Origin of the sequence: Enterobacter sichuanensis (assembly GCF_002939185.1) — a bacterium.
Taxonomy (GTDB): domain Bacteria; phylum Pseudomonadota; class Gammaproteobacteria; order Enterobacterales; family Enterobacteriaceae; genus Enterobacter; species Enterobacter sichuanensis.
In genome coordinates, this window is the sequence record NZ_POVL01000010.1 from 1 (window position 1) to 57,671 (window position 57,671).

At 55.3% G+C, this 57,671-nt stretch carries 47 protein-coding genes (1 of these 47 running past the window's edge); 22 read left to right on the plus strand and 25 right to left on the minus strand.

Features of this window, described 5'->3' with window-relative positions:
- Positions 1 to 41 precede the first annotated feature (41 nt).
- Together ampD and ampE are read left to right on the plus strand one after the other, a co-directional pair.
- Positions 42 to 593 (plus strand): 1,6-anhydro-N-acetylmuramyl-L-alanine amidase AmpD, encoded by a 552-nt coding sequence (ampD, locus tag C5687_RS06610; protein ID WP_047957759.1) that lies wholly within the window; start codon positions 42 to 44, stop codon positions 591 to 593.
- A gap of 9 nt (positions 594 to 602) precedes the next feature.
- The gene (ampE, locus tag C5687_RS06615) at positions 603 to 1,457 is read left to right on the plus strand and encodes a beta-lactamase regulator AmpE (RefSeq protein WP_095441666.1); all 855 of its coding nucleotides are present in this window, start codon (positions 603 to 605) and stop codon (positions 1,455 to 1,457) included.
- A gap of 18 nt (positions 1,458 to 1,475) precedes the next feature.
- Here ampE and C5687_RS06620 read toward each other — a convergent pair whose 3' ends face one another.
- The 3 genes from C5687_RS06620 to aroP form a co-directional block, all read right to left on the minus strand.
- Positions 1,476 to 2,426, minus strand: a complete 951-nt coding sequence (locus C5687_RS06620; protein ID WP_104556624.1) for a glycoside hydrolase family 43 protein — start codon at positions 2,424 to 2,426, stop codon at positions 1,476 to 1,478.
- 10 nt (positions 2,427 to 2,436) lie between these two features.
- The gene (locus C5687_RS06625; RefSeq protein WP_104556625.1) at positions 2,437 to 3,834 is read right to left on the minus strand and encodes a glycoside-pentoside-hexuronide (GPH):cation symporter; all 1,398 of its coding nucleotides are present in this window, start codon (positions 3,832 to 3,834) and stop codon (positions 2,437 to 2,439) included.
- Between the two features lie 164 nt (positions 3,835 to 3,998).
- The gene (aroP, locus tag C5687_RS06630; RefSeq protein ID WP_045284782.1) at positions 3,999 to 5,369 is read right to left on the minus strand and encodes an aromatic amino acid transporter AroP; all 1,371 of its coding nucleotides are present in this window, start codon (positions 5,367 to 5,369) and stop codon (positions 3,999 to 4,001) included.
- 537 nt (positions 5,370 to 5,906) lie between these two features.
- Between aroP and pdhR the strand changes: the two genes are divergently transcribed.
- The 5 genes from pdhR (at position 5,907) to traT (ending at position 13,895) form a co-directional block, all read left to right on the plus strand.
- On the plus strand, positions 5,907 to 6,671 hold the full coding sequence (gene pdhR, locus C5687_RS06640) for a pyruvate dehydrogenase complex transcriptional repressor PdhR (RefSeq protein ID WP_008501960.1): 765 nt from the start codon (positions 5,907 to 5,909) through the stop codon (positions 6,669 to 6,671).
- A 123-nt stretch (positions 6,672 to 6,794) separates the two neighbouring features.
- The gene (aceE, locus tag C5687_RS06645) at positions 6,795 to 9,458 is read left to right on the plus strand and encodes a pyruvate dehydrogenase (acetyl-transferring), homodimeric type (protein WP_025756775.1); all 2,664 of its coding nucleotides are present in this window, start codon (positions 6,795 to 6,797) and stop codon (positions 9,456 to 9,458) included.
- A 14-nt stretch (positions 9,459 to 9,472) separates the two neighbouring features.
- Complete coding sequence (gene aceF / locus C5687_RS06650; RefSeq protein WP_025756776.1) at positions 9,473 to 11,368, plus strand: pyruvate dehydrogenase complex dihydrolipoyllysine-residue acetyltransferase; 1,896 nt, start codon at positions 9,473 to 9,475, stop codon at positions 11,366 to 11,368.
- A 175-nt stretch (positions 11,369 to 11,543) separates the two neighbouring features.
- Positions 11,544 to 12,968 carry a dihydrolipoyl dehydrogenase gene (gene lpdA, locus C5687_RS06655; protein ID WP_003856313.1) on the plus strand — a complete coding sequence of 475 codons (1,425 nt, stop codon included), beginning with the start codon at positions 11,544 to 11,546 and terminating at the stop codon, positions 12,966 to 12,968.
- Positions 12,969 to 13,163: 195 nt separating this feature from the next.
- Positions 13,164 to 13,895: a conjugal transfer complement resistance protein TraT gene (gene traT / locus C5687_RS06660; protein WP_025756777.1), complete on the plus strand. Its 732-nt coding sequence runs from the start codon at positions 13,164 to 13,166 to the stop codon at positions 13,893 to 13,895.
- A 63-nt stretch (positions 13,896 to 13,958) separates the two neighbouring features.
- Here the strand turns inward: traT and C5687_RS06665 are convergent, their stop codons facing one another.
- Positions 13,959 to 14,750 (minus strand): DUF2950 domain-containing protein, encoded by a 792-nt coding sequence (locus C5687_RS06665; RefSeq protein WP_104556626.1) that lies wholly within the window; start codon positions 14,748 to 14,750, stop codon positions 13,959 to 13,961.
- Between the two features lie 10 nt (positions 14,751 to 14,760).
- Positions 14,761 to 16,305, minus strand: a complete 1,545-nt coding sequence (locus C5687_RS06670) for a DUF3300 domain-containing protein (RefSeq protein ID WP_104556627.1) — start codon at positions 16,303 to 16,305, stop codon at positions 14,761 to 14,763.
- A 760-nt stretch (positions 16,306 to 17,065) separates the two neighbouring features.
- Between C5687_RS06670 and acnB the strand changes: the two genes are divergently transcribed.
- Both acnB and yacL read left to right on the plus strand, forming a co-directional pair.
- Positions 17,066 to 19,663 (plus strand): bifunctional aconitate hydratase 2/2-methylisocitrate dehydratase, encoded by a 2,598-nt coding sequence (acnB, locus tag C5687_RS06680; RefSeq protein WP_053060134.1) that lies wholly within the window; start codon positions 17,066 to 17,068, stop codon positions 19,661 to 19,663.
- A gap of 190 nt (positions 19,664 to 19,853) precedes the next feature.
- A complete protein-coding gene (yacL, locus tag C5687_RS06685; RefSeq protein WP_014830673.1) occupies positions 19,854 to 20,216 on the plus strand; it encodes a protein YacL in 363 nt (120 codons plus the stop codon).
- A gap of 31 nt (positions 20,217 to 20,247) precedes the next feature.
- Here the strand turns inward: yacL and speD are convergent, their stop codons facing one another.
- The 3 genes from speD to C5687_RS06700 form a co-directional block, all read right to left on the minus strand.
- The gene (gene speD / locus C5687_RS06690; protein ID WP_025756782.1) at positions 20,248 to 21,042 is read right to left on the minus strand and encodes an adenosylmethionine decarboxylase; all 795 of its coding nucleotides are present in this window, start codon (positions 21,040 to 21,042) and stop codon (positions 20,248 to 20,250) included.
- Positions 21,043 to 21,912 (minus strand): polyamine aminopropyltransferase, encoded by an 870-nt coding sequence (gene speE, locus C5687_RS06695; protein WP_025756783.1) that lies wholly within the window; start codon positions 21,910 to 21,912, stop codon positions 21,043 to 21,045.
- 115 nt (positions 21,913 to 22,027) lie between these two features.
- Complete coding sequence (locus C5687_RS06700) at positions 22,028 to 22,375, minus strand: YacC family pilotin-like protein (protein ID WP_025756784.1); 348 nt, start codon at positions 22,373 to 22,375, stop codon at positions 22,028 to 22,030.
- Between the two features lie 145 nt (positions 22,376 to 22,520).
- On the opposite strand from C5687_RS06700, the gene cueO reads away from it, so the two are divergent.
- Positions 22,521 to 24,089, plus strand: coding sequence for a multicopper oxidase CueO (cueO, locus tag C5687_RS06705; protein ID WP_104556628.1), 1,569 nt, complete (start codon positions 22,521 to 22,523; stop codon positions 24,087 to 24,089).
- 91 nt (positions 24,090 to 24,180) lie between these two features.
- Here cueO and C5687_RS06710 read toward each other — a convergent pair whose 3' ends face one another.
- On the minus strand, positions 24,181 to 26,571 hold the full coding sequence (locus C5687_RS06710) for a glucose/quinate/shikimate family membrane-bound PQQ-dependent dehydrogenase (RefSeq protein WP_094917957.1): 2,391 nt from the start codon (positions 26,569 to 26,571) through the stop codon (positions 24,181 to 24,183).
- Between the two features lie 208 nt (positions 26,572 to 26,779).
- On the opposite strand from C5687_RS06710, the gene hpt reads away from it, so the two are divergent.
- Positions 26,780 to 27,316 (plus strand): hypoxanthine phosphoribosyltransferase, encoded by a 537-nt coding sequence (gene hpt / locus C5687_RS06715; RefSeq protein WP_025756787.1) that lies wholly within the window; start codon positions 26,780 to 26,782, stop codon positions 27,314 to 27,316.
- A gap of 48 nt (positions 27,317 to 27,364) precedes the next feature.
- On the opposite strand, the gene can is transcribed toward hpt, so the two are convergent.
- Positions 27,365 to 28,027 (minus strand): carbonate dehydratase, encoded by a 663-nt coding sequence (gene can, locus C5687_RS06720; RefSeq protein WP_013095615.1) that lies wholly within the window; start codon positions 28,025 to 28,027, stop codon positions 27,365 to 27,367.
- A gap of 107 nt (positions 28,028 to 28,134) precedes the next feature.
- On the opposite strand from can, the gene C5687_RS06725 reads away from it, so the two are divergent.
- From C5687_RS06725 to C5687_RS06735, 3 genes are all read left to right on the plus strand, one after another.
- Positions 28,135 to 29,061 carry an ABC transporter ATP-binding protein gene (locus C5687_RS06725; RefSeq protein ID WP_045285856.1) on the plus strand — a complete coding sequence of 309 codons (927 nt, stop codon included), beginning with the start codon at positions 28,135 to 28,137 and terminating at the stop codon, positions 29,059 to 29,061.
- On the plus strand, positions 29,058 to 29,828 hold the full coding sequence (locus C5687_RS06730) for an ABC transporter permease (RefSeq protein WP_023334536.1): 771 nt from the start codon (positions 29,058 to 29,060) through the stop codon (positions 29,826 to 29,828). The genes C5687_RS06725 and C5687_RS06730 overlap by 4 nt, the downstream gene beginning before the upstream one ends.
- Before the next feature lie 105 nt (positions 29,829 to 29,933).
- Positions 29,934 to 30,374 carry a PTS sugar transporter subunit IIA gene (locus tag C5687_RS06735; protein ID WP_095441659.1) on the plus strand — a complete coding sequence of 147 codons (441 nt, stop codon included), beginning with the start codon at positions 29,934 to 29,936 and terminating at the stop codon, positions 30,372 to 30,374.
- Between the two features lie 7 nt (positions 30,375 to 30,381).
- On the opposite strand, the gene C5687_RS06740 is transcribed toward C5687_RS06735, so the two are convergent.
- The 5 genes from C5687_RS06740 to C5687_RS06760 all read right to left on the minus strand — a co-directional run bounded on the left by C5687_RS06740 (position 30,382) and on the right by C5687_RS06760 (position 36,081).
- Positions 30,382 to 31,488 (minus strand): fimbrial protein, encoded by a 1,107-nt coding sequence (locus tag C5687_RS06740; RefSeq protein WP_104556629.1) that lies wholly within the window; start codon positions 31,486 to 31,488, stop codon positions 30,382 to 30,384.
- Between the two features lie 66 nt (positions 31,489 to 31,554).
- Positions 31,555 to 32,109, minus strand: a complete 555-nt coding sequence (locus C5687_RS06745; RefSeq protein ID WP_025756791.1) for a fimbrial protein — start codon at positions 32,107 to 32,109, stop codon at positions 31,555 to 31,557.
- A gap of 23 nt (positions 32,110 to 32,132) precedes the next feature.
- On the minus strand, positions 32,133 to 32,729 hold the full coding sequence (locus C5687_RS06750) for a fimbrial protein (RefSeq protein ID WP_104556630.1): 597 nt from the start codon (positions 32,727 to 32,729) through the stop codon (positions 32,133 to 32,135).
- A gap of 2 nt (positions 32,730 to 32,731) precedes the next feature.
- Positions 32,732 to 35,308: an outer membrane usher protein gene (locus C5687_RS06755; RefSeq protein ID WP_104556631.1), complete on the minus strand. Its 2,577-nt coding sequence runs from the start codon at positions 35,306 to 35,308 to the stop codon at positions 32,732 to 32,734.
- Positions 35,309 to 35,343: 35 nt separating this feature from the next.
- Positions 35,344 to 36,081, minus strand: coding sequence for a fimbrial chaperone (locus tag C5687_RS06760; protein ID WP_104556632.1), 738 nt, complete (start codon positions 36,079 to 36,081; stop codon positions 35,344 to 35,346).
- Between the two features lie 323 nt (positions 36,082 to 36,404).
- On the opposite strand from C5687_RS06760, the gene C5687_RS06765 reads away from it, so the two are divergent.
- Positions 36,405 to 37,649, plus strand: a complete 1,245-nt coding sequence (locus C5687_RS06765; RefSeq protein WP_104556633.1) for a polysaccharide deacetylase family protein — start codon at positions 36,405 to 36,407, stop codon at positions 37,647 to 37,649.
- Between the two features lies 1 nt (position 37,650).
- On the opposite strand, the gene panD is transcribed toward C5687_RS06765, so the two are convergent.
- From panD to thpR, 9 genes are all read right to left on the minus strand, one after another.
- On the minus strand, positions 37,651 to 38,031 hold the full coding sequence (gene panD, locus C5687_RS06770) for an aspartate 1-decarboxylase (protein WP_003856284.1): 381 nt from the start codon (positions 38,029 to 38,031) through the stop codon (positions 37,651 to 37,653).
- 32 nt (positions 38,032 to 38,063) lie between these two features.
- Positions 38,064 to 38,915: a pantoate--beta-alanine ligase gene (gene panC / locus C5687_RS06775; RefSeq protein WP_025756795.1), complete on the minus strand. Its 852-nt coding sequence runs from the start codon at positions 38,913 to 38,915 to the stop codon at positions 38,064 to 38,066.
- 11 nt (positions 38,916 to 38,926) lie between these two features.
- Positions 38,927 to 39,718, minus strand: a complete 792-nt coding sequence (gene panB / locus C5687_RS06780) for a 3-methyl-2-oxobutanoate hydroxymethyltransferase (RefSeq protein WP_025756796.1) — start codon at positions 39,716 to 39,718, stop codon at positions 38,927 to 38,929.
- 110 nt (positions 39,719 to 39,828) lie between these two features.
- Complete coding sequence (gene folK, locus C5687_RS06785) at positions 39,829 to 40,308, minus strand: 2-amino-4-hydroxy-6-hydroxymethyldihydropteridine diphosphokinase (protein WP_104556634.1); 480 nt, start codon at positions 40,306 to 40,308, stop codon at positions 39,829 to 39,831.
- Positions 40,305 to 41,702, minus strand: coding sequence for a polynucleotide adenylyltransferase PcnB (pcnB, locus tag C5687_RS06790; protein WP_195759419.1), 1,398 nt, complete (start codon positions 41,700 to 41,702; stop codon positions 40,305 to 40,307). Before pcnB ends, folK begins: the two co-directional genes overlap by 4 nt.
- A 42-nt stretch (positions 41,703 to 41,744) precedes the next feature.
- On the minus strand, positions 41,745 to 42,635 hold the full coding sequence (gluQRS, locus tag C5687_RS06795) for a tRNA glutamyl-Q(34) synthetase GluQRS (RefSeq protein ID WP_104556635.1): 891 nt from the start codon (positions 42,633 to 42,635) through the stop codon (positions 41,745 to 41,747).
- Positions 42,636 to 42,694: 59 nt separating this feature from the next.
- Complete coding sequence (gene dksA / locus C5687_RS06800) at positions 42,695 to 43,150, minus strand: RNA polymerase-binding protein DksA (RefSeq protein WP_001155232.1); 456 nt, start codon at positions 43,148 to 43,150, stop codon at positions 42,695 to 42,697.
- Positions 43,151 to 43,326: 176 nt separating this feature from the next.
- Positions 43,327 to 44,031: a DNA/RNA nuclease SfsA gene (gene sfsA, locus C5687_RS06805; protein ID WP_025756800.1), complete on the minus strand. Its 705-nt coding sequence runs from the start codon at positions 44,029 to 44,031 to the stop codon at positions 43,327 to 43,329.
- Positions 44,021 to 44,575, minus strand: coding sequence for an RNA 2',3'-cyclic phosphodiesterase (gene thpR / locus C5687_RS06810; RefSeq protein ID WP_104556636.1), 555 nt, complete (start codon positions 44,573 to 44,575; stop codon positions 44,021 to 44,023). The genes sfsA and thpR overlap by 11 nt, the downstream gene beginning before the upstream one ends.
- Before the next feature lie 73 nt (positions 44,576 to 44,648).
- On the opposite strand from thpR, the gene hrpB reads away from it, so the two are divergent.
- From hrpB to fhuB, 6 genes are all read left to right on the plus strand, one after another.
- Positions 44,649 to 47,078, plus strand: a complete 2,430-nt coding sequence (hrpB, locus tag C5687_RS06815) for an ATP-dependent helicase HrpB (protein ID WP_104556637.1) — start codon at positions 44,649 to 44,651, stop codon at positions 47,076 to 47,078.
- Positions 47,079 to 47,247: 169 nt separating this feature from the next.
- The gene (gene mrcB / locus C5687_RS06820; protein WP_025756802.1) at positions 47,248 to 49,773 is read left to right on the plus strand and encodes a bifunctional glycosyl transferase/transpeptidase; all 2,526 of its coding nucleotides are present in this window, start codon (positions 47,248 to 47,250) and stop codon (positions 49,771 to 49,773) included.
- A 232-nt stretch (positions 49,774 to 50,005) separates the two neighbouring features.
- Positions 50,006 to 52,255, plus strand: coding sequence for a ferrichrome porin FhuA (gene fhuA / locus C5687_RS06825; RefSeq protein WP_025756803.1), 2,250 nt, complete (start codon positions 50,006 to 50,008; stop codon positions 52,253 to 52,255).
- Between the two features lie 50 nt (positions 52,256 to 52,305).
- Complete coding sequence (gene fhuC / locus C5687_RS06830) at positions 52,306 to 53,103, plus strand: Fe3+-hydroxamate ABC transporter ATP-binding protein FhuC (protein WP_045285869.1); 798 nt, start codon at positions 52,306 to 52,308, stop codon at positions 53,101 to 53,103.
- Positions 53,103 to 53,993, plus strand: coding sequence for a Fe(3+)-hydroxamate ABC transporter substrate-binding protein FhuD (gene fhuD, locus C5687_RS06835; protein ID WP_045285870.1), 891 nt, complete (start codon positions 53,103 to 53,105; stop codon positions 53,991 to 53,993). Before fhuC ends, fhuD begins: the two co-directional genes overlap by 1 nt.
- Positions 53,990 to 55,972, plus strand: a complete 1,983-nt coding sequence (gene fhuB, locus C5687_RS06840; protein WP_095451920.1) for a Fe(3+)-hydroxamate ABC transporter permease FhuB — start codon at positions 53,990 to 53,992, stop codon at positions 55,970 to 55,972. Before fhuD ends, fhuB begins: the two co-directional genes overlap by 4 nt.
- A gap of 93 nt (positions 55,973 to 56,065) precedes the next feature.
- On the opposite strand, the gene hemL is transcribed toward fhuB, so the two are convergent.
- Positions 56,066 to 57,346 carry a glutamate-1-semialdehyde 2,1-aminomutase gene (gene hemL, locus C5687_RS06845; RefSeq protein WP_059385830.1) on the minus strand — a complete coding sequence of 427 codons (1,281 nt, stop codon included), beginning with the start codon at positions 57,344 to 57,346 and terminating at the stop codon, positions 56,066 to 56,068.
- 178 nt (positions 57,347 to 57,524) lie between these two features.
- Here hemL and clcA point away from each other — a divergent pair, with 178 nt between their 5' ends.
- Positions 57,525 to 57,671, plus strand: partial view of a H(+)/Cl(-) exchange transporter ClcA gene (clcA, locus tag C5687_RS06850; RefSeq protein ID WP_104556638.1) — the start only. It continues 1,254 nt past the right edge of the window; only the first 147 of its 1,401 coding nucleotides appear in the window; the start codon lies at positions 57,525 to 57,527; its stop codon lies beyond the right edge, outside the window.

Genomic DNA, 57,671 nt, shown 5'->3' on the forward strand with positions numbered 1-57,671 from the left:
CTCTGAACCGAGTAACAGCACCATACATAAGGAGTTCCAGCATGTTGTTAGAAAACGGATGGCTGGTGGATGCGCGGCATGTGCCCTCGCCGCACCACGACTGCCGCCCGGAGGATGAAAAGCCCACACTGCTGGTTATTCATAATATTAGTCTCCCGCCGGGTGAATTTGGCGGTCCGTGGATTGACGCGTTATTCACGGGAACGATAGATCCCGATGCGCATCCTTTCTTCGCTGAGATTGCGCATCTGCGCGTGTCGGCTCACTGCCTGATTCGCCGTGATGGTGAAGTGGTTCAGTACGTTCCTTTTGATAAGCGCGCCTGGCATGCCGGGGTGTCGTTGTATCATGGGCGCGAACGCTGCAACGATTTCTCCATCGGCATCGAACTGGAAGGCACTGATACCACGCCCTACACCGATTCACAGTATCAACAATTAGTGGCCGTAACCCGCGCGCTTATCGGGCGCTATCCGGCCATCGCCGACAATATTACGGGACACAGTGATATTGCCCCGACGCGAAAAACCGATCCTGGCCCGGCCTTTGACTGGCCCCGGTTTCGCGCCATGCTCAACGCGTCGTCAGAATAAGGAGATACCATGACGTTGTTTACCATGCTGCTGGTTATCATCGCTGAACGCCTGTTTAAACTCGGCGAGCACTGGCATCTGGACCACCGGCTGGAGGTGTTTTTCCGCCGGATTAAGCACTTTTCTATGCTGCGTACGCTGCTGATGATGGCCGGGGTGATGGTCATTACCTTCCTGCTGCTGCGCTCGCTGTACGGACTGTTTTTCAACGTGCCGCTGCTGGTGGTGTGGATCCTGCTCGGTGTCCTGTGCATTGGCGCAGGGAAGGTGCGTTTGCACTACCACGCTTATCTTAAAGCCGCGTCGCGTGATGATGCCCACGCGCGCGGTGCCATGGCGAGCGAACTGACGCTGATCCACGGCGTGCCGCCGGATTGCGATGAACGCGAATTCCTGCGCGAGCTGCAAAACGCGCTGCTGTGGATTAACTTCCGCTACTACCTGGCGCCGCTGTTCTGGTTTGTGGTGGGCGGGCCGTGGGGACCGGTCCTGCTGATGGGTTATGCTTTTCTTCGCGCCTGGCAGACCTGGCTTGCCCGTTACCTGACGCCGCATGAGCGTTTGCTGTCCGGGATTGATGCCATCCTGCATGTGCTCGACTGGCTCCCGGTGCGTCTGGTAGGCGTGGTGTATGCGTTAATTGGCCACGGCGAAAAAGCGCTGCCCGCATGGTTCGCTTCTCTTGCCGACCGCCATACCTCACAGTACCAGGTGTTAACACGTCTGGCGCAGTTCTCCCTGGCGCGCGAACCGCATACCGACAAAATTGAAACGCCGAAAGCCGCCGTCTCAATGGCGAAGAAGACTTCGTTTGTGGTGGTGGTTGTGGTGGCGCTGCTGACGATTTACGGCACGCTGGTGTAAGCCAGCGTGCCGTAACGATTAAAGCGTATCCGCAGGCGGGATGCCGAAATCAGGCATCCCGTTTTCGTTCCAGCGAATGCGCTTCAGGCGGGTGTGGCGGTTGGGATCGTATAGCGGATCGCCTTCTATTTCGGTGTAGTTTCTGGCGTGATACACCAGCACATCTTCCCCGTCTGGGGTCTTCGTGAAGCTGTTATGGCCCGGCCCGTACTGGCGGTTTTCATAGCTGGTGGCGAATACCGGGCGCGGAGATTTGTGCCAGTTCGCCGGGTTTTGCGGATCGGCGTTGCGGTTTATCCACACCAGACCCATGCAGTAGTTTTCATCGGTGGCGCTGGCGGAATAGCTGATAAACAGCTTATCGTCGTGAACCAGTACCGCCGGGCCTTCGTTGACCCGGAACCCACGGCATTCCCAGTCATACTCCGGCTTGCTGAGCATCACCGGCTCGCCTTTCAGCGTCCACGGGTTCGCCATTTCGCACAGGTAGAGGTTGGAGTTTCCGTTGATATCCGGCGCTTTTTGCGCCCACAGATACCAGCGTTTACCCTGATGAACAAAGGTGGTAGCGTCCAGGGCGAAGGTATCGAACGGGGTTTTGATTTGCCCTTTTTCCACCCATCTGCCGGTAAGCGGATCGCGGTCGGCACATTCAATGGCAAACATGCGGTGCTGGAACATCCCGAGCGCATCGAGCGCCTGCGTGTGCGCCGCGGCAAAATAGATGTACCACTTGCCGTCGATGTGGTGCAGTTCCGGGGCCCAGATGAGCTGACTCATTGGGCCGGTCTCGGGTTTTCGCCAGACCGTCACCTCTTCAGCGTCGCGTAGCCCTTCCAGCGAGTCCGCGCGACGGATCGCCAGTCTGTCGTACTGCGGCACCGAGGCGATAAAATAATATTGCCCCTCGTGGTGCAAAATATACGGATCGGCGCGTTGTTCAATAAACGGGTTTGGCCAGGTTTGCATGCGACTTTCCTTATTTTGTCTCAGCGACGCTGAGTTCCTGATACTCGTTCAGCTCGCGATAGTTGTTGCGACGCTTCTCCAGGTCCTCCTGGATCCGCTTCATCGTTTCACGGTCAACCTTCAGCAGACGTACCACGCCTGCGGTAATGAGATACCCGATGCCCGGAATGACGGTAAACAGCAGGACAATACCGTTAATCGCATCCGCGCTTTGCGCTTTCGCTCCGGCATCGTAGCCGTACCTGGAGAGCAGGAAGCCGACCATTGCCCCGGCAATCGCCAGCCCCAGCTTCAGGAAGAAGATGTTGCCGGAGAAGCTGATCCCGGTGATGCGTTTCCCGGTTTTCCACTCGCCGTAGTCATCGACGTCGGCCATCAGCGACCAGTGCAGCGGAGATGGGATCTGGTGCAGGATATTCAGCAGGACGTAGAGCACCACAATGGTTAGGGTGGCTTTTGGGTCGAAGAAGTAAAAGGCCGTTGAGAAAATCGCCAGCACGATATTGGTCCAGAAGAAGACCTTCAGCTTACACCAGCGGTCGGTCAGCACTTTCGCCGGCATGCTGCCGAGCATCATGCCCACCACGCCCAGACTGATAAACAGGGTGGCAAAGTGGGTACTCTGGCCCATCACCCAGGTCACGTAATACATGGTAGCCGCCATGCGAATAAAGCCGGGGCAGACGTTGCACAGGGTCAGGAGCAGAATGCGTACCCACTGGTCGTTCTTCCACACGTCTTTCAGGTCGTTTTTCAGCTGGTCATTGGTCTGGACTGCCGGGCGGACACGCTCGCGCACGGTGGCGAAGCAGAACAGGAACATACAGGTTCCAATCAGCGCCAGCACGGTCATTGCCATCTGGTAGCCTTTGGCTTTGTCCTCTCCTCCGAACCAGTCCGCCATCGGCAGCAGCGTCAGGGACAGCAGCAGCGTGGCGATACCGACCAGCACGAAGCGATATGACTGGCAGGCGACGCGCTCTTTAGGGTCGTTGGTAATCACCCCGCCCAGCGAGCAGTAGGGAATATTGATTGCCGTATAGGTCAAAGAGAGCAGGAAGTAGGTGACAAACGCATAGATAACTTTGCTGTTATAGCTCCACTCTGGCGTGGTGAACATCAGGATGCTGAACAGTGCGTAGGGGAAGGCAATCCACAGCAGCCATGGACGAAACCGACCGTATTTGCTGCGGGTACGGTCGGCAATCGCGCCCATAATCGGGTCGGTGACGGCATCAATAACGCGCACGGAGAGCAGCAGTACGCCCACCAGCGCCGGCGCCAGACCAAAAATATCGGTGTAAAAATAGTTCACAAACAGCATGATGGCGCCAAAGATGATGTTGCAACCTGCATCGCCCATCCCGTAGCCGATCTTTTCTTTTACTGACAGTTTAGCGTTATCCATAGACTGCTCTCCGGTTTGCGGTATGGAGAGAATTATTTGCTGGCGAAGGAATATATGCGTTGCAGTATCAGGGCGGTGATATGGATAAAAGCGCTGTGGAGGTGAAAGTGTGAGGGAGGTAACAACGTGCGGTACCCGCAAAAGCAGGTACCGCAGAAGGAGGCTTAGTGGGCCTTCATGGCTTTACGGCTTTTCTGGCTGAACAGATAGCCGACGCCGAGCACGGCAATCCAGACCGGGATCAGGTAAACGGAAATCGCCATACCCGGTGTGATCAGCATGATGACCAGCACGGCCGCCATAAACAGCAGGCAAACCCAGTTACCCAGCGGGTAGAACAGGGCAGGGAAGCGCGTGGTGACGCCCTGCTGCTGTTTCGCACGGCGGAACTTGATGTGTGCCAGGCTGATCATCGCCCAGTTGATGACCAGGGCAGAGACCACCAGCGCCATCAGCAGACCAAACGCCGATTCTGGCGCCATGTAGTTAATGAGTACGCACAGCGCGGTCACGATGGCTGATACGATAATGGTGTTTACCGGTACGCCGCGTTTATCGACGTTGAGCAGCGCTTTCGGCGCGTTACCCTGCTGCGCCAGGCCGAACAGCATACGGCTGTTGCAATAGACACAGCTGTTGTAAACGGAGAGCGCCGCCGTCAGTACAACGATGTTAAGCGCATTCGCTACAACGGTATCGCCAAGTTCGTGGAAGATCAGCACAAACGGGCTGGTGTCAGCAGTGACGCGCGTCCACGGCAGCAGGGAGAGCAGTACGGCCAGCGAACCCACATAGAAGATCAGAATACGGTAGATAACCTGGTTAGTGGCTTTGGGAATGCTCTGCTCCGGATTGTCTGCTTCAGCGGCGGTGATCCCCACCAGCTCCAGACCACCAAAGGAGAACATGATGATCGCCATCATCATCACCAGCCCCGTCATGCCGTGAGGCAGGAAGCCGCCCTGTTCCCAGAGGTTGCGAACGGTTGCCTGTGGGCCACCGTTGCCGCTGAACAGCAGCCAGCCGCCAAAGATGATCATCGCCACCACGGCAATCACTTTAATAATCGCAAACCAGAATTCCATTTCACCAAACACTTTTACGTTGGTCAGGTTAATGGCGTTGATAATGACGAAGAAGGCCGCCGCGGAGGCCCAGGTTGGGATCTCGGGGTACCAGAACTGAATGTATTTCCCGACGGCGGTAAGCTCGGCCATCGCAACCAGCACGTACAGTACCCAGTAGTTCCAGCCAGAGGCGAAACCGGCGAAACTGCCCCAGTACTTGTATGCAAAATGGCTGAACGAGCCCGCCACTGGCTCTTCAACGACCATTTCACCCAACTGACGCATAATCAGAAAGGCGATAAAGCCTGCGATGGCGTACCCCAGAATAATGCCTGGACCGGCTGACTGGATAACGGATGCGCTACCCAGAAACAGGCCGGTTCCGATAGCACCGCCCAGTGCGATGAGCTGAATATGGCGGTTTTTAAGCCCGCGCTTTAGCTGATCGCCGTGCTGTTGAGCTTCCATTTGAAACCTCGTGTGTGGTTGTTATGTTCACGCTGAGCGTGTGTAATTATGAATATCCATTTTCTGTATTTATTTCTTTACGGTTAATAAGACCGAAAAAAGCGGAGAACTCTTCCGTAAGCGCCAGAATAGTGGTAAGTGCCTGCGAATGCACCTGCTTTATGACGCACGGATGACGAGTTGAATAAAAAGAAAGCATTTGTAAATCGTTCCGCTCATTCTTCTTATCCCAACCTATAGAATAGAAATTCGCCATAAGTGGGCGAAATTTCATTATTTGCTTTGTTGAATCGCTTCAGATTGCAAAAACCCTCGTTTCATTATGGTTAAAACTTCCTCTTTAGGGGTAATCAACTCATTTGTGCAAAGTTACATTTCTGAAACGTTATTTCTGTAAGGTTGTTAAAATGTGCAGGGTTTACTGATTTCAATCAAAACCAATATGGACAGAAGGTGAATACTTTGTTACTTTAGCGATACGAAATAGAAATTGGTAAGACCAATTGACTCCGGGCAAAAAGGCGTAAGACAGGGAATATGGCCTACAGCAAAATTCGCCAACCAAAACTATCTGATGTGATTGAGCAGCAGCTGGAGTTTTTAATCCTCGAAGGGACTCTGCGCCCGGGTGAGAAACTTCCGCCAGAACGCGAACTGGCAAAACAGTTCGACGTTTCACGTCCCTCTTTGCGTGAGGCGATTCAACGCCTCGAAGCTAAGGGCTTGCTGCTTCGTCGTCAGGGCGGCGGAACTTTTGTGCAAAACAGCCTGTGGCAGAGCTTCAGCGATCCGCTGGTAGAACTTCTCTCTGACCACCCAGAATCCCAGTTTGATCTGCTTGAGACCCGTCACGCGCTTGAAGGTATTGCGGCCTATTACGCCGCCCTTCGCAGCACTGATGAAGATCGCGTGCGTATCCGCGAGCTGCATCAGGCCATTGAACGGGCACAGCAGTCCGGCGATTTAGACGCCGAGTCCAGCGCCGTCGTCCAGTATCAAATCGCCGTCACCGAAGCGGCACACAATGTGGTGCTCCTCCATCTGCTACGCTGCATGGAGCCGATGCTGGCCCAGAACGTTCGTCAAAATTTTGAATTGTTGTATGCCCGTCGGGACATGCTCCCACTGGTAAGCAACCATCGCACCCGAGTATTCGAGGCGATAATGGCCGGGGAACCGGAGCAGGCGCGCGAAGCGTCGCACCGACATCTGGCTTTCATTGAGGAAATCTTGCTGGACCGCAGCCGTGAACAATCGCGTCGCGAACGTTCATTACGCCGCATACAGCAACGAAAGGATTAAGCGCCAGGTACTTTTAGAGCGCGGCAACTAAACGCAGAACCTGTCTTATTGTGTTCTTGCCCAAGAGCACAATGGGACAGGTTCCAGACAAATCAACGTATTAGATAGATAAGGAATACCCCCATGTCAGAACGTCTCCAAAATGACGTGGATCCGATCGAAACTCGCGACTGGCTACAGGCGATCGAATCGGTCATCCGTGAAGAAGGTGTTGAGCGCGCTCAGTATCTGATTGATCAGCTGCTTTCTGAAGCCCGCAAAGGCGGCGTGAAGGTTGCTTCAGGTGCAGGGGCTAGCAACTACGTAAACACGATTGCCGTTGAAGACGAACCGGAATACCCGGGCAATCTGGATCTGGAACGTCGTATCCGTTCTGCAATTCGCTGGAACGCCATCATGACCGTTCTGCGCGCATCCAAGAAAGACCTGGAACTGGGTGGCCACATGGCATCCTTCCAGTCCTCTGCGACCGTTTACGAAGTGTGCTTCAACCACTTCTTCCGTGCAGCGAACGAGAAAGACGGCGGCGATCTGGTGTACTTCCAGGGCCACATCTCTCCGGGCATCTATGCACGTGCATTCCTGGAAGGTCGTCTGACTGAAGAGCAGATGAACAACTTCCGTCAGGAAGTTCACGGTAAAGGTCTGTCTTCTTACCCGCACCCTAAACTGATGCCTGAATTCTGGCAGTTCCCGACCGTATCCATGGGTCTGGGCCCAATCGGTGCGATCTATCAGGCTAAATTCCTGAAGTACCTGGAACACCGTGGTCTGAAAGACACCTCTGAGCAGACCGTATACGCCTTCCTGGGCGACGGCGAGATGGATGAGCCAGAATCTAAAGGTGCGATCACCATCGCGACCCGTGAGAAGCTGGACAACCTGTGCTTCATCATCAACTGTAACCTGCAGCGTCTGGATGGTCCGGTAACCGGTAACGGCAAGATCATCAACGAACTGGAAGGCATCTTCGCGGGTGCGGGCTGGAACGTGATCAAAGTCATGTGGGGTTCCCGTTGGGACGAGCTGCTGCGTAAAGATACCAGCGGTAAACTGATCCAGCTGATGAACGAAACCGTTGACGGTGACTACCAGACCTTCAAATCCAAAGACGGTGCCTACGTGCGTGAGCACTTCTTCGGCAAATACCCTGAAACCGCCGCACTGGTTGCAGACTGGACTGATGAGCAGATCTGGGCGCTGAACCGTGGTGGTCACGATCCGAAGAAAATCTACGCAGCACTGAAAAAAGCGCGCGAAACCAAAGGTAAAGCGACCGTTATCCTGGCCCACACCATCAAAGGTTACGGCATGGGTGATACCGCAGAAGGTAAAAACATCGCTCACCAGGTTAAGAAAATGAACATGGACGGCGTGCGCTATATCCGCGACCGTTTCAACGTTCCAGTCACCGATGAGCAGGTTGAAAACCTGTCTTACATCACCTTCCCGGAAGGTTCTGAAGAGTACAAGTACCTGCACGAACGTCGTCAGGCGCTGAAAGGCTACCTGCCAGCTCGTCAGCCTAACTTCACCGAGAAGCTGGAACTGCCAGCACTGGAAGACTTCTCTCAGCTGCTGGAAGAGCAGAACAAAGAGATCTCTACCACTATCGCTTTCGTTCGTGCCCTGAACGTGATGCTGAAGAACAAGTCGATCAAAGATCGTCTGGTGCCAATCATCGCCGACGAAGCGCGTACTTTCGGTATGGAAGGTCTGTTCCGTCAGATCGGTATCTACAGCCCGAACGGCCAGCAGTACACCCCGCAGGACCGTGAGCAGGTTGCATACTACAAAGAAGACGAGAAAGGTCAGATCCTGCAGGAAGGTATCAACGAGCTGGGTGCAGGCGCATCCTGGCTGGCTGCTGCGACCTCTTACAGCACCAACAACCTGCCGATGATCCCGTTCTACATCTACTACTCCATGTTCGGGTTCCAGCGTATCGGTGATCTGTGCTGGCAGGCAGGCGACCAGCAGGCTCGCGGCTTCCTGATCGGTGGGACTTCCGGTCGTACGACCCTGAACGGTGAAGGTCTGCAGCACGAAGATGGCCACAGCCACATTCAGTCTCTGACTATCCCTAACTGTATCTCTTACGACCCGGCTTACGCGTACGAAGTGGCAGTCATCATGCATGACGGTCTGCATCGCATGTACGGTGAAGCGCAAGAGAACATTTACTACTACATCACCACCCTGAACGAAAACTACCACATGCCGGCAATGCCAGCAGGTGCCGAGGAAGGTATCCGTAAAGGTATCTACAAACTCGAAACCCTCGAAGGTAGCAAAGGTAAAGTTCAGCTGCTGGGCTCCGGTTCTATCCTGCGTCACGTACGTGAAGCGGCACAGATCCTGGCGAAGGACTACGGTGTAGGTTCCGACGTGTACAGCGTGACCTCCTTCACTGAACTGGCGCGTGATGGCCAGGATTGTGAGCGCTGGAACATGCTGCACCCACTGGAAACTCCACGCGTTCCGTACATCGCTCAGGTGATGAACGACGCGCCAGCGGTGGCGTCTACTGACTATATGAAACTGTTCGCTGAGCAGGTTCGTACTTACGTTCCAGCTGATGATTATCGCGTTCTGGGTACTGACGGCTTCGGTCGTTCTGACAGCCGCGAAAACCTGCGTCACCACTTCGAAGTTGATGCTTCTTACGTGGTTGTAGCAGCACTGGGCGAACTGGCTAAACGTGGCGAAATCGATAAGAAAGTGGTTGCGGACGCAATCACCAAATTCAACATCGATGCAGAAAAAGTTAACCCGCGTCTGGCGTAAGAGGTAAAAGAATAATGGCTATCGAAATCAATGTACCGGACATCGGGGCTGATGAAGTTGAAATCACCGAGATCCTGGTCAAAGTAGGCGACAAAGTTGAAGCTGAACAGTCGCTGATCACCGTAGAAGGCGACAAAGCCTCTATGGAAGTCCCGTCTCCTCAGGCTGGCATCGTTAAAGAGATCAAAGTCTCTGTTGGCGATAAAACCGAGACCGGCAAACTGATCATGATTTTCGATTCCGCCGACGGTGCAGCAGCTGCTGCACCTGCGCAGGAAGAGAAGAAAGCCGCTCCGGCCGCCGCTGCTCCAGCAGCTGCCGCAGCAGCAAAAGAAGTGAACGTGCCTGACATCGGCGGTGACGAAGTTGAAGTCACTGAGATCCTGGTGAAAGTGGGCGATACCGTAGCGGCTGAGCAGTCTCTGATCACCGTAGAAGGCGACAAAGCCTCTATGGAAGTGCCAGCGCCATTCGCGGGTACCGTTAAAGAGATCAAGATCAACACCGGCGACAAAGTGTCTACCGGCTCCCTGATCATGATCTTCGAAGTGGCGGGTGCTGCACCTGCCGCCGCGCCTGCTCAGGCAGCTGCTCCGGCTCCGGCCGCTGCACCTGCTGCTGCCGGCGGCGTGAAAGACGTTAACGTACCGGACATCGGCGGTGACGAAGTTGAAGTGACCGAAGTGATGGTGAAAGTGGGCGACAAAGTTGCCGCTGAACAGTCACTGATCACCGTAGAAGGCGACAAAGCGTCTATGGAAGTGCCTGCGCCGTTCGCGGGTACCGTTAAAGAGATCAAGATCAGCACCGGCGACAAAGTGTCTACCGGCTCTCTGATCATGGTCTTCGAAGTGGAAGGCGCTGCGCCTGCCGCAGCTCCGGCTGCCGCGGCTGCTCCGGCACCTGCCGCTGCACCGGCTCAGGCTGCTAAACCTGCCGCTGCCCCTGCTGCTAAAGCTGAAAAATCTGAGTTCGCTGAAAATGATGCTTACGTCCACGCGACCCCGCTGATTCGTCGCCTGGCGCGCGAGTTCGGTGTGAACCTGGCGAAAGTGAAAGGGACCGGCCGTAAAGGTCGTATCCTGCGCGAAGACGTTCAGGCCTATGTGAAGGACGCGGTGAAACGCGCCGAAGCTGCACCTGCTGCAGCCGCTGGCGGCGGTATCCCGGGCATGCTGCCATGGCCGAAAGTGGACTTCAGCAAGTTCGGCGAAATCGAAGAAGTGGAACTGGGCCGTATCCAGAAAATTTCTGGTGCGAACCTGAGCCGTAACTGGGTGATGATCCCGCACGTTACGCACTTCGACAAAACCGATATCACCGATCTGGAAGCGTTCCGTAAACAGCAGAACGCGGAAGCTGAGAAGCGTAAACTGGACGTGAAATTCACCCCAGTGGTCTTCATCATGAAAGCCGTTGCCGCTGCCCTTGAGCAGATGCCACGCTTCAACAGCTCTCTGTCCGAAGACGGCCAGAAGCTGACGCTGAAGAAATACATCAACATCGGTGTTGCGGTTGATACGCCAAATGGTCTGGTTGTTCCGGTCTTCAAAGACGTGAACAAGAAGAGCATTACTGAGCTGTCCCGTGAACTGACCACCATCTCCAAAAAAGCGCGTGATGGTAAGCTGACTGCCGGCGAAATGCAGGGCGGCTGCTTCACTATCTCCAGCATCGGCGGCCTGGGTACGACCCACTTCGCACCGATTGTTAACGCGCCGGAAGTGGCGATCCTCGGTGTGTCCAAGTCCGCGATGGAGCCGGTGTGGAATGGCAAAGAGTTCGTGCCGCGTCTGATGATGCCAATCTCTCTGTCCTTCGACCACCGCGTGATCGACGGTGCTGATGGTGCGCGTTTCATCACCATCATCAACAACATGCTGAGCGACATTCGCCGCCTGGTGATGTAATCGAAAAGCCGGCCGGTCGGCCGGCTTTTTTCTGATAATCTCATGGGGTTTATGAGGTTATTGGTGTAAGCGATAATTCGTGAGCCGTTTGTTGTTTCAAAATTGTTAACAATTTTGTAAAATACGGGCGGATAGAACGACCCGGTGGACGACGGGTATAAATTAAGAGGTCATGATGAGCACAGAAATCAAAACTCAGGTCGTAGTACTTGGGGCAGGCCCAGCAGGTTACTCCGCAGCATTCCGCGCAGCGGATTTAGGTCTGGAAACCGTCATCGTAGAACGTTACAGCACTCTCGGCGGTGTTTGTCTGAACGTCGGCTGTATCCCTTCTAAAGCGCTGCTGCACGTAGCGAAAGTTATCGAAGAAGCCAAAGCACTGGCTGAACACGGTATCGTCTTCGGCGAGCCGAAAACCGATATCGACAAGATTCGTACCTGGAAAGAGAAAGTTATCACTCAGCTGACCGGCGGTCTGGCGGGTATGGCCAAAGGCCGTAAAGTGAAAGTGGTTAACGGTCTGGGTAAATTCACCGGTGCGAACACCCTGGAAGTTGAAGGCGAAAACGGCAAAACCGTGATCAACTTCGACAACGCGATCATCGCGGCAGGCTCTCGCCCAATCGAACTGCCATTCATTCCACATGAAGATCCACGCGTGTGGGATTCCACCGATGCACTGGAACTGAAAACCGTTCCAAAACGCCTGCTGGTTATGGGCGGCGGTATCATCGGTCTGGAAATGGGTACCGTATACCATGCGCTGGGTTCAGAGATCGACGTGGTTGAAATGTTCGACCAGGTTATCCCGGCTGCAGACAAAGACATCGTTAAAGTCTTCACCAAACGCATCAGCAAGAAATTCAACCTGATGCTGGAAACCAAAGTGACTGCCGTTGAAGCGAAAGAAGACGGTATTTACGTTTCCATGGAAGGCAAAAAAGCCCCATCCGAACCACAGCGTTACGACGCCGTGCTGGTGGCTATCGGTCGTGTGCCGAACGGTAAAAACCTCGACGCGGGCAAAGCTGGCGTGGAAGTGGACGACCGTGGCTTCATCCGCGTTGACAAACAGCTGCGCACTAACGTGCCGCACATCTTTGCTATCGGCGATATCGTCGGTCAGCCAATGCTGGCGCACAAAGGTGTTCACGAAGGTCACGTTGCCGCTGAAGTTATCGCGGGCATGAAACACTACTTCGATCCGAAAGTGATCCCATCTATCGCTTACACCGAGCCAGAAGTTGCATGGGTGGGTCTGACTGAGAAAGAAGCGAAAGAGAAAGGCATCAGCTACGAAACGGCCACCTTCCCGTGGGCGGCTTCTGGCCGTGCTATCGCGTCCGACTGCGCAGACGGTATGACCAAACTGATCTTCGACAAAGAGACTCACCGCGTTATCGGTGGTGCGATTGTCGGTACCAACGGCGGCGAGCTGCTGGGTGAAATCGGTCTGGCTATCGAAATGGGCTGTGACGCGGAAGACATCGCGCTGACCATCCACGCTCACCCGACTCTGCACGAGTCCGTTGGCCTGGCGGCAGAAGTGTTCGAAGGCAGCATTACCGACCTGCCAAACGCAAAAGCGAAGAAGAAGTAAGTTTCTTCCGTGATTGCCTGACGCCTCCTCTGGAGGCGTTTTTTTTGCCTGAAAACTACCCGTTATGGTAGGTAACTTATTGTTATTTCCCCTAAAAATTTGCGTCTGTCTGCCGATACTTTTTTCACCATTGTGTAGCTACTGGCCGCACGGTTAACGATCTGGATTTTTGATTACACGCAAAAAGGAAATAACATGTCTTTGAAGAAAGTGATGGGGATTGGCTTATTAGCGGCAGTGATGACGCTGACCGGGTGCGGCGCGATGACGACGGCGGTGAAGAAGCGCAACCTGGAAGTAAAAACGCAGATGAGTGAAACCATCTGGCTTGAGCCATCCAGTGAGAAGACGGTCTACATTCAGGTCAAAAATACCTCTGATAAAGACATGAGCAACCTGCAGACGCTGCTGGCAAACGATCTGAGCGCCAAAGGGTACAAAGTCACGTCCTCGCCTGACAGCGCCTACTACTGGGTGCAGGCTAACGTCCTTAAAGCAGACAAAATGGACCTGCGCGAAGCCCAGGGCTATTTGAAAACCGGTTACGAAGGTGCCGCCGTTGGCGCTGCACTGGGTGCCGGTATCACTGCCTATAACAGTAATTCTTCGGGGGCGGCGCTGGGCGTAGGTCTGGCGGCTGGTCTGATCGGCATGGCTGCCGATGCGATGGTGGAAGATGTGAACTACACCATGGTAACCGACCTGCAGATCTCTGAGCGTAGCAAAGCGAAAGTTACTACCGATAACATCGCGGCGCTGCGTCAGGGGACGTCTGGCGTGAAACTGCAGACCAGCAGCGAGCAGGGCGATCGCGCGAAGTATCAGACCCGCGTGGTATCGAACGCTAACAAAGTGAATCTCAAGTTCGAGGAAGCGAAACCGGTTCTCGAAGCGCAGCTGGCGAAATCGGTCGCCAATATTCTGTAAGTTAAAAAGCCGGGTGGCAGCGCTGCCACACCCGGCTTACAACACTCAGCCCGTTGGCGGCATTCAGGGCGCGACGGGCTGCCAGGTTTTATCCGGATTATATGAGGTTATCGCCTGGGCTTTCTGCGCCGAATCGCTACCGAGATCGGCCTGGTAAACCTTGTCGTCCTGGTTTATCACAAAGCTCATTACGCCCGTCTGGCCATAGCTGACCGGCCAGGCCACCATCGCAAAACCGTTGCTCTCCGGCAGGATCCGGAAACGGTAGCCGTGATAGCCGGTACCCGGCTCTTTCGGGCTAAATGCCGGGCCGAGCGGGCTGGGAGCTTCACCGGGTGACGCGGGCCAGTACAAACCATCTTTTTTCCCTTCCGAACTCACAATCTTCTGCGCGTAGGTTTGGTTCATCGCAAAGTAGCTTTGCTGCGCATCAACATAGGCATGTAACGCTTCAATAGCGGCGAGCTCGTTACGTCCGATTTCGCGGGTCAGGATCTCTTCAGCACCTTCTTTGATATCGAATTGCCAGCCAGCGCTGGTTTTAATCACCGGAATAGGAAGCTGCCAGCCGCTGTCGCCAACGACGAGATGCGCCGTATCCCCTTCGACAACGGTGTTATGACGCACTTTCCAGTCGCGCAGGAAACGATCGACGGCATCCGGGTCAACGCCTTCCGGGGGGAGAAAATCGCGCCAGTTCTCGCCAAGCAGATTGCTCATCGCGCGCTCGTTATGCTCGCTAATGGCTTTTGCCAGCGCATCGGTCGCCTGGTCGGGCGTGGTGAAGGCTTGCTGCGCCATCGCCGAAGCGGAAAGCATGAACAGCACCAGTCCACTGAGAAGTTTACTTTTCATGTCGGTTCCCTTAGCGATGTCGAATTTCACGGCGTTCAGCACGTCCAGCAGATGCCTGACGCGTCTGCTGCTGGCGGGCGGCGAGTTGTCTGCTTTGCGCACCACGTTGCTGCTGCGCCTGCCAGTTCGCGGAGCGGCTGTCGTTTCCGCTCAGCGCGTTGGCCCGGGGCTGGCTGTTTCGCTGCTGCGCAGGTTGTGAGACTCGTTTCTCTTGTCTCTGGGTTGCAGCCTGACGGTTTTCTCGCTGCTGCGTGGTGGCGCGCTTCACCGTCTGCGGGTTGGTGTCGTAGCCACGGTAGTTATTGCGTTGCGAAATCTGCTTCAGCTGTTCGCTTGAGGCCTGACGTTGCATATCTTTCGTGGCGGGACGCGCCGTTTGGGGGAAGGTTTTACCCGTTGATTTCTCCATCTGGCTCAGGGCCGCCTGACGCTGGCTGTCGCGGTTAACCGGTTTTTGCTGTGTTGAACTTAACCCGGTTGCCGTGCTGGTGGAGTGGAATCGCGAGTTGAGCTGATTCGTGGGGTAGGGCACACCTTCCCGATAAGCCGGGTTATGCTGCCAGGTACGGTTGGCGTCCGTCAGGCGCTGTCCGCTGATTTTATTGAAGTTCTCAACGTTAATATTGATGTTGTTATCACCGTTGCGGTTATAGCCGCCGTGATTATCCCAGTCGTCATGGTGATGATCCCAGTCATCGTCATCATCCCAGTCAATGCTGCTGAAAATGGCATAGGTTGTGGCGACACCCAGGCTGAAACCTAAGCCGTTGACGAAGCTGTTACCAAACTGCTCCCCGGTTGACGGAGGGAGATAAGTTGGTGGATAGGCGGTGTTTGGCCAGGTCCCGTAAACCGTATTGGGGTTATAGGTGGGAACGTAAACGACCTGCGGGTCGGCGGATTCAATTTTGATCACCGTTGGGGCGGGCGCAGACGCGGTGGTTGTGGTTGATTCGGCGGTGCTGGTTTTCGCCGGTGCCGGTTTTGTGACGGTGGTGACCGTCTGCTGAGGCGTCGATTGCAGGGCGCCGGTCTTCTGTGCCAGCGCGCGCAGGCGCTGAACGGAATCCATCACATCTTTTGGTTGCGCGAGGAACGCATCACCTAAATTTTGAACCCACGGCGGGTTTTCTCCCATTAGCGACATAAGCTGAGGGAAGGCGACCAGCGATTTTACGCTGGGATCCCATGGCTGGCTGGCGACGGCCTGAATCGCGGCGTCCCCTTCCATTTTAGGGTTATCTTTTGACCACTGGGCCGCCTGGATCACGTTGGCCGGGTAAGTCGAGGCCATTAAAATTTGTGACAGCAGGGCGTCCGGGTAGAGCGCGATGGGAGCAACCCACTGATCGATCTGCGCGGCAGAATACGTTGGCGCGACGACAGGGGCGGGTTGTGCTGCGGCAGGCGTAGCCGGTGCAGCCGGTTGTTGTGCGACGGGGGCTGGCGCAACGGGTTCCGTTGCACGGCTTTTGACAAACATGACGCCTGAGGCGGCAAGCAGCCCGGCACTGCAGAGAAGGACAAGCAGATGTGGTTTAAAGGGCAACTTCATAAAATGACTCCAACGAGACCAGCGCTGTGCCGTGAGGCGTTACGGTTGGCGTGAGTATTATTCACCCGTCTTTTACAGTTTTGACTTTTATTGGGAAGTGTCCGGTACGTCCGGATAAAGAGTGTGAGTATTTATTACACAATTATATGCGATGCGGGAAAAACCGCAGGGAATTCAGAAGGCCGCTCTTGCGAGCGTTCCTGTAAAGGCTACGCGGGTTCATTCCCCACCGGGAAAGGCAGAACCAGGCAAATAAGTGTATTGCCGCGTAGGTTACGGAACTGCTCCCGGGCCCGGTGACTGGTTGCTACACCAGCGAAGCAGGCCGGGTGCAACAGTATTACAGTAGGTAAGCGCTGAGAAGCGGGGAAATGCAGTTGCATCCTTTTTCATCCGAAACTGGATGGCGGCTCGTAAACGCCAAAAAGGGACTTGCAGATTTTCTTACTGAAGAGCAATATTAGTGTCGAGTGTATTGCCGCAAATCTGCCAGCCCGGTGTGCTACCACCGCAAGGCAACAAATTAACCGCTGTGAGGCGGTTTTTTTGTATCCAAAATTCGCCTCATCTCTCCGCTACACCATGCTTAACGATTCAGCAAACTTTTTAATGTTGCTTTTTTGTAAACGGATTAACACTGTGCAGAAATCCTGCTATGCTGCCCGACGCGGTATCGGGCATTTACCCTACAAACTGCTGTCTCACAGGAGCGTGAAGAGAACGCCCGCCGCATATGACAATGAGAGCGAGGAGAACCGTCGTGCTAGAAGAATACCGTAAGCACGTAGCAGAACGTGCCGCCGAGGGAATTGTACCCAAACCGTTAGATGCAACCCAAATGGCCGCGCTCGTCGAGCTGCTGAAGAACCCGCCTAAGGGCGAAGAAGAATTCCTGTTAGATCTGTTGATCAACCGCGTACCGCCTGGCGTAGATGAAGCTGCCTACGTAAAAGCCGGATTCCTTGCTGCTATCGCCAAAGGCGAAGCCACCTCCCCACTGGTTACTCCTGAAAAAGCCATTGAACTGCTCGGCACCATGCAGGGTGGTTACAACATTCATCCGTTGATTGACGCGCTGGATAACGACAAGCTGGCTCCGATTGCCGCTAAAGCGCTCTCTTCCACGCTGCTGATGTTCGATAACTTCTACGATGTGGAAGAAAAAGCCAAAGCAGGCAACGTCTATGCGAAGCAGGTCATGCAGTCCTGGGCTGATGCCGAATGGTTCCTGAACCGTCCTGCTCTGGCTGAAAAAATTACCGTCACTGTTTTCAAAGTCACCGGTGAAACCAACACCGATGACCTCTCACCGGCGCCGGATGCGTGGTCTCGCCCGGATATCCCTCTGCACGCTCTGGCGATGCTGAAAAACGCCCGTGAAGGTATCGAACCGGATCAGCCTGGCGTTGTCGGTCCGATCAAACAGATCGAAGCCTTACAGAAAAAAGGTTTCCCGCTGGCCTACGTGGGTGATGTTGTGGGGACCGGTTCTTCCCGTAAATCTGCGACCAACTCCGTGCTGTGGTTTATGGGTGACGACATTCCGCATGTGCCGAACAAACGCGGTGGCGGTCTGTGCCTGGGTGGTAAGATTGCCCCGATCTTCTTCAACACCATGGAAGATGCTGGCGCACTGCCGATCGAAGTGGATGTTTCTAACCTGAATATGGGCGACGTGATTGACGTTTACCCGTACAAAGGGGAAGTGCGTAACCACGAAACTAACGAACTGCTGGCGAGCTTTGCGCTGAAAACCGACGTGCTGATCGATGAAGTGCGCGCCGGTGGCCGTATTCCACTGATCATCGGCCGTGGCCTGACGACCAAAGCGCGTGAAGCGCTGGGTCTGCCGCACTCAGACGTTTTCCGTCGCGCGAAAGACGTCGCGGAAAGCAATCGCGGTTACTCGCTGGCGCAGAAAATGGTGGGCCGCGCGTGCGGCGTCGCTGGCATTCGTCCGGGCGCTTACTGCGAACCTAAGATGACCTCCGTCGGTTCTCAGGACACCACTGGCCCAATGACCCGTGACGAGCTGAAAGACCTGGCGTGCCTGGGCTTCTCGTCTGACCTGGTGATGCAGTCCTTCTGTCACACCGCGGCATATCCGAAACCGGTTGACGTGACCACGCACCACACGCTGCCAGACTTCATCATGAACCGTGGCGGCGTTTCCCTGCGTCCGGGCGACGGCGTGATCCACTCCTGGCTGAACCGTATGCTGCTGCCGGATACTGTGGGTACCGGCGGTGACTCCCATACCCGTTTCCCAATTGGTATCTCCTTCCCGGCGGGCTCTGGTCTGGTGGCGTTCGCGGCGGCGACCGGCGTGATGCCGCTGGATATGCCTGAATCCGTACTCGTGCGTTTCAAAGGCAAAATGCAGCCGGGTATCACCCTGCGCGACCTGGTTCACGCGATCCCGCTGTATGCGATTAAACAGGGCCTGCTGACCGTTGAGAAGAAAGGTAAGAAAAACATCTTCTCTGGCCGCATTCTGGAGATTGAAGGTCTGCCGGATCTGAAAGTTGAGCAGGCATTCGAGCTGACCGATGCGTCCGCTGAGCGTTCCGCTGCGGGTTGTACCATCAAGCTGAACAAAGAGCCGATTATTGAGTATCTGAACTCTAACATCGTGCTGCTGAAGTGGATGATTGCCGAAGGCTACGGCGACCGTCGTACGCTGGAGCGTCGTATCCAGGGCATGGAAAAATGGCTGGCCGATCCGCAGCTGCTGGAAGCCGATGCTGACGCTGAGTACGCGGCGGTGATCGATATCGATCTGGCGGATATCAAAGAGCCTATCCTGTGTGCGCCAAACGATCCGGACGACGCGCGTCCGCTCTCTGAAGTTCAGGGCGAGAAGATCGACGAAGTGTTCATCGGATCCTGTATGACCAACATCGGTCACTTCCGTGCTGCCGGTAAACTGCTGGATACCCATAAAGGCCAGTTGCCAACCCGTCTGTGGGTGGCGCCGCCAACCCGTATGGACGCGGCTCAGCTGACCGAAGAGGGTTACTACAGCGTGTTTGGTAAGAGCGGTGCGCGCATCGAAATTCCTGGCTGTTCCCTGTGTATGGGTAACCAGGCGCGCGTAGCCGACGGCGCGACGGTGGTCTCCACCTCGACCCGTAACTTCCCGAACCGTTTAGGCACCGGTGCGAACGTTTACCTGGCGTCTGCAGAGCTGGCGGCGGTTGCGGCGCTGATTGGCAAACTGCCAACGCCGGAAGAGTACCAGACCTTCGTGGCTCAGGTTGATAAGACCGCGGTGGATACCTATCGCTATCTGAACTTCGACCAGCTCTCTCAGTACACCGAGAAGGCTGACGGGGTTATCTTCCAGACGGCGGTATAAACAGCAAAACCGTCTCTGCGAGACGGTTTTTAGTATTTGCACCCTCTCCCGTGGGAGAGGGACGGGGTGAGGGCATTAGGCCGCAGGGCCTTGCTCTCACCTTTTTATTTTCATTCCTCCCACCTCTCACGCTTTTTTTCTTCCTCTCTGCTGCGATAATTACCGTAATGGCTTTGCAGAGGAAAACACTATGGATTACGAATTTCTGCGCGACATCACTGGGGTGGTGAAAGTGCGTATGTCGATGGGCCACGAAGCCGTAGGACACTGGTTTAACGAAGAGGTGAAAGAGAATCTCGCCCTGCTTGATGAAGTTGAACAGGCGGCAAATACGGTGAAAGGCAGTGAACGTTCCTGGCAACGTGCCGGACATGAATACACGCTGTGGATGGATGGCGAAGAGGTGATGGTGCGCGCCAACCAGCTTGAATTTTCGGGTGATGAGATGGAAGAGGGGATGAGCTACTACGACGAAGAGAGCCTGTCGCTGTGCGGCGTAGAGGACTTTCTGCAGGTTGTGGCGGCGTACCGGGCGTTCATGAAACAGAAATAGCTTACCGGAGCGTCCTTGCTCCTCGTGCGTTTTACACGGCCGGAATATTGCGGCCGTAGTAGATTTCGCGCATCTCTTTCCAGAGCAGGTCTGTGATGACCTTGCGCTCCTCTTCGCTCAAATCTTCTGGCCGGGTATGGAACATGTAATGCTTCAGGTCGAACTCCTTCAGCAACATCTTGGTGTGGAAGATGTTTTCCTGATAGACGTTCACGTCCACCATGTCGTACAGCGATTTCATGTCGTCGGACATAAAGTTCTGAATGGAGTTGATTTCATGGTCGATGAAATGCTTCATCCCGTTGATATCACGGGTAAAACCACGCACGCGATAATCAATCGTGACGATATCCGATTCCAGCTGGTGGATTAAATAGTTCAGCGCGTTTAGCGGGGAAATCACGCCGCAGGTCGACACTTCGATATCGGCGCGGAACGTGCACAGCCCACCTTCCGGATGACTTTCCGGGTAGGTATGTACGCAGATGTGGCTTTTATCAAGGTGGGCCACAACCACTTCCGGCAGCGGGCCCGGATGTTCAGTTTTGTCGATGAGCTTCGGATCGACCGGCTCTTCACTGACCAGTATGGTCACGCTGGCGCCCTGGGGTTCATAATCCTGTCGGGCGATATTCAGGATGTTTGCGCCGATGATCGAACAGGTTTCTGTCAGGATCTCTGTCAGACGGTTGGCGTTGTAGAGTTCATCGATATAGGCGATGTAACCATCGCGCTCTTCCGCTGTTTTGGCATAGCAGATATCGTAAATACAAAAACTCAGGCTTTTGGTCAGGTTGTTAAAGCCATGCAGTTTAAGCTTTTTCAATTAGTTCACCCCCTGGGAGGACAGTGCATCTTGCAGGTACTGCGGCAAGGCAAAGGCTGCGGTATGGACCGCCGGATTGTAATAACGGCACGTGAGCGCCGCCTGATGGAAGCGTGCCTGGATAATTTCAGTGGAGAGATGGCGCAGGACATCGTTATCCGTGGCCCAGGCAAAGGTCATGATCCCACCGTAGTAGGTTGGAATAGCGGCCTGATAGAAGCTGACATCGCCGAAATAGGTGCTCAGCTTACGATGGCTGTCGAGCGCTTCATCCTGCTGCAGGAAGCAGACGCCATTTTGCGCCACGAAGATCCCGCCTGGGTTCAGGCAACGCTTGCAGCCTTCGTAGAAGGAGGAGGTAAACAGCGACGCGCCAGGACCGATCGGGTCGGTACAGTCGGAGATAATGACGTCAAACGTCTGGGTTGTCTGGTTAACGAAGTTGACGCCATCGTCAATCACCAGCCTGAAACGCGGATCGTCGTAGCTACCGGCATTGTGGTTGGGCAGATACTGACGGCAGAAAGAGACCACGCCCGCATCGATCTCCACCATGGTGATGGTTTCAATGGACTGATGACGGGAAACTTCGCGCAGCATTGCGCCGTCGCCACCGCCGATAATCAGCACGTGTTTTGCGTGCCCGTGCGCCAGAAGCGGGACGTGGGTCATCATCTCATGATAGATAAACTCATCGCGTTCGGTGGTTTGCACCACGCCGTCCAGCGCCATGACGCGGCCAAAGGCGGCATTCTCGAAGATGATCAGATCCTGATGATCGGTTTTTTCATGATAAAGCACGTTATCAACGGCAAAGTACTGACCAAACTGGTCATGCAGTGTTTCATGCCACAACGTGTGGTCGGCCATACGCGGACTCCTCCTTTGTTAACATCCGTTACACTCACAAAAAATGAGCGAAACATGATAGCTAACTATAACCGCGGTTGCACGGCTATAGGTTCAACAAGGGGCGTCGGGAAGGTTATTTCACGTAGGCGAGCAGGCTGAGTGAATCGCGAGCCAGCGCTTTGCATTTTTTTGCAGTGGGGATGCCGATACCGCTTAAGTCACGGTAGCTGTCTTCACCGAGCGCCTTCATGTCGAAGCTGTCGTAGTTGCTGAGATCCCACTGGTTCTGTTGGGCAAAAAAGACCAGTGCGCGGCGAATCTGGCCGTTGGGTAAATTCTGGTAGCCACAATCATTTTTCAGGAATACAAAAACCGCCGTTAAGTCGGCCATATCTTCCGCTTCATTTTCACTTAGCGCATAGCTGTTCGCACACATTGCCATCAGGCTACTGAACAAAATTGTCCTGAAAAACGTCTTCATTGCTTCTACCACTGCTTCACGGAAAATTAACGTTAGCATACTTGATGCCAGTGCGACGATCTTTATTATTGCCGCTTTACTTGACCTTCCGGTAAGGGGAGGGTTTATGCTCAAAAGATCGCCTGCTGGAAATAAGGAAATGAACATGCAACGTCGTGATTTTTTGAAATATTCCATCGCGCTGGGAGCTGCCAGCGCTTTACCCCTCTGGAGTCGCGCGGTTTTTGCGGCTGACAGACCTGCCTTGCCCATTCCCGACTTACTGACCGCTGACGCCCGTAGCCGTATCCAGCTTGTTGTTCAGTCCGGTAAAACGACGTTCGGCGCACACAGCGCCACCACGTGGGGTTATAACGGCAATCTGCTCGGTCCGGCGCTTCAGTTACGCAAAGGGCAGGCGGTGACGGTAGATATCCACAACACGCTCGCCGAAGAGACGACGCTGCACTGGCACGGTCTGGAAGTGCCGGGCGAGGTGGACGGCGGGCCGCAGGGGGTCATCAAGGCGGGCGGCAAGCGCAGCGTCACCTTTACGCCGGAACAGCGCGCCGCAACCTGTTGGTTTCACCCGCACCAGCATGGCAAAACCGGCCATCAGGTAGCGATGGGGCTGGCGGGGCTGGTGCTGATTGAAGACGACGAAAGCCGTCTGCTGCGCCTGCCTGAACAGTGGGGCATCGACGACGTGCCGGTGATTGTGCAGGACAAGAAATTCACCACTGACGGGGAAATTGACTACAGGCTTGACGTCATGAGCGCGGCGGTCGGCTGGTTTGGCGATACGCTGCTGACCAACGGTGCGATTTACCCTCAGCACGCCGCACCGAAAGGCTGGCTGCGCCTGCGCCTGCTCAACGGGTGTAACGCACGCTCACTCAATTTCGCCACCAGCGATAAACGTCCTTTGTACGTGGTAGCCAGCGACGGGGGACTGCTGCCTGAGCCGGTGAAGGTCAATGAATTACCGATGCTGATGGGGGAACGTTTTGAAGTGCTGGTGGATATCAGCGACGGCAAAGCGTTTGACCTGGTGACGCTGCCGGTTAGCCAGATGGGAATGGCGGTCGCGCCCTTCGACAAGGCGCATCCGGTGCTGCGTATTCAGCCGCTGCAGGTGACGGCCTCCGGTACGCTGCCGGATACCCTGACTACGCTCCCGGCGCTACCGTCCCTCGAAGGATTAACCCAGCGGAAGCTCCAGCTCGCCATGGACCCGATGCTCGACATGATGGGTATGCAGGCCCTGATGAAGAAATACGGTAATCAGGCGATGGCGGGAATGCATCACGGACAGATGATGGGCCACATGAATATGGACCACGGCAAAATGGGCGGCATGGGGAACATGAACCACGGTGACCATGGCTTTGATTTCCACAACGCTAATATGATCAACGGCAAAGCGTTTGACATGAACACGCCAATGTTTGCTGCCGCAAAAGGGCAGTTTGAGCGCTGGGTGATTTCAGGTGAAGGGGACATGATGCTGCATCCGTTCCATATCCACGGTACCCAGTTCCGCATTATCTCGGAGAACGGCAAAGCACCGGATGCGCATCGCGCGGGCTGGAAGGATACGGTGCGAGTGGAAGGCGGCGTCAGTGAGGTGCTGGTGAAGTTTGACCACGATGCACCGAAAGAGTTTGCCTACATGGCGCACTGTCATCTGCTGGAGCATGAGGATACGGGGATGATGCTGGGGTTCACCGTATAAAGCGGTGCGGCCTGATGCCCTCACCCAGACCCTCTCCCACGGGGAGAGGGAACAAACACTAAAAACGGCAACTTTCGTTGCCGTTTTGCATTTATTTGGCATCGTCCGGCAACGCATACGCGACAATATAGTCGCCCATCTTCGTGCCAAACGAACCGTGACCTCCCGCGGAGATGACAACGTACTGCTTGCCATTCACTTCATAGGTCATCGGCGTCGCTTGTCCACCGGCTGGCAGACGGCCTTGCCACAGTTTCTCACCGTTGGTCATGTTGTACGCGCGCAGGTAGTTATCTGCGGTTGCCGCGATGAACAGCACGTTACCGGCGGTAGAGATTGGGCCACCCAGCATTGGCATACCCATATTGAACGGCACCGGAACCGGCATCGGGAACGGCATGCTGTCCTGCGGGGTACCAATACGTTTTTTCCACACGATCTCGTTGGTTTTCAGATCCAGACCGGAGATATAACCCCAGGCAGGCTGTTTACACGGCAGACCAAACGGAGACAGGAACGGATTCAGCGTCACGCCAAACGGCACGCCGTACTGCGGCTGAATACCGGCTTCGGTACCGCTGCCTTTCGCGTCTTTCGGCTGCTCCATCGGGTTACCAGGACCGCGCGGGATCAGCTTAGAGACAAACGGCAGCGCCATTGGGTTGGCAATCGCCACCTGACGGTTCGGGTCAACGGAGATCCCGCCCCATTCGAACATCCCCAGGTTACCCGGGAAGACCAGCGTGCCCTGCTCAGACGGCGGTGTGAAGATACCTTCATAGCGCAGCTGATGGAACATCACGCGGCACACCAGCTGGTCAAACATGGTGGCGCCCCACATGTCTGCTCCGCTGAGGTCTTTCTTCGGACGGAAGCTCAGGTCAGAGAACGGCTGCGTCTTGGTGACGTAGTCGCCTTTTGCTGCACCCTGCGGAACCGGTTTTTCCGGCGCAGGGACGACCAGCTCGCCGTTACGACGGTCCAGCACGAAGATGTTACCGGTTTTCGCCGGAGCATAAATCACCGGCACGGTTTTACCGTTAACGGTAATGTCCGCCAGCGTCGGCTGGGACGGCATGTCCATGTCCCACAGGTCGTGGTGAACGGTCTGATAGCTCCAGGCCAGTTTACCGGTGGTCGCGTTCAGCGCCACGATGGAGCTGGCATAACGCTCCTGCTCCGGTGTGCGATTTCCGCCCCAGATATCCGGCGTGGTCACACCCATAGGCAGGTAGACCAGATCCAGCTTCGCGTCATACGCGGCCGGTGCCCAGGAGTTCGGCGAGTTAAAGGTAAAGGTGTGTTCATCCGACGGGATCGCGTTTGGATCTTTCGCGCCCGGATCGAAGGCCCACAGCAGTTTACCGGTGTTCACGTCGAAACCACGAATAACGCCAGAGGTTTCGCGGGTGGAGAAGTTATCCGTAACCGAACCCGCAATCACGATGGTTTTATCGGTGATGATGGGCGGTGAAGTCGGTTCATACAGACCCGGCGTGGTGTCCGGCATGTTGGTCTGCAGATTGAGGATACCTTTGTTGGCAAAAGTTTCGCACAGCTTGCCCGTTTCGGCGTTAATCGCGAACAGGCGACCATCGTTCACCGGCAGCATAATGCGGCGAGGACAGTCGGCAATAACTTCAGGGCTCGCATTATCCGCACGCGCTTCATGGTAAGAAACGCCACGGCAGGTGACGTGCTGGAAGGATGGGTTAGAGTTCAGCTGCGGATCGAAGTGCCATTTCTCTTTACCGGTGGCCGCGTCGAGCGCGAACAGACGCTGGTGCGCCGTACACAGATAAAGCATGTTGCCCACTTTAATCGGCGTGACTTCGTTGGTCAGTTCACCCGGATCGTTCGGCATCTTCAGATCGCCGGTACGGAATACCCAGGCTTCTTTCAGGTTTTTAACGTTGTCAGCGTTGATCTGCTTCAGCGGGGAGTAACGCTGGCCTTCCTGATTACGCCCGTAGGCTGGCCAGTCACCGTCAGCGACCTGCGAGATCGCCGCCGCTGGCGTGGATTCTGCATTCAGCGTCCCGTTGATCTCCTGCGGGTCGTTAAAGCCGGCCCAGGTCAGAATGCCGCCGCTGATTAACAGGGCTACCACCAGCGCCGCAACGGCACCACTGGACGGCACAATCAGGCGACGCCAGACGAACGGCAGGATCAGCCAGATACCGAAGAACACCAGAATGTCGCTGCGCGGCGTCAGTGCCCAGAAGTCGAAGCCGACTTCCCAGACGCCCCAGATCATGGTTGCGAGGAGCAATGCGGCATAAAGCCACAGTGCGGATTGTTTTCTACGCCAGAGCAGGACGGTTACGCCAAGCATAACCAGGCCCGCAATCGGGTAGTACCAGGAGCCGCCGATCGCGACCAGCCAGACGCCACCGATTAACAGGTACAGGCCGCAGAAGGCGGCGAATAACGCTGTTAGTGTCACCAGTAGACGCGGCTGTTTAGAGTTTGTTTCAGCCATAGAAAGTGTACTCGTCAGTTTTTGTTAATAATTTGCTAGCAACTAATTATAGGTATTAACAAGTGTGATCGGAATCACAATATTTGCTTTTTATAACTCATGCGCCAGCCGTAGCCATTTACTGGTATAATGGCTGGCTTGCGTATCGATGCCGGAATACCCTGTATTCGCATTGAGAGATTTTCATCAAAATCATGTGGTTAGTAATATGAAACATACTGTTGAAGTGATGATCCCGGAAGCCGAGATCAAAGCGCGTATCGCCGAACTGGGTCGTCAAATCACCGAACATTACAAGGACAGCGGCAGCGAAATGGTGCTGGTCGGTCTGTTGCGTGGCTCTTTCATGTTCATGGCAGACCTGTGCCGTGAAGTGCAGGTGCCGCACGAAGTCGATTTTATGACCGCCTCCAGCTACGGCAGCGGCATGTCCACAACCCGTGATGTGAAAATCCTGAAAGATCTGGATGAAGATATTCGTGGCAAAGATGTGTTGATCGTCGAAGACATCATCGACTCCGGCAATACGCTCTCAAAAGTGCGCGAGATCCTCGGCCTGCGTGAGCCAAAATCGCTGGCTATCTGCACCCTGCTGGATAAACCAGACCGCCGTGAAGTGCAGGTGCCGGTCGAGTTTGTGGGTTTCTCTATCCCGGATGAGTTCGTTGTCGGTTACGGCATCGACTATGCGCAGCGTTATCGTCATCTGCCGTATGTTGGGAAAGTGGTATTGCTGGACGAGTAAGTGCGGCCTCTGCCCTCTCCCTGTGGGAGAGGGAGAAAACCCCCGGCTTTATTTATGGTTCACATGCTTAAGCTTGAGGTTGGCAATTCCTGAACGGTAACGCTGCTCCAGCGTTTCGCGGTTGGTGGCGGTGACTTCCAGGTTACGCAGCAGACCATCGTGAATGCCGTACGCCCAGCCGTGGATAGAGACCTTCTGCCCGCGCTTCCATGCTGATTGCATGATCGTCGAGTGGCCCAGGTTATACACCTGCTCCATCACGTTGAGTTCGCAAAGGGTATCCATACGACGTTCCTGCGGCATTTCACCCAGCAGTGAGCTATGTTTGAACCAGATATCACGGATGTGAAGCAGCCAGTTATCAATGAGCCCCAGTTCCGGGTTTTCGACCGCCGCCTGCACGCCGCCGCAGCCGTAGTGGCCGCAAATGATGATGTGCTCAACTTCCAGAACATCAACGGCATACTGCACAACAGAAAGACAGTTGAGATCGGTATGAATCACCAGGTTGGCGACGTTGCGGTGAACAAACAGTTCGCCAGGCTCAAGACCTGTCAGGCGCTCTGCCGGCACCCGGCTGTCGGAACATCCAATCCAGAGAAAGCGTGGGTTCTGCGCTTGCGCGAGCTTTCCAAAAAATCCGGGGTCTTCCTCCACCAGCATTTTTGACCATAGTGCATTGTTGCTGATGAGTGTATCTATGTTGTTCATGGAGGTTAGCGACCTGTAACCGAGTAATTGCGTTGCGCTACTATAGGGTAACCCGACTTTTAATGAAACCACACAACGTGTGTCAGAACCTAAGGTAAGTTTATTTCATGGCGATTGCACTGGAGCTTGAGCAGCTAAAAAAAACCTATCCGGGCGGCGTTCAGGCGCTACGCGGGATAGATCTGAAAGTAGAGGCGGGGGATTTCTACGCGCTTCTGGGGCCGAACGGGGCGGGGAAATCGACCACCATTGGTATCATCAGCTCGCTGGTGAATAAAACGTCCGGCAGGGTGAGCGTCTTTGGCTACGATCTGCAAAAAGATGTGGTGAATGCCAAGCGCCAGCTCGGGCTGGTTCCGCAGGAGTTCAACTTCAACCCGTTTGAGACGGTGCAGCAAATCGTCGTCAACCAGGCGGGTTATTACGGCGTTGAGCGAAAAGAGGCGTTAGCACGCAGTGAAAAATACCTCAAACAGCTCGATCTGTGGGAAAAGCGTAACGAACGTGCGCGTATGCTGTCCGGCGGGATGAAGCGCCGCCTGATGATTGCCCGTGCGCTGATGCACGAGCCAAAACTGCTCATTCTCGATGAACCGACTGCGGGCGTGGATATCGAACTGCGTCGTTCCATGTGGGGCTTTCTGAAAGACCTCAACGACAAAGGCACCACCATTATTTTGACCACCCACTATCTTGAAGAGGCGGAAATGCTGTGCCGCAACATCGGCATCATTCAGCACGGCGAGCTGGTGGAAAATACCTCGATGAAGAATCTGCTCTCCAAGCTCAAATCAGAGACCTTCATTCTCGATCTGGCGGCAAAAAGCCCGCTACCGAAGCTTGAAGGGTACCAGTATCGTCTGGTGGATACCTCGACGCTGGAAGTGGAAGTCTTGCGCGAGCAGGGAATTAACAGCGTGTTCTCGCAACTGAGCGCGCAGGGCATTCAGGTTTTAAGTATGCGTAACAAAGCGAACCGACTGGAAGAGCTGTTTGTCTCTCTGGTGCAGGATAAACAAGGAGACAAGGCATGACGCATCTTTACTGGGTCGCGCTGAAAAGTATCTGGGCGAAAGAGATTAACCGCTTTATGCGCATCTGGGTGCAAACCCTGGTGCCGCCGGTGATCACCATGACCCTCTATTTCATCATCTTCGGTAACCTGATTGGTTCCCGTATTGGTGAAATGCACGGCTTTACCTATATGCAGTTTATCGTGCCGGGCCTGATCATGATGGCGGTGATCACCAACGCCTATGCTAACGTGGCGTCATCGTTCTTTAGCGCCAAGTTCCAGCGCAATATTGAGGAACTGCTGGTGGCACCGGTGCCAACGCATGTGATCATTGCGGGTTACGTCGGTGGCGGCGTGGCGCGCGGTTTGTGTGTCGGGATCCTGGTGACGGCCATTTCGCTGTTCTTCGTGCCGTTCCAGGTGCACTCCTGGCTGTTTGTGGCCCTGACGCTGCTGCTGACGGCGATCCTCTTCTCGCTGGCCGGTCTGCTGAACGCGGTGTTTGCCAAAACGTTTGACGATATCAGCCTGATACCGACCTTTGTGCTGACGCCGCTGACCTATCTGGGCGGGGTGTTCTATTCCCTGACGCTGCTGCCGCCATTCTGGCAGGCGCTGTCGCACCTGAACCCGATTGTCTACATGATCAGCGGTTTCCGCTTTGGCTTCCTCGGAATCACCGATGTGCCGCTGTTTACCACGGTGGCGGTGCTGGTGGTGTTCATCATCGCCTTCTACCTGCTGTGCTGGTATCTGATCCAGCGCGGGCGCGGTCTGCGCAGCTAATCTTCTGCCCGGCGACATTCTGTTTGCCGGGCGCTTTTCTTTGACAGTTATCACCGAAAGCTAACCTTCACTCCGCTAAACTACTTGCCTGCTAAGGAGAGAGTTATGCTGGGATGGGTTATCACCTGCCACGATGAACACGCGCAGGATATGCTGGACAAGCTTGAAGCCAGGTTTGGTCCGCTGGTGCAATGTCGGGCAGTCAATTACTGGCGCGGTTTGAGCACCAACATGCTCAGCCGAATGATGTGCGATGCCCTGCATGAAACGGACACCGGTGATGGCGTTATTTTTCTTACCGATAAATCAGGCGCGGCGCCATATCGCGCAGCGGCCCTGTTGAGCCACAAACACGACTGCTGTGAGGTCATCTCGGGAATTAATCTCGCCTTACTCGAGTTAATGTATCCCCGGCGAGAGTCATTGAGCAGCGCAGAATTTCGTGATGCCATCGTGGCGCAGGGCGAACCCAGCGTGACCAGTTTATGGCATCAGCAGCAAAAAAATCCGCCCTTTGTCCTGTTTCACGAACGCGACAACCACTGAATTTTTGCTATTCATAATCCATCAAAAAGGTGGCTGCTGCATTAAAATCGCCCGCTTTAATAGCCCCGCCATCGGATAACAGTTGGGCTGAAAAGTGAAGATTCTCCAGTGATGACCAGTCACTGCTGCGATCAATATCGGTACTGGTTTCACTGTTTGGGATCATCACGCTGGCAGTATCCGTGTTAATGATCCTGACGGCGACCCCTGCCGCGCTCCCGCTACTCAGTCCTAACATGCTGTGATCCGGAGAAACAAAGGCCGATGTCATCTTCACCCTGAGCTTGGGGGTATAACAGCTTGCAAGCGAGATTGAGAAGGGAATAACCGGCGTGTTGTTGTTTTTAATATCATCTATCCAGTAATCACCCAGCGCAACGTTATTACCCGAGACGGTATCACCCTGCGCGACACCAAATGAGCAACTGCTTGCCGGGACCGTAAATTTCAGCGTGCTGGTTGTGGCACTGAAGATAATTTTGGGCTGACTGCTGGTTCCAATTTGGAAATAGGCAATCGTACCGGCGAGTGAGTTTCCGGTATTGATACCTTTCTGCGGTTTAAATTGTGGCGTGATCCAGAGCGTAAATTTGAGCTTCCATTGGCTGTCGGCATCGGCATAGGGAGCCCCACTGCTTTGTGATGGCACCGTATTATCCGTGCCATTTCCTCCCTTCAGATAGAGATCAACCGTTGGATGCGATGAACCGCAACCATCTGATACGTAACACATTAACTCGACAGTGTAGTCAATGCCCTGCACCGTGGTTTTAAGCAGGGCGTTGCCCTCTGGCGTGGTGTATTGCGTATCGAGCAAATTCCCTGCGGCATTCGTAAAGTGGACGGTATTGTCGTAGGGGTTCCAGTTTTTACAGCCTATTGGGTTGCTGGTAATAAACTGGATCACATACGTGGATGTCACATCCAGGCTCGTTGGCATGGAAACTTTATTTGTCGAGAGGTTAAGAAGCGATGAGCTTCCGGTGGTATACGTGCCCGCGTTATTGCTTTCGATATAACAGCTTTGATCGGCCAATGCCGGGCGGCACAGCATTCCAAAGGCGGCAAATACCAGAAGCATCACCAGGGCATTGAAAGCACTCTTTTTTATCATAAGTTGAAATCTACGCAGAAAAAGAAAGGAACTGCCGGCATCCGTCCGGACAATTCCTCTCTGGTTTCACTGATAGGTCACCATGAACGTTACCAGGGATGTCACCGCACCAGGCGTAACATCGGCAATGGTTTTTCCATCGGCAATAACAATACGCGCATTCATATCCAGCGAACCGGAACCCGAACTGATCGTCACGTTTTGGGTGGGTTGGGTGGTGCAATTGAGAACGGTGCCGGTATCGGCAAGACCTTTCCAGACTTCGAAAGCCGTTCCGTGTGTTGAACCAAATTTGTCGCTGGATCCGGTAGAACAGCTTGTGCCTGCGCCCGGGGTGGCCTGCACGGTGGCGCTTTTCACCCCCGAACAGTTGCTGAAATTCAGTTTAAAGGCTTCGATACGGCTTTTCGCCGTCAGATCGGACTTGAACACATCGCCAAAATTAATTTCTGTCGATGCATTGCCTGTGGAATCCTGAATTTCTGCGGTACAGGTGCCTGGCACAACATTGGTTTCAAATGTTGCCGTCAGGCTGGATGTACCGCTGATCTGTGCCTGTGAGGCGAAGGACAACAGTCCACCGCAAATCGCCATTGTTAAAGCCGTCAGATGCTTACGCATTACTCGCTCCTTTCCCTGTCCCGTTATTCGTAACTGAAGTTAAACGTCGCAATGGCTCTGAATGAGCCCGTTGTGGCCTGATTGGCAACGGTTTCTACCATCGTGGCCACCAGCCCAACTTCTTTTGCGCTGATTTCTGCTGGTGTCCATACCAGCCGTTTACTGTCATCTGTCGAGTTGATGACAAAAGGGGCATCCGGAGCAGAGACACGCGCAATAGACAGCCCCGTGTTGGCGGCTCCTCCTGCTGATGAGTCGATGCCGTTCGCGATAGCGGTGTTGACGCTACCTGAAGCGGTACCTGCCACTTCCGTCTTTAACGAAACCAGACTGGAAGGGCACTCGGTGATCACCAGTTTGAAGTTTTCTTTTGCTTCTCCCGTTGCAATCGTATCTACACGGGTATTCCCGTTAGCGCCAATCGTAATGGTATTATTTGTGCCATCACCTGTTCCCCCATCAATTTTAATATCACAGGTTGTTTCCCGGATATTTGCGCTGAAGGTCAGGTCGAGGTTCTCTGCTGCTCTGACGCCGCACGACGCCGAAAATAAAACGGCAACCAGCGCGGTATGGACGAGAAATCGCTTTTTATCAAAAGCAGTTACGTTATTTTCCATATTTAATGTTTCCTTTGCATAATGCATGTTTGGTTATGGAGGATGGTGGTTAAACCCACCTTCTGTTCATCAGTACCAAAATGATAATTTACTGAGCAGGTTTCATCCGTTCCTGCTCCCCATACTACGGTTAATTTACCTGTTTCATTTACCCCCCTGACATATGCTTGCCCTGCCTGGCCTACGCTTCCAATGATGTCTCCCTTTTCATTCATGACGTCTGCGCCCAGCGGAATAAACCCGCTATCTGAACGCATCAATTCGAGCACCGCCGAGCGACCCTCATTCGTTTTAAAATCAACCATCACCACCGCGCCATTACGCGGTACCTCCACGGTGCTGTTATTTTCAACGGCGACATCCTCCGTTAAGGTACTGGTATCCAGGGTGATCCGATTTTCGCGGTATGCAGAGAGATAAGGCATGACGACATACCCTGAGTCACTGATTTCGCCACGGCTGTTGCTCACATGGGCTCCCTTTGCGCCACTGGCCTTAATGAGCGCCAGCGCGTCATTTTCACCAATGCTGCCGGGCGTGAAGGTGACTCCGCCACCGTGAATAATCGCTCCGCCACTGTAGCTGGCAGAGTACTGTTGGCTGTTTTGTGAATCTGACGACGCGGAAAGGCTAAGAGGGCCATAGTCGCTGTTATAGCTGCCATAGGCGCTCACCTGACTTAAATTTTCAGCGGTGCTTTGGCTGTAACTCGTCGTCACACTGTAGTTATAGCGACTGTCTTGCGAAGCACCGTTAGCCGTCATATTGAGGTTATGTGAATGTCTCAGGTCTGAGCTCATTCCCATATTCACGTTGTTAAAACCGGCGAGACTGTTTTTATTTTTTAAGAACGAGTCAAAAGGTATGCTGAAATTTAAATAGAGGCTGTTATCTGCTTTGCCAAATGCATCATAGGTCCGTTGCAGAGACACGTTATAACTGCCATAACGAAAATTGTTGCTGTAGCCCATCGCATAACTGGCCGTCTGGTTATTCCCGTTCCACCAGCTTTGCCAGCTGCCGTTAATATAAAGAGAACCATAGTTCTGTTTATTTATGTCCAGCGGTTGGTTCAGGTTAATTTGTAACTGGTTCTTCATTTGCTGAAGGTTTTGTTTTGCTTCGTCCGCACTCTGGCCATCATACTGAATGTGATCCTGCAACTGGGCGGCGTCATCCAGGCTGAGATAGTCCTGCGTTGAAAAGCGCAGCGCTGCGACATTCAGAGACGTATCCGTCTGGTCAACGGTCTTGTTCCAGGAGAGACGGTAGCTCTGGCCTTTCATTGCCGGAATCGTATCAATCTGTGCTGAAGAACGGGTCACATCAAAGGCAAACGCCCCCAGAGGCGTGTTCATGGCGATGCCAGCCAGAACTGCAGAAAAACCCATATCGGTATCTTGCAGCCCGGTATAACCGGTAAAAAGGTTATTGAGGCCATAATAGAGTGTGCCAAACGCCAGTCTGGGTGAACGATGTAAAGCCTCATCCTGCAACTCACCTACCCCGGCCTCCCAGCGGGCGTAGCCTGGCCGTAACATCTGTGTGACCGAGGAGAAGGGAACGGTAAAAGCGTGTTGGCTACCGTCAGCCTCTTCTATGGTCACGGTGAGGTCTTGTCCATAACCGGTGGCATTCAGATCGTTAATCTCAAATGCCCCTGGGGGAACGGTGGTTTCGTAGATTTTATTCCCGCTCTGGGTGACGGTGATTTTGGCATTGGTGTTAGCCGTACCGCGGATCACAGGAGCGTAGCTGGACATTCCGCCAGGTAGCATTCGGTCATCGTTAAACAGACGGCCACCCCGAAGATGGAGGGCATCGAAGGCATCCCCACGTGTCCAGGAATCGCCCATCACCATCTGCGCCTTGAGCGGCGTAATATCCCTTTGCAAATAAATATCCTGGTTATCGTAGCGGGTACCGCTCTGCTGATCCCAGTTCAGGCTTCCGTTTGAGCGCAACCGCCACGGACCGTAGTTAACACCATAGTGAAGCCCGGCATAGGCGCTGTCGCGCTGCGACTGCTGGCCCTGGTTATGCCAGGCATTCATATCGTAAGACAGCAACCCCGCGGGAATACCCTCGTCCCAAAGTGACGGGTCGATATAGCCCGCCGCGTGTTTCAGCAGAAACAGTTGCGGCAGGCTGACGTTCAGCGCCTGGCTTGTGGTGTCAAAATCAACCGTCGAACCTGGATATAACGTGGCGATATCCAGACACGTATCGTCGTTATCGTCGATTTTGAGATGAGAAATATCTACATCCATCTGCTTTAGTATTTTGAGGGGAATACAGGGTGTGGCACGGGCGGTACCGTTATCGGTAAATTGAACATCCGTCACCGCTTTTGTTATGCCGTTAACAACAAGCGTTACGCGATGAATACCGGGCGTAACAGGATTACCTCGGGAAAAACGATGGACATCAATATTCCCGTCAGTAGTAAATAAAAACTGATCGTTAAACTCAATATCATTATTTTCGCCTCCGGTAACAGACGATGCAGCATGTTCTTCTGCGTGTGCATTCAGGGCGGCACACAGCAGAAGACAGAATAATGCGTATCGGAATAACATATTTCACGGTCAGGCTTGTCTGTAATATGTATTGATTAACGCGCAATGGCGATTTGATGATTTTCAGAACCGCCAAAATCATTAATGGATAAAAAATTAAGCATGCCGGAGGTCCCGTTCAGGAGGCCTTTGATTTTCATATTTTCACTGGAGAACGGTTTAACCGAATGGCTCTCAATAGAATACCTTTTCCCCCCGGCGCTCAGTTCTGCACTGGCAATCGAAATATTAAAAGGTGAGTCATTTTTTGCAGTCACGACGCTGCTACCTGCAGCGGCGTTCAGAGACCACTTAAGATTTTTTACGGCTTCTGCCGCTGTACCTTTTAATCCCTCCGGGCGGAAAAATAATTTAATGCGGGTGCGGAAAGCCACCTGCAAAAGGTTTTTCTTATCCGCCCCTTGCGCTTTGGGTGGGACTTCCAGAACGTTAAACCAGTACAATGACTCTCGGTCCTGAGGCATATTTTGGCCCAGCCAGGTAATGCGAATCGCCTGGCCTTTATGTGCATCCACACGCGTGACGGGAGGAGTAACAATAAAAGGGAGTTTTAGCTGCTGGGGATTAACGTTATCGCGTCCGTCATCCAGCCACGACTGGACCAGTAAAGGTTTATTGCCTTTGTTCTGCAGGTTGACGGTCACGTCTTTTGCCGTGGAAGGATAAACGATACGCGTCCCGGAAATGATAATGTCGGCACAAGCATGAAAGGAAATAAGTCCAGCCAATAAGAGTGCTGACGCCTTTACAACGTTAAGTTTGATACCTGACATAAAATCCCGCCTCAGTTCTACCTATTTATTACATCAATTGTTTTGCTGCTAATTATACTAATGGCACGTGTTTTGTTATTGGATTTCGTTTTTCTTAGGTGCCTGTTAAGTTTGACTAAATAATTTGCGAGCATCTGTTTTTTGCGAGTAAATACAGCGGGTTGTTTTTGTTTGCAGTACCGGAGAAATGAAATAAAAGTGATTTAGAGGTTTTTTTTATTCTCGTTTTAAGAAAGAGCTTAGCCAGAGGGACATTAAAGCAGAGTTATGAGAATCATTATGTTACAATGGTGAAAGATGAATGTTGAAGGCTTATAGGGTTCATGTTTATTCGATTTGTCCTGGTCCTGATGATGTTTTCCTGTAGCGCGTCCGCCAGCCTGCTCAGCGACCAAAAGGCAGTAGCACAATACATGCAAACTACGGAAGACGCGGCGATCTGGGCACAGGTTGGAAACGCGGTCGTTAACGTTGGCAACGTGCGTGCGGGACAGATACTGGGCGTGGTTCCTGCCGCTGCAGATTACTACGAATTTCGCTTCGGTTTTGGGACTGGCTTTATCGACAAGGGGCACCTTGAGCCGGTTCAGGGGAAACAGCGCGTCGAGGATAGCCTCGGCGATCTGAATAAACCCCTGAGCAACCAGAACCTTATCACCTGGAAAGACACGCCGGTGTTTAATGCGCCTTCCAGCGGGAGTGCGCCGTTCGGCACATTAAGCGCCAACCTTCGCTATCCGATACTGAACAAGCTGAAAGACCGTCTGAATCAGACCTGGTATCAGATCCGCATCGGCAACCGCCTGGCGTGGGTCAGTAGCCTGGATGCACAGGAAGATAATGGGATCCCGGTTCTGACCTACCATCATATTCTGCGTGATGAAGAGAACACCCGTTTTCGTCATACCTCTACCACGACCAGCGTACGTGCCTTTAACAACCAGATGGCCTGGCTGCGCGATCAGGGATACACCACCCTGACGATGTATCAGCTGGAAGGGTATGTGCGTAACAAACTGAATCTGCCTGCCAAATCGGTGGTGATCACCTTTGACGACGGGCTGAAATCGGTGAGCCGCTATGCGTATCCGGTTCTGAAAGAGTACGGCTTTAACGCCACGGCGTTTATTATTTCGTCACGCATTAAGCGCCATCCGCAGAAGTGGGATCCTAAATCGCTGCAGTTTATGAGCGTCCAGGAGCTGAAGGGTATCCAGGACGTTTTTGATATTCAGTCCCATACGCACTTCCTGCACCGCGTCGATGGTAACAAACATCCGATTTTACTCAGCCGTAGCTATCACGTGATCCTCTTCGATTTTGAACGCTCGCGCCGGGGGCTGGCGCAGTTCAACCCGCGAGTGTTGTATCTCTCCTATCCGTTTGGGAGTTACGACACGAAAGCGATTAAAGCAGCAAATGACGCCGGTTTTCACCTGGCGGTGACAACGATGAAAGGGAAGGTCAAGCCGGGGGATAATCCGTTCTTACTGAAACGCCTCTATATCTTAAGAACGGATTCGCTGGAGACGATGTCGCGGCTGATCAGCAATCAGCCGCAGGGGTAAATCAGGCAACCTGAACCGGGATCGCTTTCGCGGTGCGTTTCATCTCGTTGTCGCCTTCGAAGTAGGCCACTTTCGGCTGCCAGCGGCGCGCTTCTTCGTCAGACATCATCACGAAGCTGGCGATGATTACAATGTCGCCCACGTCCGCGCAGTGCGCAGCCGCGCCGTTCACGGAGATGATCTTTGATCCGCGCTCGGCGGCAATGGCATAGGTAGAGAAACGTTTACCGTTGTTCACGTTCCAGATATCAATGGCTTCGTTTTCGAGAATACCCGCCGCGTCGAGAAAATCCTGATCGATCGCGCAGGAGCCTTCATAGTGCAGGTCGGCCTGGGTGACTTTCACACGGTGAAGCTTACCTTGCAGCATTTTGCGAATCATTACGTTTACCTTTCATTTTCCGGGTAGAAAAACTACGCCAGTTCAACCACTTTGTTGTCGATGAGACGGGCCTGGCCAAGCCATGCCGCCACCAGAATGACCGCGCGTTTGCTGGTCTCTGCAAGCGCCAGAAGCGTGTCGGCATCGCGGATTTGAATATCGTCAGCGCGGAAGCCTTTGTCGTTCAGCGCCTGTTCAGCCAGAGCAATAATCTCTTCAGCAGTTAACTCTTTCGCCAGAAGCTGCTCCGCCATGGTGTTCATGACTTTGCTTAATCCCGGGGCGATCTTACGCTGCTCTGCGGTCAGGTAGCCGTTACGGGAGCTGAGCGCCAGGCCGTCTTTGGCGCGCACAATCGGTACGCCCACGATCTCGATATCATAGCCCATGTCGGCCACCATCTTGCGAATGAGCGCCAGCTGCTGGAAATCTTTCTCACCAAAGCAGGCAACGTCAGGCTGCACCAGGTTGAACAGCTTGCTGACGATGGTCGATACGCCACGGAAATGGCCCGGGCGGCTTGCGCCTTCGAGCATGGTGGAGATACCCGGTACGTCAACGTAGGTTGCCTCTTCCGTACCCTGTGGATATACATCCGCCGGTGCCGGCGCGAAGACGATGTCCGCATGGCGTTTTTTCAGCTTCTCGCAGTCTTCCTGCAGGGTGCGCGGATAGCGTGCCAGGTCGTCGGCCCGGTCAAACTGCATTGGGTTAACGAAGATACTGACCACCACGATATCTGCACGGGCTCTCGCTTCGTCGACCAGCTTCATATGGCCATCATGCAGGTTGCCCATGGTCGGGACCAGTGCAATACGTTTACCTTCCTGACGCGCGCGACGGATATGCTGGCGAAGCAGCGGCAGGGTTTCAATGATTAGCACAACGAGACTCCTTAATGGAAACTGTGTTCTTCACCCGGGTAAACACCGGATTCAACGTCGGCAATATACTGCCTGACCGCGGCGCGCATGTCGCCCGCTTCCGCGAGGAAATTTTTGGCAAATTTCGGGATATGCCCACCGGTGATGCCAAAGGCGTCATGCATCACCAGGATCTGACCATCGGTCACGTTGCCCGCGCCAATACCAATCACCGGAATCGACAGCGCGTCGGTGATGCGTTTCGCCAGTTCAACCGGCACGCACTCCAGAACCAACAGCTGCGCGCCTGCAGCTTCCAGCGCCAGGGCATCCTCAAACAGCGTCTGGGCCGCATCGCCACGGCCTTGTACCTTATACCCGCCAAAGATATTCACGGATTGCGGCGTCAGGCCAAGATGACCGCACACCGGCACGGCGCGCTCGGTGAGCATTTTCACCGTCTCCACCAGCCAGGCGCCGCCTTCAATTTTGACCATATTCGCCCCGGCACGCATGACCGTTGCCGCATTGTCGAATGCCTGCTCTGGTGTGGCGTAGGCCATAAACGGCAGGTCGGAAAGCAGCAGGCAGGCCGGTGCGCCACGACGCACGGCGCGGGTATGGTAAGCAATATCCTCAACCGTCACCGGAAGGGTGGAATCATGTCCTTGTACCGTCATCCCTAACGAATCTCCGACCAGCATGACGTTGATACCTTCTTCGGCAAACAGTTTGGCGAAGCTGTAGTCATACGCGGTGATGGTGGCGAAGCGTTTTTTTTCCTGTTTGCATTTCTGCAGTAAGGAGATGGTGGTTGGTTTCATACTGTTTCCTGATAGCCCAAAGCGAATCTTTGCGCATTCTAACAGTAACATTCGGGGGAACAATGATTTTAGGTCGTCGATTAGCCACATTTATTTTGTGGCTAACAGGCTTACCAGCGAGCGGGTCTTTCCGGGTGGAGGTTGTCCAGAATGTCCCTGAGCGGGATGCCGTCGGGGAAGGTGAGATCGGGCGCGACTTCAAACAGCGGCCAGAGCATAAACCCCCGATTTTTCATATCGTAATGCGGAACGGTGAGGCGGTCGGTATTAATGACGTCATGACCAAACAGCATAATGTCGAGATCCAGCGTGCGCGGTCCCCAGCGTTCGGCTTTGCGTACACGACCCTGCTGCAGCTCGATGCGCTGCGTGTTATCCAGCAACGTTTCGGCGTCCAGAGCGGTTTCCAGTACCACGGCGGCGTTCAGGTAATCCGGCTGATCCTGCGGTCCCAGCGGTGGCGTGCGATAGAAAGAGGAGACCGCCACGATCCTGCTTTGCGGGATCTCCCCCAGCGCCTGAACGGCAGCATTCACCTGCTCCAGCGGAGAGGCTAAATTGCTGCCGATAGCGATATACGCGAGGGTCATGCCGTGCCTTCGCGACGCGGGGCGCGTTTGCGCGGACGACGGTGGCGGCGACGCGGGGCCGGCTCTTCATCAAGGCCGGTGAGCATATCTTTCTGCTCCGGCGGCGCGGAGACCTGGAACTCGGCCCACCACTGTGCCAGACGCTGCAGCTCCTGATTGCGTTCCACTTCAGCACGCAGTGACAGCAGATCAAACGCCGCGCGGAACTTAGGATGCTCCATCAGCTTCCAGGCGCGTTTGCCCTGACGACGGGACATACGCAGCTGAAGCTGCCAGATATCGCGCACCAGGGTGGTAATACGTTTCGGAATAGCCAGCGTACGGCAGCCCTCGTCCAGCACGTCGTTTGCGGCCAGCGCGAAAGCATCGTAATAGGCGAGACCGCTCTCTTGGGTAATACGCTGGGCCGTTTCCAGCAGCGGATACCAGAACATCGCCGCGAACAGGAACGCCGGGTTCACGCGCATGTCATTGCGGATACGGGTGTCGGTATTCTTCAGCACCTGGGCAATCATCCGCTCCATTGGGCTATCACCGTTTTCGGTGAAGTAGCGGGTAATGGTCGGGAACAGCGGCTGGAACAGGTTGTATTCACGCAGCAGATTATAGGTTTCAAAGCCGTAACCGGCCTGCAGCAGCTTCAGCGCCTCTTCAAACAGGCGGGCTGGTGGCACGTCGTTGATCAGCGTCGCCAGACGCGGAATAGGCTCGGCCGTTTCCGGGCTGATGCGCATATTCAGCTTAGCGGCGAAGCGCACGGCGCGCAGCATACGCACGGGATCTTCACGATAGCGCGTTTCCGGCGTGCCAATCAGACGGATCAGACCTTCTTGCAGGTCCTGCATGCCGCCGACGTAATCGCGCACGGTGAAATCTGCCACGCTGTAATAAAGGCTGTTGATGGTGAAGTCGCGACGCTGGGCATCTTCTTCGATAGAGCCGAAGATATTATCGCGCAGCAGCATGCCATTCTGGCCACGCTGTGACGTGGTGCGATCGGACGCGCCTGCTTCATGGTGCCCGCGGAAGGTCGCCACTTCGATGATCTCTGGCCCAAACATCACGTGAGCCAGACGGAAACGGCGACCGACAAGACGGCAGTTACGGAATAATTTGCGCACCTGCTCAGGCGTGGCGCTGGTCGTCACGTCGAAATCTTTCGGTTTTTTGCCCAGCAGTAAATCACGTACTCCACCGCCGACGAGATAGGCCTCGTAGCCCGCTTTATTCAGACGATAGAGCACCTTGAGGGCATTTTCACTGATATCTTTGCGGGAAATAGTGTGCTGCTCACGCGGAATAACCGACATGTGTGGCTGCGCAATAGCATCGTTCGCCATGCTCTCTTCGCGGCTTAGCACTTTACGGCAAAAATTAGCGACTCGGGTAAAAATGGTACACCTCGTAGTGTGTTTTGTTATGAAAAAAGCGGCTAATCATAGCTCAGCGCAACGCATTTGAGAATGCTGGATTTTTGGCACATCCCTGAGCGTCCAGTTGGTGACGGCCATTTTCAGCAGTTCGTCAATACGCAGATCCTGCCATTCGTTGGTTACATTCTGGTTGAGAAATCGCAGCGCGTCGATCAAAACAGGCCGCGGATCGCCGTCTGGCAGGGCTGGGGCGTGATTCTGCTTTGACAGCTTACAGCCCTGCTCGTTGACCGCCAGCGGCAGATGAATGTAATCCGGCGCCGTCCAGCCAAACTGGTGATAAAGCGAGATTTGTCGCACGGTAGGCTCGACCAGGTCCGCCCCGCGCACAATTTCCGTTATGCCCTGAAAATGATCGTCCACCACCACGGCCAGGTTATAGGCAAAAAGGCCATCACGACGGTGAATAATAAAATCCTCAGCGGCAAGACGCGCATCGGCGAAGATCTCGCCGGAGAGTAAATCGTTAAACCGCGTCACCGGGGCGCGCTGCCTGATGCGCACGGCGGCATTCTCTGGAGGAAGATTACGCGTGCGGCAGTGGCCGTCATAGACGCCTCCCACGCTCTGGATACGCGCGCGGGTGCAGGTGCAGTTATAGGAAAGCCCCTGAGCGCTTAGCCAGGCAAGGCGTTCCCGATAAGCGTCGTGACGTGTTGACTGCCAGAGAACCTCGTCATCCCAGTGAAGACCGTAATGTTCCAGCTGACGCAGAATGGTTTCTGCTGCACCGGGAACTTCACGCGGGGGGTCAATATCTTCAATGCGAACGAGCCATTTGCCCTGGCTGGCGCGAGCCTGCAGGTAGCTGCCGAGCGCGGCAATTAATGAGCCGAAGTGTAATTCACCGGAGGGAGATGGCGCAAAGCGCCCAATATAGTGTGATTCAGACATATCAACAGTAACAAGGCGGGAGAGACTCCCGCCTTTGGAGTGTGTAAACAGCGCTGGTATTAACCGGCCATCTGTTTTTCGCGGATTTCGGCCAGCGTTTTACAGTCGATGCACAGATCGGCGGTTGGACGCGCTTCCAGGCGACGAATACCAATTTCAACACCGCAGGATTCGCAGTAGCCAAAATCTTCGTCTTCGACTTTTTTCAGCGTTTTCTCGATCTTTTTGATCAGTTTGCGTTCGCGGTCACGGTTACGCAGTTCGAGGCTGAACTCTTCTTCCTGAGCGGCACGGTCTACCGGATCCGGGAAGTTAGCAGCTTCATCCTGCATATGAGTAACGGTGCGATCGACTTCATCCCTGAGTTGATTACGCCATGCTTCAAGAATACGCTTGAAGTGCGACAGCTGGGCTTCGTTCATATACTCTTCGCCCGGCTTCTCTTGATACGGCTCCACCCCAGCGATGGCGAGAATACTCAGGGACGATGTTTTACGGTTTTGCCCTTCTTGCATGTTGCTTCTCCTTAACACGCACTATCGATCCCCGTGTTGGGGGAAAAATCAGGTCGCTATAAATAGCAGATGCTTTTCCGTATGGCAATTATCTAAACGTAACACTTGACAAGCCTGTGAGGAAAAGCGTATTTGCGCACGCGGCCAGAACACTTAATCATCAATCGCCTAATCCCTTATAAGACAATGGGAAGAGAGGATCTCAGAGTCATATTATCGGCAGAAAGTTCCGCTTTATAAGCTAAAACCTCTACCCCCTGCTTTTGTGCCTCATTCAACAATTGCGCGTATTTAGGATCAATATGGCGGGCAGGGGAGAACCGTTCAATGGCTGAATGCAATACCGCAAACAGCAACACGGCGCGTTTGCCCGCCGCCGCAACACTCATTAGCTCTCGCAGATGCTTCTGGCCACGTAGCGTTACCGCATCCGGGAAGTAGCCATTTTCCTGTTCCGCTAACGTCACTGATTTTACTTCAATATAGCACTCAGGCCTGTCTTCCGCCTGTAACATGAAGTCAATTCTGCTGCTTTCATCGCCATACTTCACTTCGCTTTTATGCGTGCCATAACCCACCAGTTCGGGAAGGGTTCCCAGAGTCAGCGCTTCCTTTACCAGCTGATTGGCGCGCAGGGTATTCACACAAATAAATGCCCCATTTTGCGTTTCAGTCATTTCCCAGGTATGGGCATATTTGCGTTTCGTATTTTCTGACGTGGAATACCAGACCGTGTCACCCGGCGTCGCGCACCCCGTCATGGCACCCGTATTGGGGCAATGCAGGGTGAGCGCTACGCCTTCTGGCGTAATCACGTCGGCAAGGAAGCGTTTGTAGCGCTGGACAAGCGTGGCATGCTGCAGGGGAGGACTAAACTTCATCAGAATTCCTTTCGGTGTTGCCCAGCGTCCAGCGCTGGAGCGGCGTATAGCGGGTGCGTCCCTGTGCAAAGACGGATTCGTAAAGCACGAATTCATTGACCGGAAAAGCCCAGTGAAAACCCGGCGGCGGGATGGCAACGGCCTGGCCGGCATCGCGCAGCAAGGTGATATGCGGATGAAACGGCTGCGGACTCTGATAACAGCCGCTGCGCGCCGCCTGTGCGCGCAGCATATTCGCCAGTTGCAATAACCCGCGCGGCGGCTGGCGCGTCCCCAGCCAGAGCACGCGCGAACGCAGCCACTGACCCGCGTCGTCGAGGTGCAGCGTAAATGCCGGCTGGGTAATACGCCCGGCCATGGCGGCTAATGCCCGCTGTTTTTCGGCGCTGACGTCCCCCAGATAGGCCAGCGTCAGGTGCAGGTTAGCCGCTGCGACAGGGCGGCCAGCTTCCGGCGGAAAGTGTTCAGCGCGCCAGCGTACAATTTGACGCTGAAGGGGGGCGGGTAATTCAATGGCAAAAAACAGCCGTTTCGACTCAGGCATAAGGGGGACTCGGTAATGATATGCGCCGATGCTACAATGTACGCCGACTAATGTTAACCCTCTGGAGCTGTTCGTGTCCTCATTGCCGGTCGCCGTCGTCCTTCCTGAGCTTCTCGCTGCCTTACACCATGCCCCGCAGGTTTTGCTAAATGCCCCTACGGGCGCGGGGAAGTCCACCTGGCTGCCGCTACAGATCCTGAGAGAGGGCAGTATCAGCGGGAAAATTATCCTGCTGGAGCCGCGCAGGCTGGCCGCACGCAACGTGGCGCAGCGCCTGGCGGAACTGCTGGACGAAAAACCGGGCGAGACGGTGGGGTACCGCATGCGCGCCGAAACCTGCGTGGGGCCGTCCACGCGGCTTGAGGTGGTGACCGAAGGGATCCTCACCCGCATGCTGCAAAACGATCCGGAGCTGACCGGCGTCGGGCTGGTGATCCTGGATGAATTCCACGAGCGCAGCCTGCAGGCGGATCTGGCCCTGGCGCTCTTGCTGGACGTGCAGCAGGGGCTGCGCGACGATCTTCGATTGCTCATCATGTCGGCGACGCTGGACAACGAACGTCTGCAGCAGGCGTTGCCGCACGCGCCGGTCATTAGCTCGGAGGGACGCGCATTCCCGGTCGAGCGGCGCTACCAGCCGCTGCCCGCGCATCAGCGTTTTGATGAGGCCGTGGCCATCGCAACCGCAGAACTGCTGCGTCAGGAACCCGGCTCGCTGCTGTTGTTCTTACCCGGCGTGGGAGAGATCCAGCGCGTGCAGGAACAGCTGACCTCCCGCGTAAGCAGCGATGTCCTGCTGTGCCCGCTCTACGGTGCGTTGTCGCTGGCCGAACAGCGTAAAGCGATCCTGCCCGCGCCTGCGGGACAGCGTAAGGTGGTGCTGGCGACCAATATTGCTGAAACCAGTTTGACCATTGAAGGGATTCGCCTGGTGGTGGACAGCGCCCAGGAGAGAGTGGCCAGTTTTGACCCGCGTACCGGGCTGACTAAGCTTCTGACGCAGCGTATTAGCCAGGCGTCGATGGTACAGCGCGCGGGCCGTGCGGGACGTCTTGAGCCGGGTATCTGCCTGCATTTGACCAGCGCGGAGCAGGCTGAACGCGCGGCACAACAAAGTACGCCGGAAATTTTACAAAGCGATCTGTCCGGACTGGTGATGGAACTGCTGCAATGGGGCTGCCCGGACCCCGCTCAGCTGACCTGGCTTAATCCTCTGCCAGCCGTGAACCTTGCCGCTGCGCGGGCTTTACTGACTCAGCTTGGCGCCCTGGACGGTGAGCGTTTATCCTCCCGCGGGCAAAAAATGGCCGCGCTGGGGAACGAGCCCCGGCTGGCCGCCATGCTGGTGGCGGCAAAGGGGGATGATGAAATCGCTACGGCCGCGAAACTGTCCGCTATCCTTGAGGAGCCGCCACGCGGAGGCAGCAGCGATCTGGCGCAGGCCTTTTCGCGCAATCAGGGAAACTGGCAGCAGCGGGCGCAGCAGCTGTGTAAGCGGCTTAACAGCCGCGGCGGCGTGCCAGACAGTGAGAGTATCCCCCGGCTTCTGGCGCAGGCGTTTCCGGACCGGATTGCCCGTCGGCGCGGGCTGGATGGTCGCTACCAGCTGGCAAACGGTATGGGCGCGATGCTGGACAGCGATGACGCCCTGACGCGTCATGAGTGGCTGAACGCACCGCTGTTGCTGCAGGGAAGCCACTCCCCGGATGCGCGGATTTTGCAGGCGATAGCCGTGGATATTGACACCCTGACCCGCGCGTGCCCGCAGCTGCTCCAGCAGTCCGACATCGTAGAGTGGGATGATGCGCAGGGCACGCTGAAGGCATTTCGTCGCAGTCAGATAGGTAAACTGACTCTCGGGACGAAGCCGCTGGCAAAGCCGTCGGAAGAGGAACTGCATCTGGCGATGCTGAACGGCATTCGGGAAAAAGGATTAGGTGTTCTGAACTGGACACCGGAGGCTGAACAGTACCGTATTCGTCTGCACTGCGCCGCGCGCTGGCTGCCAGAATATGCCTGGCCGGCGGTGGATGATGACACGTTGCTTGCATCGCTGGAAACCTGGCTACTGCCGCAAATGAGCGGTGTACACTCGCTTCGGGCGCTGAAAGCGCTTGATGTTAAGGTCGCGTTACAGAATTTACTCGACTGGTCATTACGTCAACGTCTGGATAGTGAACTGCCAGGGCATTACACTGTGCCGACCGGCAGTCGGATTGCCATTCGTTATCACGAGGATAATCCGCCGGCGCTGGCGGTACGGATGCAGGAGATGTTTGGGGAGGCGACCACGCCGTCCATCGCCGAAGGGCGTGTTCCGGTGGTGCTTGAGCTGTTGTCGCCCGCGCATCGTCCGCTGCAGATCACCCGCGATCTGGGGGCGTTCTGGGCGGGGAGCTACCGTGAAGTGCAAAAAGAGATGAAGGGGCGCTACCCTAAACACGTCTGGCCTGACGATCCAGCGAATACGGCGCCGACGCGGCGGACGAAGAAGTATTCGTGATGCAGGGGAAAGAGGGGAGTGCGGCCTGGACAGTGCGGCCTGATGCCCTCACCCCGGCCCTCTCCCACGGGGAGAGGGAGAAAACAAATTTTGAGAGATTTCTTCTTTCACAGACCGGTGGAAGAAAAGAGAATCGGGCCTTTGCGCCTGAAAGTTGCGGAGAAAAAGCATGGCGGGGAATGACCGCGAGCCAATAGGACGTAAGGGAAGACCAACGCGTCCGGCGAAAGAAAAGGTAAGCCGTCGTCGCCTCAGAGATGAGGACTATGACGATGACTATGAAGACGATTATGAGGATGAAGAACCGATGCCGCGCAAAGGAAAAGGCAAAGGGCGTAAGCCTCGGGGCAAACGCGGCTGGTTCTGGCTGCTGCTGAAGCTGTTTATTGTTTTTGTTGTGCTGATGGCGATCTACGGCGTGTATCTGGATCAGAAGATCCGCAGCCGTATCGACGGTAAAGTCTGGCAGTTACCTGCGGCGGTGTATGGCCGTATGGTGAACCTTGAGCCGGATATGTCCATCAGTAAGAACGAGATGGTCAAACTGCTGGAAGCCACGCAGTATCGCCAGGTATCGAAAATGACGCGGCCTGGCGAATTTACCGTGCAGGCAAACAGCATTGAGATGATCCGCCGTCCGTTTGACTTCCCGGACAGCAAAGAGGGGCAGGTGCGCGCGCGTCTGACCTTTGACGGCGATCGTCTGGATACCATTGAGAACATGGATAACAACCGTCAGTTCGGTTTCTTCCGTCTCGATCCCCGTCTGATCACCATGCTCTCATCAGCAAACGGCGAACAGCGTCTGTTTGTGGCGCGTAATGGCTTCCCGGATCTGCTGGTGGACACCCTGCTGGCAACCGAAGACCGTCACTTCTACGAGCACGATGGCATCAGCCTCTACTCGATTGGCCGTGCGGTTCTGGCTAACCTCACGGCGGGGCGTACCGTGCAGGGGGCAAGTACCCTTACTCAGCAGCTGGTCAAGAACCTGTTCCTCTCCAGCGAACGCTCTTACTGGCGTAAAGCTAACGAAGCGTACATGGCCGTGCTGATGGATGCGCGCTACAGCAAGGATCGTATCCTTGAGCTGTACATGAACGAGGTGTACCTCGGTCAGAGCGGCGATAACGAAATCCGCGGCTTCCCGCTGGCGAGTCTGTATTACTTTGGTCGTCCGGTCGAAGAGCTAAGTCTTGACCAGCAGGCGCTGCTGGTGGGCATGGTGAAAGGGGCGTCCATCTACAACCCTTGGCGTAACCCGAAACTTGCGCTGGAACGTCGTAACCTGGTACTGCGTCTGCTGCAGCAACAGCAGGTGATTGACCAGGAGCTGTACGACATGCTGAGCGCGCGTCCGCTGGGCGTTCAGCCGCGCGGTGGGGTGATCTCGCCTCAGCCGGCGTTTATGCAGCTGGTGCGTCAGGAGTTGCAGAGCAAGCTGGGTGATAAAGTGAAAGATCTTTCCGGCGTGAAGATCTTCACCACCTTCGACTCCGTGGCGCAGGATGCGGCAGAAAAAGCGGCGGTGGAAGGCATTCCGGCACTGAAGAAACAGCGTAAGCTCTCCGATCTTGAAACCGCGATGGTGGTGGTTGACCGTAACAGCGGTGAAGTTCGCGCGATGGTGGGCGGGGCTGAGCCGCAGTTTGCGGGTTACAACCGTGCCATGCAGGCGCGTCGCTCGATCGGTTCTCTGGCAAAACCGGCGACCTATCTCACTGCCCTGAGTCAGCCAAATCAGTATCGCCTGAATACCTGGATTGCGGATGCGCCGATCTCCCTGCGTCAGCCTAACGGCCAGGTCTGGTCACCGCAGAACGATGATAAACAGTTCAGCGGCCAGGTGATGCTGGTGGATGCGTTAACGCGCTCCATGAACGTGCCAACGGTCAATCTGGGGATGTCGCTGGGCCTGCCGGCCATTGTCGACACCTGGCAGAAACTCGGCGTGTCGAAAGATCAGCTGCATCCGGTGCCTGCGATGATCCTTGGTGCGCTTAACCTGACGCCGATCGAAGTGGCGCAGGCGTTCCAGACCATTGCCAGCGGCGGTAACCGTGCACCGCTGTCAGCGCTGCGTTCGGTGATTGCCGAGGATGGCTCTGTGCTGTATCAGAGCTTCCCGCAGGCGGAGCGTGCCGTTCCTGCTCAGGCTGCCTATATGACGCTGTGGACGATGCAGCAGGTTGTGCAGCGCGGCACCGGGCGTCAGCTGGGAGCGAAGTATCCGGGTCTGCATCTGGCGGGTAAAACCGGGACCACCAACAACAACGTTGATACCTGGTTCGCCGGTATTGATGGGCGTGAAGTGGTGATCACCTGGGTAGGCCGCGATAATAACCAGCCGACTAAACTGTACGGTGCGAGCGGGGCGATGTCGATTTACCAGCGCTATCTGGCTAATCAGTCTCCGGTTCCGCTGAACCTGGTTGCGCCGGAAGACATCGTCGATATGGGCGTGGACAGTTCCGGTAACTTCGTCTGTGGCGGCGGGATGCGCACGCTACCCGTCTGGACCACAAACCCGGACTCGCTGTGCCAGCAAAGCCAGCCAGAACAGCCAACGGGTAACCCGTTTGAGCAGTCTTCTCAGCCACAGCAGCCGCAGCAGCAACAGCCGCAGCAGCAGAATGAGAAGAAAGACAGCGACGGTGTCGCAGGCTGGATTAAAGATATGTTCGGCGGTAACTAACCGCCTCAGGTCCCCCCGCAAGGGGGGATTTTTTTTACCCATTCCCCCCATTTTTTTAACCCTCTTTTTAATACTGATTAACCCTTCATTTTCTCCTGGTTATTTCTTAAACCCTTAATTCTCGTAGGGCCGCGTACTGCTTGCTTTGCAGCCAACGTTTCGCCTATTATGCTGCGGTCATAATAATAATTCTCGTTTACGTTATCATTCACTTTTCCATCAGAGATACACCATGGCGCTTTCCAATACTGCTCAGCCAATAAATACGTCGCTGCGTAAAATCGCGGTCGTCGTCGCCACAGCGGTTGCCGGCATGTCGGCTTATACTCATGCTGCCGAAACCCCGAAAAAAGAAGAAACCATTACGGTAACCGCAGCACCAGCGGCACAGGAGAGTGCCTGGGGTCCTGCTGCAACCATCGCAGCGAGACAATCCGCGACCGGGACCAAAACGGATACCCCCATCCAAAAGGTACCGCAGTCAATTTCTGTAGTAACAGCTGAAGAGATGGCGCTGCATCAGCCGCGCTCGGTTAAAGAAGCTCTGAGTTACACGCCAGGCGTTGCGGTAGGCACCCGTGGTGCATCCAACACCTATGACTATTTGATTATCCGTGGCTTTGCGGCCGATGGTCAGACACAAAATAACTACCTCGATGGCATGAAAATGCAGGGGAATTTCTATAACGACGCGGTGATTGACCCTTATATGCTGGAGCGGGCCGAGATCATGCGCGGTCCGGTTTCCGTTCTGTATGGCAAAAGCAGCCCTGGTGGCTTGCTGAATATGGTAAGTAAGCGCCCAACCACCGAGCCGCTGAAAGAGATCCAGTTCAAAGTAGGTACGGATAGCCTGTTCCAGACCGGGTTTGATTTTAGTGATGCCATCGACGACGACGGCGTTTACTCTTATCGCTTAACGGGTGTAGCGCGCTCTAATAACGCTCAGCAGGAGCGTGCAGAAGAGCAGCGTTATGCCATCGCGCCATCTTTCTCCTGGCGTCCTGATGAGAAGACGACCTTTACGTTCCTCTCTTATTTCCAGAACGAGCCTGAAACAGGTTACTACGGCTGGTTACCGAAAGAGGGGACGGTCGATCCGTTGCCAAACGGCGATCGTCTGCCGACTGACTTCAACGAAGGCGCGAAGAACAATACCTATTCCCGTAACCAGAAAATGGTGGGATATAGCTTCGACCACGAATTCAACGATACCTTTACCGTGCGCCAGAACCTGCGCTTTGCCGAGAATAAAACCTCGCAAAACAGTGTTTACGGTTATGGCGTCTGCACCGATCCGGCGAATGCAGGCAACAAACAGTGTGCGGCGCTGTCCCCTGCTGATAAAGGGCATTATCTGGCGCGTAAATACGTTGTCGATAATGAAAAACTGCAGAACTTCACCGTTGATACTCAGCTGCAAAGCAAATTCGCTACTGGCGAGGTGGATCACATTCTGCTGACCGGCGTTGACTTTATGCGCATGCGGAATGACATCAACTCCTGGTTCGGTTATGACGACTCGGTTCCGCTGCTGGATCTTTATCATCCTGTGAACAGCGATTTTGATTTCGGTGCAAAAGATCCGGCTAACTCAGGTCCTTACCAGGTCCTGAACCGCCAGAAACAGACCGGTCTTTATGTTCAGGATCAGGCGCAGTGGGATAAAGTGCTGGTCACGTTGGGCGGCCGTTATGACTGGGCCGATCAGGAGTCCTATAACCGTGTGTTCAATACCACGTCCAAACGTGATGACACCCAGTTTACCTGGCGTGGCGGTGTTAACTACCTGTTTGATAACGGCGTAACCCCGTACTTTAGCTACAGCGAATCGTTTGAACCGGCTTCGCAGACTGATGCTCAGGGTAAACTCTTCTCTCCGTCTAAAGGCAAGCAGTACGAAGCGGGGGTGAAATACGTTCCGGACGATCGTCCGATTGTCGTCACCGGTGCGTTGTACCAGTTAACCAAAACCAACAACCTGATGGCGGACCCGGCGGGCTCCATCTTCTCGGTTGAGGGCGGTGAAATCCGTGCCCGTGGCGTAGAGCTGGAAGCGAAAGCTGCGCTGTCTGCGAGCGTTAACGTTGTTGGCTCCTATACCTACACCGATGCGGAATACACCACCGATACCAATTACAAAGGCAACACGCCTGCACAGGTACCGAAACATATGGCATCGTTGTGGGGGGATTACACCCTCTTTGATGGCGCGCTTTCCGGCCTGACGTTGGGTACCGGCGTGCGTTATACCGGTTCAAGCTATGGCGATGCGGCGAACTCCTTCAAAGTGGGCAGTTATACCGTCGTCGATGCGCTGGTCCGATACGATCTGGCTCGCGTTGGTATGGCTGGTTCGAACGTGGCGCTGCACGTGAATAACCTGTTCGATCGTGAGTACGTTGCCAGCTGCTTCAACACCTACGGTTGCTTCTGGGGTGCTGAACGTCAGGTTGTTGCCACCGCGACCTTCCGCTTCTAACCGCTCTTTGGGCACGGTTCGCCGTGCCCTTTTTATTTAAGTTGGCTGATATGCAGGATAATCAAACGCAACCCGACACCACCTTTACGCTCAACCATCTCTCCTTTCGCGTACCCGGACGCACGCTGCTGCATCCGCTCTCTCTGACGTTTCCGGCTGGTAAAGTCACGGGCCTGATTGGTCACAACGGCTCCGGTAAATCCACACTGCTCAAAATGCTGGGCCGTCATCAGCCGCCTTCAGAAGGCGACATTCTGCTGGACAACCAACCGCTGGAGAGCTGGAGCAGTAAAGCCTTCGCGCGTAAAGTGGCCTATCTGCCGCAGCAGCTGCCGCAGGCGGAAGGGATGACGGTACGCGAGCTGGTGGCCATTGGGCGTTATCCCTGGCATGGCGCGCTGGGGCGCTTCGGCGTCGCCGACAGGGAGAAAGTGGAAGAGGCGATTGCGCTGGTGGGACTAAAACCACTGGCGCACCGGCTGGTGGATAGCCTCTCCGGCGGAGAGCGTCAGCGCGCGTGGATTGCGATGCTGGTGGCGCAGGACAGCCGCTGCCTGCTGCTCGACGAGCCGACCTCCGCGCTGGATATTGCCCACCAGGTCGACGTGCTGGCGCTGGTGCATCGCTTAAGTCAGCAGCGGGGTCTGACGGTGATTGCGGTCCTGCATGATATCAATATGGCCGCGCGTTATTGTGACTACCTTGTCGCGCTACGTGGTGGCGAGATGATTGCACAGGGCTCGCCGTCCGAGCTGATGCGCAGTGAAACGCTGGAACGTATTTACGGTATTCCGATGGGGATTCTGCCTCACCCGGCCGGGGCTGCGCCGGTGAGCTTTGTATACTGATGCTGAATAACATACTTATCAGCCGCCGCCGCCTGCTGACGGCGATGGCGCTCTCACCGCTGCTGTTAAAAATGACGCCGGCGCGCGCTGCCGCCGTCGATCCGCACCGTATTGTGGCCCTGGAGTGGCTGCCGGTCGAGCTGATGATGGCGCTCGGCGTTACGCCCTACGGCGTGGCGGATATTCCCAATTACACCCTGTGGGTGAATGAGCCGAAACTGCCGGACTCAGTGATCGACGTCGGCCTGCGTACCGAACCAAACCTTGAGCTGCTCACCCAAATGAAACCGTCATTCCTGTTCTGGTCGGCGGGCTACGGTCCATCAGAAGAGGTAATGGCACGCATTGCGCCAGGACGCGGATTCGCATTCAGCGACGGTAAAAAACCGTTGAGCGTGGCGAAAAACTCGATTAACGAGATGGCGCATTTCCTCAACCGCGAGGCCGAGGCCAAACAGCATCTTCAGGAATTTGATGACCTGATAGCTACGTTAAAACCGCGTTTTGCGCACCGGGGCGATCGCCCGCTGCTGATGGTGACGCTGCTGGATGCCCGCCATATGCTGGTCTTTGGTAAAAACTGCCTGTTCCAGGAAGTGCTCGACAGTTTTGGCATCCGTAATGCCTGGGAAGGGGAGATGACGTTCTGGGGCAGCACTGCCGTGGGTATCGACCGCCTGGCGGCGTTTCGTGATGTGGATGTGCTCTGTTTTGACCACGGGAACGAACGTGACATGCAGACGCTGATGGCGACACCGCTGTGGCAGGCGATGCCGTTTGTGCGTGAGCAGCGCTTCCAGCGCGCTCCGGCGGTCTGGTTCTACGGCGCGACGCTGTCAGCCATGCACTTTGCCCGGGTGCTGGATAACGCGCTGGGAGGTAAGGCATGAGCAAGCGTATCGCCCGCTTCCCTGTGTTGCTTTTGGCCGTACTTTTCCTCGCCGCGCTGGGATTAACCTGGTTCAACCTCTCGGCAGCGCTGCCGCGTGGACAGTGGGGCGGCGCGCTGGCCGCACCGGATATCGATAACATTCAGCAGATGCTGTTCCACTACAGTCTGCTGCCGCGTCTGGCGATCTCGCTCCTGGTGGGTGCCGGTTTGGGGCTGGTGGGCGTTCTGTTCCAGCAGGTTTTACGTAATCCACTGGCGGAGCCCACGACGCTCGGCGTCGCGACCGGCGCACAGCTTGGGATCACGGTCATCACGCTGTGGTCCCTGCCAGGGGCGCTGGCTTCGCAGTTTGCCGCACTCGCGGGGGCGTGCGTGGTGGGGGCGCTGGTCTTTGGCGTGGCCTGGGGCAAACGCCTTTCCCCCGTGACGCTGATTCTGGCCGGGCTGGTGGTGAGCCTCTATTGCGGGGCGATTAACCAGCTGCTGGTGCTGTTCCACCACGATCGGCTGCAAAGCATGTTCCTGTGGAGTACCGGCACGCTCACCCAGACCGACTGGAGCGTCGTGCAGCGTCTGTGGCCACAGCTGGCCGGCGGCACCGTACTGACGCTGTTGCTCCTGCGTCCTCTGACGCTGATGGGACTGGATGATGGCGTGGCGCGTAATCTGGGGCTGGCGCTGTCGCTGGCGCGCCTGGCTGCATTGACGCTGGCGATTGTATTGAGTGCCCTGCTGGTGAACGCGGTTGGCATCATCGGGTTTATCGGCCTGTTTGCCCCGCTGCTGGCGAAAATGCTCGGGGCGCGTCGTTTGCTGGCGCGTCTGCTGCTGGCCTCGCTGATTGGGGCGCTGATCCTCTGGCTTTCCGATCAGCTGATTCTCTGGCTGGCGCGGGTGTGGCGGGAAGTCTCTACCGGGTCGGTCACGGCGCTTATCGGTGCGCCGCTTCTGCTTTGGCTGCTGCCGCGTCTGCGCAGCATGAGCGCGCCGGCGATGGATGCGGGCGATAAAGTCTCTGCTGAGCGTCAGTCGGTGCTGTGGTTTAGCCTTGCCGGTCTGGCGGTGCTGGTTATCGCCTCGTTTACTGCGCTCGCTTTCGGACGCGATGCGGCGGGCTGGCACTGGGCAACGGGCGAGTTGCTTAACGAATTGCTGCAGTGGCGCTGGCCGCGTATCTTCGCTGCGCTGATCGCCGGGGTGATGCTGGCGGTAGCGGGGTGCATCATTCAGCGTCTGACCGGCAATCCGATGGCGAGCCCGGAAGTGCTCGGGATCAGCTCTGGCGCCGCCTTTGGCGTGGTGCTGATGCTGTTCTTTGTGCCGGGCAATGCGTTTGCCTGGCTGATGCCTGCCGGTAGTCTCGGTGCGGCGGCCACGCTGATGATTATCCTCATTGCTGCCGGTCGCGGCGGATTTTCTCCGCACCGAATGCTGCTGGCCGGGATGGCGCTCAGCACCGCGTTTACGATGCTGCTGATGATGCTGCAGGCGAGCGGTGACCCGCGTATGGCGAAGATCCTGACCTGGATTTCCGGCTCAACGTACGGTGCTACCGGCAGCCAGGTTGTCTGGTCCGGGATCGTGATGATCGTGCTGCTGGCGATGGTGCCGCTGTGCCGTCGCTGGATGACCATTCTGCCGCTCGGCGGTGAAACCGCGCGTGCGGTGGGCATGGCGCTGACGCCAGCGCGTGTTGCTCTGCTGCTGCTGGCGGCGTGCCTGACGGCGACGGCCACCATGACGATCGGACCGCTGAGTTTTGTGGGATTAATGGCGCCGCACATTGCGAGAATGATGGGATTCCGCCGGACGATGCCGCATATTGTGATGTCAGCCCTCACGGGCGGGGTCATGCTGGTGTTTGCGGACTGGTGCGGAAGAATGGTGCTGTTCCCGTATCAGATCCCGGCGGGTCTGCTGTCGACCTTCATTGGTGCGCCGTATTTTATTTATCTGTTGAGAAAGCAGAGTCGGTAATAAAAGTAAACGGCAATCCTTAGATTGCCGTTTTAGTGTTTGCTCCCTCTCCCCGTGGAAGAGGGTTGGGGTGAGGGCATCAAGCCGCACATCTTAGAGCTTAGCAAACACCTTACGCGCCGCGTCGATGGTGTTATTGATATCTTCTTCGCTATGCGCCACGGACATAAAGCCCGCTTCGAACGCTGACGGCGCCAGGTAGACGCCTTCTTCCAGCATCAGGTGGAAGAAGCGCTTGAAGCGTTCGACATCGCATTTCACCACGTCCTGATAGCAGGTCACGGTTTTCGCATCGGTGAAGAAAATCCCGAACATGCCGCCCACGTGGTTCACAACCAGCGGAATACCGGCTTCCTCTGCCGCATCAAGCAGTCCGTTTGCCAGCTGCGTGGTCAGCTCAGTCAGGGTTTCGTGGATGCCTGGTTGAGCCACTTCGCTCAGGCAGGCAAAACCTGCCGCCATCGCAATCGGGTTACCGGAGAGCGTGCCTGCCTGGTAGACCGGGCCGGTTGGTGCCAGGGCTTCCATGACGTCCTTACGCCCACCAAATGCCCCGACCGGCATGCCGCCGCCGATGATTTTGCCAAGACAGGTCAGGTCTGGCTCAACGCCATAATAAGACTGGGCACCCGCCAGCGCCACGCGGAAGCCGGTCATCACTTCGTCGATGATCAGCAGGGCGCCAAATTCATCGCACAGGGCACGCAGGCCAGGCAGGAAATCAGGCTGCGGTGGGATGCAGTTCATGTTACCCGCAACAGGCTCAACGATAATGCAGGCGATCTCCTGCGGATACTGCTCGAATGCCGCGCGAACGGAAGCCAGATCGTTGTAGGTACAGGTCAGAGTATGTTTGGCGAAATCTGCCGGTACGCCAGGAGAGTTTGGCTGGCCGAGGGTCAGCGCGCCGGAGCCCGCTTTCACCAGCAGGCAGTCCGCATGACCATGGTAACAGCCTTCAAATTTGACGATCTTATCGCGGCCAGTGAAGCCACGCGCCAGGCGGATGGCGCTCATGGTCGCTTCGGTACCGGAGTTCACCATACGCACCATGTCCATGGTGGGCACCAGCTCGGTGACCAGCTCCGCCATTTTCACTTCCATCTCGGTTGGCGCACCGAAGCTCAGGCCGCGCTGTGCGGCTTCGATCACCGCGTTACGGATAGCCGGGTGGTTGTGGCCCAGCACCATCGGGCCCCAGGAGCCGACATAATCGATATAGGCTTTGCCATCGACATCATACAGATACGCGCCGTCAGCACGTTCGATAAACAGCGGCGTACCGCCCACGCCGGTAAAGGCGCGCACAGGTGAGTTCACGCCACCCGGAATAAGCTCGCGGGCTGCACTGTAGAGGTTTTCAGACTTGCTCATGGCGTCGTTCCTGGTTCGTATAAAATGATTAAGCACACTATTCTAAGTGATCCGCGGAAGGTAATGAAATTTTTGCCCGTTTTCACGGCTAAACAATTGTTAAGTATTTTTCACGGGAAGACGCGACGCACTCTGGTAAAATCCCTGCGGCTATTTGTATGACGAAAAAGAAACGGTAATGAAAGCAGATATCCCCACTTTCGAAGAACAGCAGTTCAGACGTGCCCAACACCGTATCAGCATCCGGCGGCTGATTAATCGCGATAAAACGCCGCTGGCAATCCTGCTCGCCGCTGCCGTGGTGGGTATCCTCGCGGGTCTGGTT

What these genes read in the sequence shown, in the direction of transcription:
- C5687_RS06735 (WP_095441659.1), top strand. Translation starts at nt 29,934, where the DNA reads ATGCTGGGATGGGTTATCACCTGCCACGATGAACACGCGCAGGATATG.
- mrcB (WP_025756802.1), top strand. Translation starts at nt 47,248, where the DNA reads ATGGCGGGGAATGACCGCGAGCCAATAGGACGTAAGGGAAGACCAACG.
- panD (WP_003856284.1), bottom strand. Translation starts at nt 38,031, where the DNA reads ATGATTCGCAAAATGCTGCAAGGTAAGCTTCACCGTGTGAAAGTCACC.
- lpdA (WP_003856313.1), top strand. Translation starts at nt 11,544, where the DNA reads ATGAGCACAGAAATCAAAACTCAGGTCGTAGTACTTGGGGCAGGCCCA.
- panB (WP_025756796.1), bottom strand. Translation starts at nt 39,718, where the DNA reads ATGAAACCAACCACCATCTCCTTACTGCAGAAATGCAAACAGGAAAAA.
- yacL (WP_014830673.1), top strand. Translation starts at nt 19,854, where the DNA reads ATGGATTACGAATTTCTGCGCGACATCACTGGGGTGGTGAAAGTGCGT.
- C5687_RS06730 (WP_023334536.1), top strand. Translation starts at nt 29,058, where the DNA reads ATGACGCATCTTTACTGGGTCGCGCTGAAAAGTATCTGGGCGAAAGAG.
- C5687_RS06760 (WP_104556632.1), bottom strand. Translation starts at nt 36,081, where the DNA reads ATGTCAGGTATCAAACTTAACGTTGTAAAGGCGTCAGCACTCTTATTG.
- can (WP_013095615.1), bottom strand. Translation starts at nt 28,027, where the DNA reads ATGAACAACATAGATACACTCATCAGCAACAATGCACTATGGTCAAAA.
- ampE (WP_095441666.1), top strand. Translation starts at nt 603, where the DNA reads ATGACGTTGTTTACCATGCTGCTGGTTATCATCGCTGAACGCCTGTTT.
- aroP (WP_045284782.1), bottom strand. Translation starts at nt 5,369, where the DNA reads ATGGAAGCTCAACAGCACGGCGATCAGCTAAAGCGCGGGCTTAAAAAC.
- C5687_RS06755 (WP_104556631.1), bottom strand. Translation starts at nt 35,308, where the DNA reads ATGTTATTCCGATACGCATTATTCTGTCTTCTGCTGTGTGCCGCCCTG.
- ampD (WP_047957759.1), top strand. Translation starts at nt 42, where the DNA reads ATGTTGTTAGAAAACGGATGGCTGGTGGATGCGCGGCATGTGCCCTCG.
- dksA (WP_001155232.1), bottom strand. Translation starts at nt 43,150, where the DNA reads ATGCAAGAAGGGCAAAACCGTAAAACATCGTCCCTGAGTATTCTCGCC.
- aceF (WP_025756776.1), top strand. Translation starts at nt 9,473, where the DNA reads ATGGCTATCGAAATCAATGTACCGGACATCGGGGCTGATGAAGTTGAA.
- fhuC (WP_045285869.1), top strand. Translation starts at nt 52,306, where the DNA reads ATGCAGGATAATCAAACGCAACCCGACACCACCTTTACGCTCAACCAT.
- C5687_RS06750 (WP_104556630.1), bottom strand. Translation starts at nt 32,729, where the DNA reads ATGGAAAATAACGTAACTGCTTTTGATAAAAAGCGATTTCTCGTCCAT.
- speE (WP_025756783.1), bottom strand. Translation starts at nt 21,912, where the DNA reads ATGGCCGACCACACGTTGTGGCATGAAACACTGCATGACCAGTTTGGT.
- sfsA (WP_025756800.1), bottom strand. Translation starts at nt 44,031, where the DNA reads ATGAAGTTTAGTCCTCCCCTGCAGCATGCCACGCTTGTCCAGCGCTAC.
- thpR (WP_104556636.1), bottom strand. Translation starts at nt 44,575, where the DNA reads ATGCCTGAGTCGAAACGGCTGTTTTTTGCCATTGAATTACCCGCCCCC.
- C5687_RS06670 (WP_104556627.1), bottom strand. Translation starts at nt 16,305, where the DNA reads ATGAAGTTGCCCTTTAAACCACATCTGCTTGTCCTTCTCTGCAGTGCC.
- traT (WP_025756777.1), top strand. Translation starts at nt 13,164, where the DNA reads ATGTCTTTGAAGAAAGTGATGGGGATTGGCTTATTAGCGGCAGTGATG.
- cueO (WP_104556628.1), top strand. Translation starts at nt 22,521, where the DNA reads ATGCAACGTCGTGATTTTTTGAAATATTCCATCGCGCTGGGAGCTGCC.
- aceE (WP_025756775.1), top strand. Translation starts at nt 6,795, where the DNA reads ATGTCAGAACGTCTCCAAAATGACGTGGATCCGATCGAAACTCGCGAC.
- C5687_RS06725 (WP_045285856.1), top strand. Translation starts at nt 28,135, where the DNA reads ATGGCGATTGCACTGGAGCTTGAGCAGCTAAAAAAAACCTATCCGGGC.
- C5687_RS06765 (WP_104556633.1), top strand. Translation starts at nt 36,405, where the DNA reads ATGTTTATTCGATTTGTCCTGGTCCTGATGATGTTTTCCTGTAGCGCG.
- fhuA (WP_025756803.1), top strand. Translation starts at nt 50,006, where the DNA reads ATGGCGCTTTCCAATACTGCTCAGCCAATAAATACGTCGCTGCGTAAA.
- C5687_RS06620 (WP_104556624.1), bottom strand. Translation starts at nt 2,426, where the DNA reads ATGCAAACCTGGCCAAACCCGTTTATTGAACAACGCGCCGATCCGTAT.
- fhuD (WP_045285870.1), top strand. Translation starts at nt 53,103, where the DNA reads ATGCTGAATAACATACTTATCAGCCGCCGCCGCCTGCTGACGGCGATG.
- gluQRS (WP_104556635.1), bottom strand. Translation starts at nt 42,635, where the DNA reads ATGTCTGAATCACACTATATTGGGCGCTTTGCGCCATCTCCCTCCGGT.
- C5687_RS06625 (WP_104556625.1), bottom strand. Translation starts at nt 3,834, where the DNA reads ATGGATAACGCTAAACTGTCAGTAAAAGAAAAGATCGGCTACGGGATG.
- C5687_RS06710 (WP_094917957.1), bottom strand. Translation starts at nt 26,571, where the DNA reads ATGGCTGAAACAAACTCTAAACAGCCGCGTCTACTGGTGACACTAACA.
- folK (WP_104556634.1), bottom strand. Translation starts at nt 40,308, where the DNA reads ATGACCCTCGCGTATATCGCTATCGGCAGCAATTTAGCCTCTCCGCTG.
- C5687_RS06745 (WP_025756791.1), bottom strand. Translation starts at nt 32,109, where the DNA reads ATGCGTAAGCATCTGACGGCTTTAACAATGGCGATTTGCGGTGGACTG.
- fhuB (WP_095451920.1), top strand. Translation starts at nt 53,990, where the DNA reads ATGAGCAAGCGTATCGCCCGCTTCCCTGTGTTGCTTTTGGCCGTACTT.
- C5687_RS06740 (WP_104556629.1), bottom strand. Translation starts at nt 31,488, where the DNA reads ATGATAAAAAAGAGTGCTTTCAATGCCCTGGTGATGCTTCTGGTATTT.
- hpt (WP_025756787.1), top strand. Translation starts at nt 26,780, where the DNA reads ATGAAACATACTGTTGAAGTGATGATCCCGGAAGCCGAGATCAAAGCG.
- C5687_RS06665 (WP_104556626.1), bottom strand. Translation starts at nt 14,750, where the DNA reads ATGAAAAGTAAACTTCTCAGTGGACTGGTGCTGTTCATGCTTTCCGCT.
- pdhR (WP_008501960.1), top strand. Translation starts at nt 5,907, where the DNA reads ATGGCCTACAGCAAAATTCGCCAACCAAAACTATCTGATGTGATTGAG.
- C5687_RS06700 (WP_025756784.1), bottom strand. Translation starts at nt 22,375, where the DNA reads ATGAAGACGTTTTTCAGGACAATTTTGTTCAGTAGCCTGATGGCAATG.
- hemL (WP_059385830.1), bottom strand. Translation starts at nt 57,346, where the DNA reads ATGAGCAAGTCTGAAAACCTCTACAGTGCAGCCCGCGAGCTTATTCCG.